Origin of the sequence: Faecalibacterium sp. I3-3-33 (assembly GCF_023347295.1) — a bacterium.
Taxonomy (GTDB): Bacteria; Bacillota; Clostridia; order Oscillospirales; family Ruminococcaceae; genus Faecalibacterium.
In genome coordinates this window covers 114,483-172,153 of record NZ_CP094469.1, presented here as the reverse complement: position 1 = coordinate 172,153, position 57,671 = coordinate 114,483, and the positions used below count along the sequence as shown (strand labels likewise).

45 protein-coding genes and 2 pseudogenes (2 of these 47 cut by a window edge) are annotated in these 57,671 nt (G+C 53.6%); 30 read left to right on the top strand and 17 right to left on the bottom strand.

All coding sequences use genetic code 11. The annotated features are described in order from the left end of the window. The 5 genes from MTP39_RS00765 to MTP39_RS00745 all read right to left on the bottom strand — a co-directional run. Nucleotides 1-1,892 carry the 5' portion of a glycoside hydrolase family 31 protein gene (locus MTP39_RS00765; protein WP_249241076.1) on the bottom strand. 604 nt of this gene lie to the left of the window's left edge, so the window shows 1,892 of its 2,496 coding nt (coding positions 1-1,892); its start codon is at nt 1,890-1,892; the stop codon falls past the left edge of the window. Nucleotides 1,893-2,012: 120 nt separating this feature from the next. Continuing rightward, on the bottom strand, nt 2,013-3,332 hold the full coding sequence (locus MTP39_RS00760; protein ID WP_249241075.1) for a TRAP transporter large permease: 1,320 nt from the start codon (nt 3,330-3,332) through the stop codon (nt 2,013-2,015). Then, nucleotides 3,332-3,820 (bottom strand): TRAP transporter small permease, encoded by a 489-nt coding sequence (locus MTP39_RS00755; protein WP_097771428.1) that lies wholly within the window; start codon nt 3,818-3,820, stop codon nt 3,332-3,334. The genes MTP39_RS00760 and MTP39_RS00755 overlap by 1 nt, the downstream gene beginning before the upstream one ends. Before the next feature lie 101 nt (nt 3,821-3,921). After that, on the bottom strand, nt 3,922-4,956 hold the full coding sequence (locus MTP39_RS00750; protein WP_249241073.1) for a TRAP transporter substrate-binding protein: 1,035 nt from the start codon (nt 4,954-4,956) through the stop codon (nt 3,922-3,924). An 85-nt stretch (nt 4,957-5,041) separates the two neighbouring features. Then, complete coding sequence (locus MTP39_RS00745; RefSeq protein ID WP_249241072.1) at nt 5,042-5,617, bottom strand: YcxB family protein; 576 nt, start codon at nt 5,615-5,617, stop codon at nt 5,042-5,044. 249 nt (nt 5,618-5,866) lie between these two features. Between MTP39_RS00745 and MTP39_RS00740 the strand changes: the two genes are divergently transcribed. Continuing rightward, on the top strand, nt 5,867-6,751 hold the full coding sequence (locus tag MTP39_RS00740; RefSeq protein WP_249241071.1) for an AraC family transcriptional regulator: 885 nt from the start codon (nt 5,867-5,869) through the stop codon (nt 6,749-6,751). Nucleotides 6,752-6,957: 206 nt separating this feature from the next. On the opposite strand, the gene MTP39_RS00735 is transcribed toward MTP39_RS00740, so the two are convergent. Beyond that, a complete protein-coding gene (locus MTP39_RS00735; RefSeq protein ID WP_249241070.1) occupies nt 6,958-8,463 on the bottom strand; it encodes a hypothetical protein in 1,506 nt (501 codons plus the stop codon). Between the two features lie 213 nt (nt 8,464-8,676). Here MTP39_RS00735 and MTP39_RS00730 point away from each other — a divergent pair, with 213 nt between their 5' ends. After that, nucleotides 8,677-11,295 carry a S16 family serine protease gene (locus MTP39_RS00730; RefSeq protein WP_249241069.1) on the top strand — a complete coding sequence of 873 codons (2,619 nt, stop codon included), beginning with the start codon at nt 8,677-8,679 and terminating at the stop codon, nt 11,293-11,295. Between the two features lie 56 nt (nt 11,296-11,351). Here the strand turns inward: MTP39_RS00730 and MTP39_RS00725 are convergent, their stop codons facing one another. Further along, entirely contained in the window at nt 11,352-16,052 is a 4,701-nt protein-coding gene (locus MTP39_RS00725) for a protein kinase domain-containing protein (protein WP_249241068.1), read from the bottom strand. Between the two features lie 207 nt (nt 16,053-16,259). On the opposite strand from MTP39_RS00725, the gene MTP39_RS00720 reads away from it, so the two are divergent. Both MTP39_RS00720 and MTP39_RS00715 read left to right on the top strand, forming a co-directional pair. Next, nucleotides 16,260-16,991, top strand: a complete 732-nt coding sequence (locus MTP39_RS00720; protein ID WP_249241066.1) for a hypothetical protein — start codon at nt 16,260-16,262, stop codon at nt 16,989-16,991. A 22-nt stretch (nt 16,992-17,013) separates the two neighbouring features. Next, entirely contained in the window at nt 17,014-17,706 is a 693-nt protein-coding gene (locus MTP39_RS00715; protein WP_249241065.1) for a protein phosphatase 2C domain-containing protein, read from the top strand. On the opposite strand, the gene MTP39_RS00710 is transcribed toward MTP39_RS00715, so the two are convergent. After that, a complete protein-coding gene (locus tag MTP39_RS00710) occupies nt 17,676-18,341 on the bottom strand; it encodes a hypothetical protein (protein WP_249241063.1) in 666 nt (221 codons plus the stop codon). The two genes, MTP39_RS00715 and MTP39_RS00710, sit on opposite strands and share 31 nt — an antisense overlap. Here MTP39_RS00710 and MTP39_RS00705 point away from each other — a divergent pair. Further along, entirely contained in the window at nt 18,306-21,161 is a 2,856-nt protein-coding gene (locus MTP39_RS00705; RefSeq protein ID WP_249242073.1) for a protein kinase domain-containing protein, read from the top strand. The two genes, MTP39_RS00710 and MTP39_RS00705, sit on opposite strands and share 36 nt — an antisense overlap. Before the next feature lie 299 nt (nt 21,162-21,460). Here the strand turns inward: MTP39_RS00705 and MTP39_RS00700 are convergent, their stop codons facing one another. The 8 genes from MTP39_RS00700 to MTP39_RS00665 all read right to left on the bottom strand — a co-directional run bounded on the left by MTP39_RS00700 (nt 21,461) and on the right by MTP39_RS00665 (nt 29,974). After that, nucleotides 21,461-23,185, bottom strand: coding sequence for a recombinase family protein (locus MTP39_RS00700; protein ID WP_442899405.1), 1,725 nt, complete (start codon nt 23,183-23,185; stop codon nt 21,461-21,463). Further along, nucleotides 23,182-23,646, bottom strand: a complete 465-nt coding sequence (locus tag MTP39_RS00695) for a hypothetical protein (protein WP_112120869.1) — start codon at nt 23,644-23,646, stop codon at nt 23,182-23,184. The genes MTP39_RS00700 and MTP39_RS00695 overlap by 4 nt, the downstream gene beginning before the upstream one ends. A gap of 164 nt (nt 23,647-23,810) precedes the next feature. Further along, complete coding sequence (locus tag MTP39_RS00690) at nt 23,811-24,095, bottom strand: hypothetical protein (RefSeq protein WP_015538118.1); 285 nt, start codon at nt 24,093-24,095, stop codon at nt 23,811-23,813. 595 nt (nt 24,096-24,690) lie between these two features. Then, on the bottom strand, nt 24,691-25,401 hold the full coding sequence (locus MTP39_RS00685; RefSeq protein ID WP_249241061.1) for a response regulator: 711 nt from the start codon (nt 25,399-25,401) through the stop codon (nt 24,691-24,693). After that, entirely contained in the window at nt 25,394-27,277 is a 1,884-nt protein-coding gene (locus tag MTP39_RS00680; RefSeq protein ID WP_442899428.1) for a DUF4118 domain-containing protein, read from the bottom strand. The genes MTP39_RS00685 and MTP39_RS00680 overlap by 8 nt, the downstream gene beginning before the upstream one ends. A gap of 280 nt (nt 27,278-27,557) precedes the next feature. Beyond that, a complete protein-coding gene (locus tag MTP39_RS00675; protein WP_249241058.1) occupies nt 27,558-28,205 on the bottom strand; it encodes a potassium channel family protein in 648 nt (215 codons plus the stop codon). A gap of 11 nt (nt 28,206-28,216) precedes the next feature. After that, entirely contained in the window at nt 28,217-29,554 is a 1,338-nt protein-coding gene (locus tag MTP39_RS00670; RefSeq protein WP_249241057.1) for a TrkH family potassium uptake protein, read from the bottom strand. Nucleotides 29,555-29,722: 168 nt separating this feature from the next. Beyond that, nucleotides 29,723-29,974 carry a DUF6061 family protein gene (locus MTP39_RS00665; RefSeq protein ID WP_249241056.1) on the bottom strand — a complete coding sequence of 84 codons (252 nt, stop codon included), beginning with the start codon at nt 29,972-29,974 and terminating at the stop codon, nt 29,723-29,725. 604 nt (nt 29,975-30,578) lie between these two features. Here MTP39_RS00665 and MTP39_RS00660 point away from each other — a divergent pair. The 19 genes and pseudogenes from MTP39_RS00660 (at nt 30,579) to mobQ (ending at nt 49,567) form a co-directional block, all read left to right on the top strand. Beyond that, nucleotides 30,579-31,487: a DUF6017 domain-containing protein gene (locus MTP39_RS00660; protein WP_249241055.1), complete on the top strand. Its 909-nt coding sequence runs from the start codon at nt 30,579-30,581 to the stop codon at nt 31,485-31,487. A 100-nt stretch (nt 31,488-31,587) separates the two neighbouring features. Continuing rightward, a complete protein-coding gene (locus MTP39_RS00655; RefSeq protein WP_005928054.1) occupies nt 31,588-32,058 on the top strand; it encodes a PcfB family protein in 471 nt (156 codons plus the stop codon). Continuing rightward, complete coding sequence (locus tag MTP39_RS00650; RefSeq protein ID WP_249241054.1) at nt 32,055-33,863, top strand: VirD4-like conjugal transfer protein, CD1115 family; 1,809 nt, start codon at nt 32,055-32,057, stop codon at nt 33,861-33,863. The genes MTP39_RS00655 and MTP39_RS00650 overlap by 4 nt, the downstream gene beginning before the upstream one ends. 64 nt (nt 33,864-33,927) lie before the next feature. Beyond that, complete coding sequence (locus MTP39_RS00645) at nt 33,928-34,143, top strand: Maff2 family mobile element protein (RefSeq protein WP_005922889.1); 216 nt, start codon at nt 33,928-33,930, stop codon at nt 34,141-34,143. Nucleotides 34,144-34,246: 103 nt separating this feature from the next. Continuing rightward, complete coding sequence (locus tag MTP39_RS00640; protein WP_005927770.1) at nt 34,247-35,110, top strand: VirB6/TrbL-like conjugal transfer protein, CD1112 family; 864 nt, start codon at nt 34,247-34,249, stop codon at nt 35,108-35,110. A gap of 15 nt (nt 35,111-35,125) precedes the next feature. Then, entirely contained in the window at nt 35,126-35,551 is a 426-nt protein-coding gene (locus MTP39_RS00635; protein ID WP_249241053.1) for a PrgI family protein, read from the top strand. Beyond that, entirely contained in the window at nt 35,478-37,880 is a 2,403-nt protein-coding gene (locus MTP39_RS00630) for a VirB4-like conjugal transfer ATPase, CD1110 family (RefSeq protein ID WP_249241052.1), read from the top strand. Before MTP39_RS00635 ends, MTP39_RS00630 begins: the two co-directional genes overlap by 74 nt. Further along, nucleotides 37,877-38,773 carry a DNA cytosine methyltransferase gene (locus tag MTP39_RS00625; RefSeq protein WP_249241050.1) on the top strand — a complete coding sequence of 299 codons (897 nt, stop codon included), beginning with the start codon at nt 37,877-37,879 and terminating at the stop codon, nt 38,771-38,773. Before MTP39_RS00630 ends, MTP39_RS00625 begins: the two co-directional genes overlap by 4 nt. Then, nucleotides 38,770-40,755 carry a C40 family peptidase gene (locus MTP39_RS00620; RefSeq protein ID WP_249241049.1) on the top strand — a complete coding sequence of 662 codons (1,986 nt, stop codon included), beginning with the start codon at nt 38,770-38,772 and terminating at the stop codon, nt 40,753-40,755. The genes MTP39_RS00625 and MTP39_RS00620 overlap by 4 nt, the downstream gene beginning before the upstream one ends. An 18-nt stretch (nt 40,756-40,773) precedes the next feature. Continuing rightward, nucleotides 40,774-41,025 (top strand): DUF4315 family protein, encoded by a 252-nt coding sequence (locus tag MTP39_RS00615; RefSeq protein ID WP_097777297.1) that lies wholly within the window; start codon nt 40,774-40,776, stop codon nt 41,023-41,025. Beyond that, complete coding sequence (locus tag MTP39_RS00610) at nt 41,015-41,737, top strand: DUF4366 domain-containing protein (protein WP_249241048.1); 723 nt, start codon at nt 41,015-41,017, stop codon at nt 41,735-41,737. The genes MTP39_RS00615 and MTP39_RS00610 overlap by 11 nt, the downstream gene beginning before the upstream one ends. Beyond that, a pseudogene (locus tag MTP39_RS00605) lies at nt 41,734-43,155 on the top strand (DNA topoisomerase); the annotation flags it as partial. The gene MTP39_RS00610 and the pseudogene MTP39_RS00605, both read left to right, overlap by 4 nt. A 55-nt stretch (nt 43,156-43,210) precedes the next feature. Then, nucleotides 43,211-45,082, top strand: coding sequence for a recombinase family protein (locus MTP39_RS00600; protein ID WP_195588219.1), 1,872 nt, complete (start codon nt 43,211-43,213; stop codon nt 45,080-45,082). Next, nucleotides 45,079-45,405 (top strand): TnpV protein, encoded by a 327-nt coding sequence (locus MTP39_RS00595; protein WP_117854359.1) that lies wholly within the window; start codon nt 45,079-45,081, stop codon nt 45,403-45,405. The genes MTP39_RS00600 and MTP39_RS00595 overlap by 4 nt, the downstream gene beginning before the upstream one ends. A gap of 170 nt (nt 45,406-45,575) precedes the next feature. Further along, entirely contained in the window at nt 45,576-45,890 is a 315-nt protein-coding gene (locus MTP39_RS00590) for a hypothetical protein (RefSeq protein WP_147622767.1), read from the top strand. Nucleotides 45,891-45,974: 84 nt separating this feature from the next. Beyond that, nucleotides 45,975-46,535, top strand: coding sequence for an RNA polymerase sigma factor (locus MTP39_RS00585; protein ID WP_005922902.1), 561 nt, complete (start codon nt 45,975-45,977; stop codon nt 46,533-46,535). Next, nucleotides 46,532-47,380 carry a hypothetical protein gene (locus tag MTP39_RS00580; RefSeq protein ID WP_007887193.1) on the top strand — a complete coding sequence of 283 codons (849 nt, stop codon included), beginning with the start codon at nt 46,532-46,534 and terminating at the stop codon, nt 47,378-47,380. The genes MTP39_RS00585 and MTP39_RS00580 overlap by 4 nt, the downstream gene beginning before the upstream one ends. A gap of 152 nt (nt 47,381-47,532) precedes the next feature. Further along, entirely contained in the window at nt 47,533-47,826 is a 294-nt protein-coding gene (locus tag MTP39_RS00575; RefSeq protein WP_112091127.1) for a DUF3847 domain-containing protein, read from the top strand. 271 nt (nt 47,827-48,097) lie between these two features. Next, entirely contained in the window at nt 48,098-49,567 is a 1,470-nt protein-coding gene (mobQ, locus tag MTP39_RS00570; protein ID WP_442899404.1) for a MobQ family relaxase, read from the top strand. 65 nt (nt 49,568-49,632) lie between these two features. Here the strand turns inward: mobQ and MTP39_RS00565 are convergent, their stop codons facing one another. Continuing rightward, entirely contained in the window at nt 49,633-50,376 is a 744-nt protein-coding gene (locus tag MTP39_RS00565; protein ID WP_330422403.1) for a hypothetical protein, read from the bottom strand. Between MTP39_RS00565 and MTP39_RS00560 the strand changes: the two genes are divergently transcribed. The 6 genes and pseudogenes from MTP39_RS00560 to MTP39_RS00535 all read left to right on the top strand — a co-directional run. Then, nucleotides 50,375-52,252 carry an AAA family ATPase gene (locus MTP39_RS00560; protein WP_249241046.1) on the top strand — a complete coding sequence of 626 codons (1,878 nt, stop codon included), beginning with the start codon at nt 50,375-50,377 and terminating at the stop codon, nt 52,250-52,252. The genes MTP39_RS00565 and MTP39_RS00560 overlap by 2 nt on opposite strands. Nucleotides 52,253-52,374: 122 nt before the next feature. Continuing rightward, nucleotides 52,375-52,575, top strand: a complete 201-nt coding sequence (locus MTP39_RS00555) for a transposon-encoded TnpW family protein (protein ID WP_022473970.1) — start codon at nt 52,375-52,377, stop codon at nt 52,573-52,575. Between the two features lie 19 nt (nt 52,576-52,594). Beyond that, nucleotides 52,595-53,257: pseudogene (locus tag MTP39_RS00550) on the top strand (DNA topoisomerase); the annotation flags it as partial. A gap of 98 nt (nt 53,258-53,355) precedes the next feature. Beyond that, entirely contained in the window at nt 53,356-56,550 is a 3,195-nt protein-coding gene (locus MTP39_RS00545) for a YodL domain-containing protein (protein WP_249241045.1), read from the top strand. Nucleotides 56,551-56,553: 3 nt separating this feature from the next. Then, nucleotides 56,554-57,504, top strand: coding sequence for a hypothetical protein (locus tag MTP39_RS00540; protein ID WP_442899403.1), 951 nt, complete (start codon nt 56,554-56,556; stop codon nt 57,502-57,504). Further along, on the top strand, nt 57,501-57,671 hold the 5' portion of the coding sequence (locus tag MTP39_RS00535) for a transposon-transfer assisting family protein (RefSeq protein WP_249241044.1). The gene runs 30 nt beyond the window's last position; 171 of the gene's 201 nt are visible here — the first part of the coding sequence; it begins with the start codon at nt 57,501-57,503; its stop codon lies off the right edge, out of view. Before MTP39_RS00540 ends, MTP39_RS00535 begins: the two co-directional genes overlap by 4 nt.

Here is a 57,671-nt window from a genome sequence, read left to right as displayed (position 1 = left end):
AGAACGTTAGCCACCAGAATATCCCGGCCGAACAGGAACTCGAAGCTCTCCTCCCATGCCTTGGGGTCGTTCTGGAAGTCGTAGACCAGAGCACGCATGATGGGCGCACCGGTCTGGCTGGCCTCGTACTCAGCGCTGTAGAGATAGGGGGTAAAGCGGTAACGCAGCAGGATGGCGTCCCGGATGGTGTCCGCAGACTCCCGGAACATCCACGGCTCGGTAACGGTGTTGTCGTTGGAGGCGGAGTGGATGGAGAAGCGGGCCTGGAAGATGCCGTTCTGCACCCAGCGCACGAACAGCTCCTCGGTGGGTGCGGGACCGGCAAAGCCGCCGATGTCCGCGCCCTCGTTGGGCTGACCGGACAGACCCATGCCGGCGATGATGGGGATATTGTACTTCAGGCTCTTCCAGCTGGTATAGTTGTCGCCGCACCAGGTCTGGGCATAGCGCTGGATGCCGGCGCTGCCGCTGCGGCAGACCATGTAGGGGCGTGCCTTGGCGTTGTGCTCCACCACAGCATCGGCACCCACCTTGCACATCAGGGTGCTCATGAGGGGCTTCAGCTGGCCGATGGTGCCGCCCTTGCCGTCAAAATCGCAGGTGCAGTCCTTGTCCATCAGGCTGTCGTACTCGCAGTTGTCGTTCCAGACGGAGTCGGTGCCCACGGCAATGATGGACTCGGTGAGGTACTTTTTCCAGGCTGCACGGCCTTCGGGCTTGGTGAAGTCCCAGAATGCGCCGTCGCCGCCCCACCATTTGCCGACACCGTAGGTCTCGGGGTTCTTGCTATCCTTCACGAATACGTCATCTGCGTTGAACTCGTCGAAACGGGGGTTGCACAGCAGGACACCCGGCTTGACGTTGGGCACGTTCTGGGCGTGCTTTTCGTTCATGGCGTGGAAGTAGGCGCTGGGGTCCTTGAAGCGTTCGGTGTTCCATGTAAAGACGCAGCGCTTGTTGTTCTGGCTGGTGTAGCCGCTGGACAGGTGGAAGCCGTCGATGGGGAAGCCCTCTTCCTTGATGGTGTCGATGAAGCCCAGCACAGCGTCATCGCTGTCCTTCTCCAGCTCGGGGTAGTACATGCTGGAGCCCTGATAGCCCAGTGCACGCTTGGGCAGCAGGGCCGGACGGCCGGTCAGCAGGGTGTAGTTGTCCACGATGCGGGCAATGGTGTCGCCGCCGATCAGGAAGCAGTCCAGATCGCCGCCGTCTGCCTGAAAATAGGTGTAGCGGGGCCAGTAGTTGCTCTTTTCGCAGCCCATGTTGAACACGGACTCGTAGAAGTTGTGGTAGAACACGCCCACAGCCTTGTGGGTGTCGCGGTCCAGACGGATGTAGAAGGGGATGTGCTTATAAAGGGTATCCATCTTCTCGGCATCGTAGCCCATGGCATCGGTGGCGCGCTCCCGCTGGAAGGTCTTGTTCTTATCCAGCAGGCCGGTCTTTTCGCCAAAGCCGTAGAAGCAATCGTCCTCCTTCATCCGGCTGTAAGCCACCACGCGGTTGTTGGAATCCTTGACGAAGGGGTTGCCGGGCAGGGTGCTGTACAGCTCGGAACCGTCGGCAGCCAGCAGCTTGAAGTTGATGGGGTCTTTGTCCACCACCAGCGTCACCTTGCCGGTGGCAAAGGTGAGGGTGCTGTCATCCTCGGTGACCTGTGCGGCAAAGGGCTCCACACGGGTGCGCTCACCCTTGAACAGCTCGTCCATCCGATCCTCCCATGCGGTGGTCATCAGGACATAGGACTCTTCTGCCAGCTCGTGGTCAAAGCTTGCGCGGACGCGGACGATCTCATCGGTCACAAAGCAGACCTTGATATCAGCGTTATCAGTATGCAGCAGGAAAGCGCCGTCTTTGCGCTCCATGCCGGTAAAACGGGAGCAGATCTCCATTGTTTTTACTCCTCTCAGTTGATTCTTGATAAAAAAATGCCCCCATTCCCCCTCAGATGCAGGATATCTTCAGAGAAATGGGGGCAACGTATTCGTTGCTTTACCCGGAACAGTCAGGGCTTAGAACGTCCAGCCAAGGCTGGGCACCAGACCGCACAGGTACGGGACGCACAGCGAAATGGCAGGGATGAAGGTGACAAGGAACAGTGCCACGACCATGGCGGTGAACAGCGGCACAATGTACTTGGTAACGCCTTCGATCTTGACCTTGCCGACACCGCAGCCCACGAACAGGCAGGAACCGACCGGCGGGGTGACCGAGCCGATGCCCAGGTTCATGATAAGCATGATGCCGAACTGCACATCGCTCATGCCGATGCTGCGGGTGATGGGCAGGAAGATGGGAGTGAAGATCAGAACTGCGGGGGTCAGATCCAGGAACATACCCATGACCAGCAGGAACACGTTCATGACCAGCAGGATGACGTAGCGGTTGTTGGAAATGCTCATCAGCGCGTTGCTGATAGCGGCAGGGATGCCGGAGTAACTCATGACGTAGGACATGATGGAGGAAGCGGCGATCAGGAACAGGATGGTGGCGCTGCTCTCCATGGTGTCTGCCAGCAGATTATAGAAGCTCTTGAAGGTCATCTCCTTGTACAGGATGGACAGCAGGCCGCAGTACAGGCAAAGCACCACACCGGCCTCGGTGGCGGTGAAGAAGCCTGCCAGAATGCCGCCCATGACGATGATGACGGCCAGCAGAGAGGGCACTGCATCAATGATGATCTTGATGGCGGGGTCGGGGTCCTTGACGTCGGAGGACTTATAGCCCTTCTTGACGGCGATGAACACAGCCAGACCAGCCACGCACAGACCCATCAGGATGCCGGGCAGGTAGCCGCCCATGAACAGAGCAGCCACAGAAACACCGCCGGCGGTGATGGAGTAAAGGATCAGCGGGCCGGACGGGGGGATCAGGATGCCGGTGGGGGCAGAGCAGATGTTGACGGCTGCGGAGTAGTTGGGGTCGTAGCCCTCATCCAGCTCCAGCGGAGCCATGATGGAGCCCATGGCAGAAGTAGCTGCCACGGAGGAACCGGAAACGGCACCGAAGAACATATTGGCCAGAACGTTGGTGGCAGCCAGATAGCCGGGCATCTTGCCCACAGCCAGACGTGCCAGACGGACAAGGCGCTTTGCAATGCCGCCCTTGTTCATGATGTTGCCGCCCAGAGAGAAGAAGGGCAGCGCCAGCAGAGAGAAGGAGTCAATGCCCGAGAAGCAGCGCTGTGCGGCGGTCAGGGCAAAAATTGCGGGGTCCATGCTGAACAGTGCCGTGAAGATGGATGCAATGCCAATGCCTGCCGAGATGGGCACACCGGCCAGCAGCATGACAAAGAAGGAACCGAACAGCAGTAACGTAGCCTGTGCAACCATTATGCGTTTTCTCCTTTCTTTTCCTTACGCTCCGCGAAGAGCTGTACATACTTCAGCACGCGGGCCAGAATGATGAACACGCCGGAGATCGGCAGGATGGAATACAGGAACTTGAAGGGGATGCGCATGACCGAGGAAACGTTGGTGGCGTTTGCAGTCAGCTTCCAGCCGCCGTAAACAAAGACGTAGCCCACAAAGAACACGATGGCGGCCTCGATGAACACGCTGAGCACAACGTTGAACGCACCCTTTGCGCGGCCCTTGACCAGATCCAGTGCCAGATGCTTATCCTTGTAGAAGCAGTAGGCGGAACCGATCATGGAAGCCCAGATCAGGACATAGCGCAAAAACTCGTCCGTCACAGTGGAGGGGTTGCGCAGGATCCAGCGGGTAAAGATCTGCCAAGTGCCGCCTGCCAGCAGGGCGAACATTGCCACTGCCATGAGGAAGCGCATGACATTATCCAGAATTTTATCCAGTTTTTTCACAAGATCATCTCCTTGAACTCATTCCCTCCCGCGCAGCTGCGGGCAGCACCGTGCGCTGCCCGCAGCTTGGGAGATAAGGATGGAAAGCAATGCGTTGGCGTTTAGGCCATTGCGCGGATCTCTTCCACGACCGCGTAGGTGGTGGGGTTAGAGGTCTTGAGGTTCTCGTAGATGGGCTGCACAGCGGCCTGGAATGCGGCGATGTCCACATCCTTGACCAGCTCGACGCCGTTCTGGTTCACAGCCTTGTCCAGAACCTCGTCCTCGAACTTCTTCCAAGCGTCCTTGTACTCCTCGGTAGCAGTCTTGGCGCACTCGGACACGATGGACTTCTGCTCGTCAGAGAACTTGTTCCACACGCTGGAAGCGATGACCACCATATCGGGGATGCGGGTGTGCTCGTCGAAGCAGTAGTACTTGGTCACGTCGCCGTGGTCACGCAGTGCGGTGACGTTGTTCTCGGCACCGTCGATGACGCCCTGCTGCATACCGGTGTAGATATCGCTGTAACCCATAACGGTAGCGGAGCCGCCCAGGCAGTTCATCATGTCGATAGCCATCTGGCTGTCCATGGTGCGGATCTTCAGACCCTTCAGGTCAGCCGGGGTGCGGATGGCAGTAGCCTTGGTGTAGAAAGAACGTGCGCCGGAATCCAGCCAGGTCAGGCCGCGGAAGCCCTGATCGTCGGTGGACTCAAAGACTGCCTTTGCAGAGTCGCTGTCCATGTAGCCGTAGTAGTGTGCCTGATCGTTGAACACATAAGGCACGGAGAAGGCGTTGTACTTCTCGCTGAAGTTGCCCAGGGTGGAAGCGGAGACCTTTGCCATATCCAGTGCGCCTGCCTGGATCTGGGAGATCATGTCAGCCTCGCTGCCCAGGGTGCCGTTGGGGATGATCTGGATGTTGATGCTGCCGCCGGTCTTTTCCTTGACCTGCTCTGCAAAGCTGGTCAGCTGGATGTGCACAGCGTGATCCTCGGCCAGATTGTGGCCCAGCTTCAGGTTGAAGCTGCCGCCGGTGGCAGCAGCTGCGCCGGAACCGGCAGTGCTGCCCGAAGAACCGCCGCAAGCGGTGAGCAGGGCAGATGCACCAGCAACTGCCATGACCTGTACGAACTGTCTGCGAGTGATTTTCATAGTGTTTTTCCTTCCTTATCTTGTTTTATCGTGTCCCACGATCACAGCCAACCGGCTGTGAAACAACATAGTAGCGGTGCAGCGCTCAGGATGCGCTGCGCTGAAAGCGGTCCTTTCCCATCTGGATCAGATCTTTCAGGTTGAGCCCCCACAGGCTCTTGGAGCGCTGCCAGTCCTTGCCGGTCTCCTTGGCAAGCACCTTTGCGAACCGCTCCGGGTTTGCGGGCAGCAGGCTGCCCTTGGGGATCATCACTGCCATCTGACGGCTCTGGAAGATGTAGAAATACTGGTCATCCTCCACCAGCCGGTCGATCTTTGCAAAGGGGATGTGGGCACCGTTTTCCACGTCCACGCCGTTATCGTTGACCCGGCAGCTCACGGTGGTTTCCGCGCCGCCCCGCTGCATGATGACGCCCTCAGCCGCCACCCGGCTCAAAAAGTCCGGCATGGCGAACATGGCACAGCCCACCAGCAGGCAGAGCACCTTTATAACGGTAGGGATAGCGGTGAACAGCGCCGCCATCACCAGCACAAAGGCCGCTGCAAGCCACAGCAGATGCCGCATCCCCTCGTAGGTGTAGAACTCTGTGCGGAACATCCGGCGGATGGTCTCATCATTAAAGACCACCTTGGCTTCAAAATGATTCTTTGAGGTCTGCATGGACGGACTCCTTTCAGGCGGTCACGAAATGCGACCGGTGCATTTGTCGATAAGCACAAAAACGTTGAAACATTTTTGTGTATTTGGTCAATCTCGTCTCCTCGCACCCTTATCATACTAAAAAACACATGGATTTTCCGCAGATTTTGTGATTTAAATGTTGCAAAATGTGATATGTACTGATATACTAGGGCAAAAAAGGACGTAAAAGAATGATTCTTATTTTTTTAACAAGGAGCAGGAGCGGCTATGGGCATCGACCGGGTCACACATTATATCGATAATGTCCTTACGGAAGCGCAGGCGCGGATGGGGCTGAGCAACACCCGGCTTCTGGTCGCATGGTACACGAACCGGGAAAACAAGCAGTCTGTGGTGCACTCCCACCCGTATCACGAGTTGGTGCTCCCCATCGGCGGCAGCACGGTGCGCTACTCGGTGGACGGCAGCGTGTATCTGGTCCATGTGGGGGAGTTGATCTACTTTCCCTCTCAGGTCTACCACTCCGGCAACTTCAACATTGATGACGACCAGTCGGATCGTCTGGTCGTCCAGATCGATGACGCCCTCTGGCAGGCCACCCGTCGGCGCGTGAACCTGAAAAACACAGGCTGGCTGCAGCAGCTCACCGTGCTGGACAGCGAAGCCTGCCGCAAGTGGGATTTTGCGGGGCTTTTCGTCCGTATGGGGCAAAGTCTGGAGCTGCCGGGCTCTATCCGGGACACCGTTTTTGAGGCGCAGGTCGCTGAGATGCTGCTGCTCATCACGCAGGCCACCGGCAGCGGACAGACCGCTGCCCCCAGCAGCACCAGTGTGCTGGTCGCGCGCGCGGTGGCCTACCTGCAGGCCCATTATCAGGACCCGACCCTGACCACCGCGCAGCTGGCACAGGAACTTTACGCCAGCCGGGAGCACCTTTCCCGCGCATTCAAGGAGTGCACCATGGAGAGCATCCACAATTACCTGACCTATCTGCGGATGCAGCACTGCCGCAAGGCGCTGGAAGAGGGCGTTTCCGTCCTGAACGCCTGCACCGAGAGTGGCTTCCCGGATTACAGCAGCTTCCTGAAAACTTTCCGCCGCCTGTACGGCATCACCCCCGCCGAATACCGCACACAGCACCGGATGCAGTAGGCTTACCGCTGCGCCTGTTTTTCTTCGCGTGTATGCAGAAAAGGCCGGACCCCTTTGAATGGGTCCGGCCTTTTCCGTGCCTTGGTTGTATCTTGTGCAAAGTTACGGTAGATCTTCAGTCCCATCGGTGCCCGGATGGTGCCGAGAGGGGAGATGGAACAGTATCTTTCGCCGGGGTGTGACCACGGCAGACCGGAAGCTCGCTATCAGCAGGTCTCAGGATGAAGCAGTGCTTCCACCAGATCCATGTTCTTGGAAACGTCATTGCGCGTGCTTGCATAAAGCATCGTTGCTACGATCAGGCGATCCATCATGCGCGCCAGATAGACCCGGCCGATACCCTTCAGACCTGCTTGCTCAAAAATACTCAGCAGGTCGTTGAGCGCCTTGACCATGTGCTCCGTCTGTTCCTTCGGATCGCTGCTGCTGTCGATCTTTGCGATCTCCCGGAGGAGCCTTCCAGACTTCTTCGTGAACAGGTCTGCGTCCGGGTCTTCCTCATGCTCCTTTTCATATTCGACCAGCTTTTCCCAGCTTTCTTCGTTGAATCTGGCTGCAAGGATCATAAACCAGCCCAACAGCAGGATGCCGTCATGATCCAGTACCCGGTTCGTGGGTTCTGCGCCATGCAGCGGTCTCAGCGTCTGGCTCACCTCATTCGGGAGAGACCGCAAGCGTCCATTCAGATACGCCCGGAGCTTTTCCTCCATTGCATCATCTTCCCGTTCCATGTGCTCCTCGTTGTTGTCATTCACACGGGTGCCCACATAGGCATACATCTCATTAAACAGCGCGGCAAGTTCCTCCGGCAAGCCATCCTTCGTCAGCACATACGGAGGGACTTTCGGGAAGAGGATCACCAGTGCCTGCAGCAGCCCCTTGAGCGCCAAGCTTGCCGTGCGCGTGTACTCCCGCGTGTAATTGCTGGTATAATGCCCGGACAGCGGGTCCGTTCCGTCCGCATCCATAAGCGTTGCCTGGTCAAGCGAGTCGGCATTCTTCACCAGTTCTTCTACCAGCTTTGCATTGAAGGCACTATCACCAGCCCGGCTCTCCTCCGTATCCGGGACGGTATCGACCATGCGGAGGAGCGCCTGCGTGCCGCCGCTCTCCGTGCCCGCAGCAGCGTTCCGGGTGCCATTGGTCTGGCGCAAAAAGCCCTTGAGCACCTCCATCATATCCCGCCATGTAAGGTTGTCGCGGTAGTGCCTGCGCATTGCCAGAAATACAGCGTCCAGCAGATTATGCGGGTTCCAGTTCTGGTTGTAGAGCATGAACAGCCGCTCGACCTCTTCATCCGTCAGGTGAAAAACCGTCGCCATTTTGTAGATCTCGCTCTTCGAGCCAACACGGCTTTCCGTATAACCGCGGTTCAGCACCGTGCCCCATGCCGCATCATGCAGAGGGCCAATATTCGGCGCTTCTTCCAGCCGCCGGGCAACTTGACGGCGGACCGCTGCCGACCATCCCCTCGAATGGTCCAGCTGCTTGAGATCCGGGCAGTCCAGCCCTTCCAAAATTTCAGGATAATGGGTCTGCAATGCACGGCAGACGCAGAAGCCGGGCGTCATCACCGTTCTCCAATCCGTCAGCGTTTCCAGCAGATTTTCTGCATTCATCAGCACCGCGTTTTCGTTATCCCGCGTCTGTTCGATCCACTCGTTCAGCTGCCGCTCCGATTCGCGCGTTTGGGGCATCATGTTGTCTTCCATTTTGTTGACCTCCTCTGAATTTCTGGCTGAAGGGTATAGTCTCCCCATTCAACTGCCCTTATTATAGCACATCTTTTATATCTGGTCTCAAAAATCTCAAATAACCTAAAAGCCTTCCGACATTTTTTCGGGCAGCGTCTCTTTTGTATGCTAATCTGGTATCGTTCCCAAGGAACGCTCGTGATCCCAGACCATTCAAAAGGAGGCTGCTTTATGCCCGATCTCGAAAAAAGTCACGATAAAATGTCCGAAAATTTCTCGAAAATGACCCCTGCCATGCGGCGTCATCTGACCATGCACCTGTCGTATCTTCAGTCCGACTGCAAAAAGGACGCACTGGACGACCCGCTTTTTCACCTGAACGTCAGGGCGCTGAATGAATTTTATCAGCTGAATGCGTTTTTGTATCCCTCCGACGTTCGGACCATTCTGGACAGCTGCGGCACGGACAAGATCCGCCGCGCCCTGATCCTTCTGGGGCAGTGCCAGAAGCCTCACATCCTTCGTCAGGTCGATATCGAGGCGCTGCGCACCGAAATGGAACAGGTGACCGGTTGTGGACCCGCCAAGCAGACCCTGCTGGATCTGGTAAGCCGCACCAACCGCACTGCCGTTCCTTTCCGTGTGCTGCTGGTCGGCCCGTCCGGCATCGGCAAGACCCTGCTTGGCGACATCCTCGCCGCACACTACAAGCCGCGGCGCATCGACTGCGGTTCCATCAGCTCCCCCGTCGCACTGGCGGGAGAGGAATCCGGGTACAACAATTCCACCTATGGCATGTTGGCGGATGCGGCGCTTGATCAGGCGGATCTTTTGCAGTTTACCGGGGTAGACCGCATTACGTTCGGCGGGCAGAACGGCAACCCGTTCCCTGCGCTGATCCAGCTGGTGCGCGAGCATACCGTGCACGACCTTTACCTTGGCACCTCCGTACATGTAAACGCCAACATCATCGCCGAAGCCGAAAGCACCGCTTCGCTGCCCGCCGACCTGATCAGTGCCTTTGACGCGGTGATCGCCATGCCCGCACCCACGCGGGAGGAGCGTCTCGCATTCGGCAAGGCGCTGTTCGACACCCTCAACACGCGCAGCGGCCTTGTTCTGGAGCCGGACGTCCTTCCCTGGCTGCTGGATCATTACTGCCCGGACGAGGGCATGACGAACCTGAAAACCAGCGTGGAGCGGCTTTTCCATGCCGCCTCCAACGCGCCCGACCCGGCGCTGCCCATCACGATCCCTGCCGCTGAAAAATTCCTTGGCGCGGCACAGCTGAGCGAATACGAGAAGAACGTGCTGGCATTCCGTCAGGGGGTCTATTCCGACAGTATGCGCAAGGTCGGTCAGGCGCTGATGCAGACCATCAACGAGAACCGCGGCTCTTTCTCGGAGCGCAGCAGCACCAATCGTTCCGATGCCATGGAGCGCTTTTCCTACATTGCACGCTTCCAGCGCTCTCAGCTGCCCTTCCGGTTCGACCTGCCCTCCTTTGAATGCGGTGTGAAGCAGATCATCGGTCTGGACAATGTAAAGGACACGATGCGCGCCCGGCTTGCCGGTATGGAAGCCTCCAACGAGGCAGGCCGTCCGCTGCTTTTTGTCGGCCCCGCCGGTACGGGCAAGACGCACTTCTGCCGTGTATTTGCCCAGTCCCTGAACCTTCCGTTCGAGAAGATCAGCTGCGCCGGGCTTCAGCCCGCCGACCTGAAAGGCACCAGCATCGTTTACAACAACAGCTGCGCTGGTGTCATTGCGCAGGCGCTCAAGCGCGCAGGCAGCACCCGTGCCGTTCTTTTGCTGGATGAGGTGGACAAGCTGCCGGCAGAATCCCAGTTTGCCCTGCTGGACCTGCTGGACGGCCACCGCAGTTTTTACGAAAAGCATCTGGACTGCGATATCGACCTGCACCAGCTGGTCCCTGTTCTGACCGCAAACGATCTGGAAAAGGTCTCTCCCATTCTCCGGGACCGCTGCGACCTGATGCCGATGTACGGCTATACGCTGGCCGAGAAAAAGGCCATTGCACAGCAGGCCATGCTCCCTGCCGCGCTGAAAAAATACGGCCTGCCCGATGCGCTGTTCCCGGAAAACGTCACGGACCTTTTGGTGCGCCGCTACTGCCGCGCACCCGGCTGCCGTGACATGGAAAGCATGCTGAACCGCCTGTGCGAGACCCTGACCCTGTACCGGGCACAGGAAAAGGAACTGACGGTAAACGAAGCGCTGCTGGAGACCGTGCTTGGTGCCCCGCCCGCCGCATTGAACCACTACCCGGCGCACCTCCCGGAGGATACGACCGGGCTTGTAAGTACGCTGGCAGTCATGCGCAGCTCTGCCGGTGTGAGCTTCGGCTCGCGCGATGCCGTACAGGCCGTTCTGACGGAACGCCCCGGCATTACCATCACCGGCTTTGCACAGGACGCTCTGCGGGAGAGCGTGCAGACCGCCCTGACCGCCGCCGAACAGCTGACCGGCAAAACACTGCCGGAGGGCAAGGGGGTGCACATCCATTTCTGCGGCGATGAGCCCAAGAACGGCGCCTCCGGCGGCTGCGCCATTGCGCTGGCGCTTGCCAGCCTGCTGACCGGAACGCCCGTCCCCCGCACCTTTGCCCTGACCGGCACGGTCGATCTTCTGGGCAGTGTCGGAAAGGTCGGCGGCATCCCGGAAAAGACCGAAGCCGCCCTTGCCGCCGACTGCAAGCTGCTTTTTCTGCCCGGCGAAAACCGCGACGACCTGCCGCCGGAGCTCCGGGAGCAGGCCGATGCACAGGGCATGGAGATCCTGTTTGCGGATACGCTGGCCGAGATCTGGGCAAAGTGCATGGAGTTGTAAACGGATTTAGAATGATGCTTTCTCCCTCTGCGGCTTCCGCAGGGGGAGTTTTGTTGTCAGGTGTCAGGCTCCCACCAAGAAGCCCATCCATTCTCAATCGCAATGAGCTTTTCCTTTTCGTTCAGTGTTTCAAGCGTTTTGAGCTGTTCCTCGTCTTCACAGAACCAAATCTGCAAGTCACGTTGCATATAAAGAATAGGATGATGCTCTGGAAGAATTTTTTTTAGTAAAGACAACTGTTCTTCAAAAAAACGGAACATCGGTTCTTTTTGCTTATTATACTCCTCTATAATCGACACGTAGTTTTGTAAGTCAGACGCATACCATTGTTCCTCAAATTGCTCAGCCTGTTTGACTTGTTCAGTTACTTTGGTCATCCCTCTATTCCAGTTTTTAATATAGTCTCCCAAGTCTTTTTCTGCTTTAAGCAAAGCATCCTTTGCACCGTCATATTTCTTTTGTACACAGCAGCAATAAATGTATAGACCACATGCCCGCAGCCAAATCAGCAAATCCGAAATCCTTGGAAACAGTCCATCACGATTTCTTGCCTGATTGTCCTTTGAGAGAATATCAAACAATTCCTCTGTCAGTTCAATCACACTTTTTTCATCGTGATTTTTCCGTGCCGTACAAATTGCTCTTTCATAGTACGGCTCCATAAAGTAATGCCCCGGATAAAATTCCGTCGTCGTTTTTCCGTCTGGCGTTCTTACTGTCACGACCGGATTATCAAACCACCGACCTGCAGACTGCAAAAGGATGATTTGCTTGAGCCATTTCAGTTCTTTGTCATAATCTTTTACTTTTTCATAAGCATCCACGATTTTCTGTAAGTCATCCATGAATTCAGATGCTATACTGCCACCATTATTCTTCCTTGCTTTCTCAAAAATCGCCTGGCAATACTTCCGGTCTTTTTGCTTTGTCATCTCCCCATTCTGTAAATCACTCAGAAGAGACTTTGTTTCCTCGTCAATGATGGATACACGCTTCGGTTGTTCATAAAAAATCTTGTCGCCTATCACCTTCCGTCTCGAAAAAAGATCTCGTCTATGCGTTCCATATATTATATATCTACACTTTTCTGCATATATTTCTGCTCTTTTTTCTTCTCCTAGCTGATAAGCTGCTTTTCGTAAGATATCATAAAACTCAGCTTTTTTGCGCCTATAGCGCATTGGAATTGCTTCATAGTTTACTTTCTCGCTTAAACTGGCTGGAACTATGTAGTCTTCTTCTTCATTTTTGGGATCGTTATCCATTTCTTTCTTCGTTAAGCCTATATGCACCCTTTCTTCATTTGCTTGTCCAACTTTTAATATTTTTTTGCAAAGTTTTTGTTTCAATGCTTCTTTATTGGGCTGTTGGCTTGCCCAATCTGCAACTTGCCAATAAACCCTCATCTCTTCCAGTGGATCCTGTATTGGGAGATACTTTTTCGGATGTTCTACAAAATCCAACTGAACTTGAAAGGCACGGTTTTTATATTGTCGGCTTTTTTCTTCATCCTTAAACCGATATGCTATATAATCGCAGCACTCCATCTGCGCAATTACATCACTTGGTTCTTTCTTCATCAAAAAGTCCGAATAATCACACCGAGTTTCCAGAAGAATTTTTTCATACTGAACAGATTCTTCTCGAAGCGTTTCCTCATCATCCGAAATAAAAAATGCAAAAAATTTTTCAAAACGTTCTATACGATCCCAGCAAAGTTCTATAATTTCCTCATAGTTTATTGGCTCCTGCTCTTGTAGAAATTCCAGATACTCTTGTGCCGCTTGTTTTTCTTCCTGTACATAAATCTGAACTTTATCTGGATTTTTCTCATAGTCAATTTCCTTTGCTTTTTCTGCAAGCCATTTACAGATTCTCAGATAATGTTCGTAATCCTCATTTGTTTTTCTCTCAAAATGTTCCAGCAATTCTTTTCCAACCTGAATCTGTTTTTCATTGCTGGCGATATCCGTATAAGGCCAGTAATCCAAATAATTATCCGGATGAAGTTCCTCCGAAAGCTTTCGTTTAATTTCTTCTAACCGTTCACTATACTTTTCATATTCCTGAAACAGCACCGGATACGTCAGTTTTCGATCTGGCTCTTCCAGACAGACTGTCCAATATTCTCGCGCCAATTCCGTCGTTTCATAGTTTTTCCGTACATACTCAGGTGTCACATAGCTCAAAACATTCCACAAATTCCAGTGTAGGCAAATTACTTTTTTCTGTATATCCGAGACACCCGCAACAGACAGCAAACCGTCATTCAAAGCATTGTAGATGCACATTGCATCCGGAAGATATTCCACTATACGGAGAACATAATTTTCTTTTCGACTGCGATTTTTTACATTAAAAAGCCACGCCGCCGCACAGCTGGACCAATAGCCAAACAGAAATGTTTCTTTCTCCGCAATTTTTCGCGCTTGAATATAGGCTTCTGCCATCGCAATACGGTTCTGAGGAGAAATTTGCACGCCATATCTTCTATACGGAAGCGGCAACGCACTCAAAAAGATATCACACTGTTCCAGCGTAATCGCCAGCACTTTCCTTGCCACCACCCGCACCAGCGTATGCAGGTTTAAAATAACTTCTTCTGAATCCTCTTCCGTTTTCTGCTGCACATATCCCAGCCGGAGCAGATGATTCAGCGCCTCAAGGTTCTTGGTGTTTTCGTCTTTCGATTCATGCGGGCAGCAGGAGAGAAACAGCGTTTCGTACATGCCGCTGTTCTCGCCGATGAGCTGCGCATAGCGCAGCATATCCTGCTCCCACTCATTAAAATTTGCCAGACGGAACAGCCGGATCAGATGCCCCTCGATCCGGTTTTTTGAATAGTCGGTGTCCTTCTGACCGCTGATCTCCACAAAGGCGCCCGAGCCATAGCCGTCACAGCTCAACTCCTTGTAGATCTCCGGGACGGTCAGTCGGCTCTCCCGCATGGTGCGGGCGATCATATCCACCGTCATGGTGTGGCGGTCTACCAACGCAATAAGCCTGTCCAGCTCTTCGTCACTGCGCTTTTGCGCATCACTGCGCCCCTTGGCATCTTTGCTGTTTTCGCGCAGGATCGCGCGCAGCGGCTCCAATTCCAGCCTGTCCACCTCGAAAGGAACGATCCCGGTGACATTCGACACATCCAGACGGGTCACGAACAGCACCTTGCAATTCAGCTGGCACAGACGGGTAAAAAGATCGGTCTGTCCCTGCACCGTTTCCTCGTGCACCACAGAATCCCAGTACTCTTGTGTGTCGTCATCCACATTGTCGATGATCAGCAGGTCGTTTTCGTGCATGTGGGCATTCAGTTCCCGGAACATATCATCAATGATCCCGGCCACAGGGCGGGGGACTTCCTTTCCGTCCTTCTGCTCGGTAAATGCCACCGTGGACATATTCCGCGCCAGCGTATCCACCGCAAGGCCGGTCATGCTGCCCGGGTAAAAGGCATAGTACACCTGCGAACAGGGATAGTTCCTCTGCCATTTGTGCCCCAGCAGCGTTACCAGCTTGGTTTTGCCGATGCCGGAAAAGCCGTGCAGCACCAGTTTTCCCTCGGCCCACAGTTTTGCTTCGATTTTTTTGATATCTTTATCGCGCCCCAGCACCTCGTCGCCGTTCAGCTGCAAAAGGCCAAGACTCATCTGCCAAGCGGGCGGCTCGATCTTGCGGTACAGCTGCATGATCTGTTCCATCATTTCCTGCACGGAGCTGCGCTTTTCCGGCTTTATTTCTGCCGCGCCGGAAAGGATCTGATCCAGACTTTTCTGCACCGCCGGTGTGAGCTGCGGGTCGTTGATGCCGCTGGCATTGAGCGTCGGGGCTTTCAGATCCCTCTCGAGATCCGAATACCAGCCCTTCCGCAGCGCTTCCAGAATGTTCTGATCCAGCAGGCAGTGCATCAGCTTGCCCACTGCGTAAACGTCTGCCTTGGGGGTCAGGCGCTGCTCACCGCCGCCCTTCAGCTCCGGGGCGGCAAAGCCCGGGGTCGCCATGACCGACTCTTCGCCGAGCGGCGCAGTTTTCCCGTCCACCAGTGCGCGGGCGCTGCCAAAATCAATGAGCATGGCGTTCAGAACGTTTGCGCCCTTATCATCCATTGCCAAAAACACATTGCCCAAGTTGATATCTCCATGCAGGTAGCCCGCCTCATGGATCTTTGCAAGCAGGATCAGCAGACGCCAGACCAGCATCAGCGTCACTTGCAGCGGCGGCACCGCCAGCACCGGCTTGCTGTTCGGCTGCAAATTGCCCAAAGGGGTTTCTTTGCTCTTTTTCTTTCCGGCTTCCCGCAGGATATCCTGTAACCACAGGCCGTCCTTGTGGTTCAGGTTGTCCATTTCCAGAATGCAGCAGGGGAGCGTGCCCTCTGCCTGCCATACCGTGCCGTCCGGCTCCCGGATGCTCTGCACCTCCAGCATCCCGCGCACCGGCCACACATGAACGGTTTCCCGCGCGACCTCCTGACTGATCTCCATTTCCCGCGCCGCCTGCTTGGCAAGCTTTTCATAGCAGCTCAGCAGACCCGGATCTTCGTCCGGGCTGTCTACACACGCACGCTCGACCGGGACCCCCTTCCGGCGCTCCCACTCTTGGGGGTAAAACTCCTTCAGCACGGCGCGGATGCCGCTGCCGGCTTTTTCCGCATAATAAATGATCGCCGTCCCGCCCGCTTCGTTGGAGGCTGTTATTTTGTACTCTGCTCCATCCCGTGTGTACAGGACAGTCCCTTCCGCCCATTTCTTCCGCAATGTTCCATTCCTCCCTGTTCGCCGTTTTTTTCAGTGTACCACACCTAAGCCTTCGGCTCTATGGCAAATACGCACAACTTTTTACCAGTTTCTTATGCAGGTTGACTGCGAAACTAATTTTTTGGGGGCAGGGTATCCGCTTACGCTATACTGTACTCACTGAAGCGGGAAACGCCCGCCGAACCCCAAAAAACGGAGGTATTTCTTATGAAGATCAACCATTCGCAGAAACTTGTACAGCGCGTTCAGGAGCATCTTGACAAGAACCACATGAAGTATATGTTCGATGAAGATGCCGACTGCTTCCATTTCCCCATTTATGCAGCGTTCTCCTCGTTCTTTTTCACCATGTTTTCTCTTCACATGGAGGACGACTGCATCCTCTTGGACGCCGAGTTTCCGCTGATCATCGATCCCCCTCACCGCGCTCCGGTCAAGGCGTTTATCTCGGACCTTAACAGCACGATAAAGAACGGCTGCTTCCATCTGAACTCCATGAGCGGTCGGCTGCTGTTCCATATCTATATCGACTGCGTTGAGCGCATCCCCACGGACGCGGTTCTGTCCCGTGCACTGACGTATGCCTGCGCTATGATGGACCTCCACTGCAAGGATCTGCTTCGCCTGCTCACGGATGCCTCGGAGCCGAAAAAGCCCGCGCCGTCCGCCCCGGACTCCTCCCTTGTGGACGGTTTTCTGGAAGAGCTCCTGCGTTCCATCCATCCGACGGAGAAATCGGAGGACAGTTCCAAGGAGGACGGTTCCGCGGACAAGCCGTTCCACTTTCCGTTTGCGGTAAAGCTGGACGAGGAAGCGACGGAAGAGCCCGGTGCAGCGCCTGAACTTTCGGAAGAGGATCAGCAGCTCTTTGAAAAGCTGCTGCACATCTCTAAAGAGCCCGATAGCGCTGACGGGGACAAGGACGAAAACGAGGACTAAGCTGAAGGGAGCCAACACGGATATGGAATGTTACAGTTTTACAAAGCCCGGCCGCCTCCACCTGAAAAACGGCGAGAAGAATCAGGATCAGTTGTTCGGCATCCGCAGCCGTGACCGTATCGCGGTCTGCCTGAGCGATGGATGCAGCACCGCGTCCCATGGTCTGGCAGCGGCGCAGCAGATCGTCACCCTGACTGCCCGGATGTTTTACGAGCAGTTTTACGACCTGCTGCTGGACGACCCCGACACCGTGCGCCGGAAGATCTGCGCCGTTCTCCAACCGGCACTGCGCGCCTTTGCCAAACAGCAGGGCGTTGAACCGGAAGCGCTGGCAGCGACCCTGATCGTCTTTGCTGCGGACGATACCGGCCGCTATCTCTGCGCCCATCTGGGCGATGGCTGCATCCTGATGCAGCCGTCGGGCGCGGAGGCAGCCGCATTTTCAACGATCTCTGCCCCTTCCTGCGGGATCGCGCCGCATTCTACCTATCTGACCATGAACACCAACATGATGCAGCACCTGAAAGTATATCGTTCTCTCCGGCCTGTGCGGGGAAAATTCCTTCTGCTTACCGATGGCGCAGACGACCTGCTGCGAAGCAAACTTCCGAAAGACCGGCTCCTCTGTCCCTTTTCCGGCCCGGAGCTGGAGTGCTATCTGGACGAACAGCATCCCCTTGACGATTACAGCGCCGCCATCGTTACAATTTCCTGAGCCGCGCCTTTCTTTTTGACGATAAACGTTTTATAATATGCCCAAAGAAGTATAAAGGAGGAATCCCCATGGCCGCATACAACGACCGCGTTCCGCTGAAAGACGGCACAGTTCTGCACACCACAGACGGAAAGCGTTTTCATATCCTGCACAGCACCTCTATTGGCGGAAGCGCGATCCTTTATTCCGCGCATCTGGACGGGTCCTCGCTGGATGTTACCCTTAAAGAATTTTACCCCGCCGGTTGTGTCCGCGTGAACGGGGTCGCGCTGGACCCCGGCCTTGCCGCACCGGATGCCTCTCCCGCATTGCGGCAGGCATTTTACCAGCGGCTGGAGCGGATGGCACAGCACGAACTGGAACTGAGCCAGCTGGCCTATAACGGTTCCTTCCACGCATTGCCCCATTTGGAGCAGCTGGAGGTCTGTTCCATCTCCCAGCCCGAAGAGCCCGTGCATCGCTCCGCTGACGGCACCGCTTTGCCCTGCACCTTTCTGTATCTGCCCACGCTGAACCCTTCCAAAGGCTTTTTCCTGTCCGATCTTCTTGCCGAGTGTGCCGCCTATCCCCGGGACAAGGAGCACCCTTTCGGTGCTTTGATGCCGGACGAGCCGCGCTCCATCGCTGCGCCGCATATTCTGACCACCCTGCATCTGATCCGCCTGATCCTGGATGCCCTTGCAACGCTTCATAAAACGGCGATCCACGGAGACATTTCCTTAGGGAACCTTTTCATTGACGGCGATCTGCATACCGGTACGCTGCGCGGTGCAGTCTTTCTGGATTTTGGTTCTGCGCGCCTGCTGGACGCTCCCAACGGTAAGACCGCGCCGATCCTGCCCAGCGAGAAGCTCTACACCACACCCCTGTTCTGCGCGCCGGAAATTTTTACCGGTGCCCGCAGCGGCGAGCCATTTTGTCTGACCCCTGCGGCAGACGTGTATTCCGTCGGCGTCCTGCTGCGGCTTCTGCTGCGAAAAGAAGCGCTGGCAGCATACCGGAAGTTCCCGGAGGATCTGGCAGAGGAATTGAAGCCCGCAGAGATCTATCCTTCCGATACCGTTCCCTCCGCGCGGCCTGTGCTGCCCCAGCTGAATCATATCCTCTCTGCCGCCGCAGAACCAGACCCGGAAAAGCGCATCCCTGTGGCTGAAATGCTGAAAGAGATAAACGCCCTCATCGAGCAGCTTTCTGCGCCGCGTTTCCCGCTGGCAGAGAACCTTTCCAGCCCGGAGAGCTTTATCCCGCACAGCCGCGATAACGAATTGAAGGCCATCCGCAAACAAATGGATTCCGGCGTCCGTCCCATCTTCCTTTATGGTCTGGGCGGCTTGGGCAAAACGGAGACCGCCCGCGCCCTTCTGCGGCAGTGCAAGAAGGACGGGATGCGTGTTGCTTTTTTCAACTACGAGCAATCCGTGCGGGACACGATTTTGCATCTGGAATTTACCAACTACCGGTATACGCCCTCCACTCCCCATCTGTCCTTGCAGCAGCAGGAGGAAGAGCACTATTACGAAAACTTAAAGCTTCTGGCGGCAATGGGGCCGGACAGCGTAGTCGTGATGGACAACTTCGACAGCAACAGCCAAACGCTCGACGACCTCCGCCGCGAACCCGCCTATCAGGATCTGATCAATTTGGGTGGGCCTCACCTCATTATCACTACGCGGTTCATCCCGGAGGGCGATTCTTCCGTGGAGATTTGTCCTCTGCCGAAAGAGCTGCTGCTGAAAATGATGCTGAAAGAACTGCAAATTACGGAAAAAGAGGACCCCCGCCTTGCGTCCACGCTCCGCGAACTCATCCTTGCAGTCCATGGCCACACTTTGACCTGTCATCTCATTGCAAAGAGCATCCGCTGTTCTTGGGGCAGGTTGACTGCGCAGGATGTACTGGACGCTTTGAAGCAATACGATCTCCAGTCCCTGAAGCAGCGGCCTGTCACCAGCGACAAAGACCGCGGCTACACAAAAGATACGATCTACGGTCATCTGAAAGTATTATTTGACCTGAGCCGGATGACCGGCGCATATCGCACGGTATTGTGCCATACGGTGCTGCTTCCCCCCAAGGGGCTTGACACCAAGCTTTTTCTCGATGGAGAAACGCCGGAGGAACAGAACGCCCTGATCGAGCTGGTCGAACGCGGTTGGATCGGGCGGAACCGGTTAAACAAGGATATCTATTTTCTGACGACGCATTCGCTGATCCGCCAGCTTATCCTGAACGAATTAGCCCCCTCTGTGGACGAATGCAGCGCTTTCTTTGCGCAGTTGGAGCGTTCCTTCACGGATTATGTGGAGCTGCTGGAAGAAACCGGCTATACCACGACCCCCGAGACCATCCGGGCTGATCCTTATCCCAAAGATCCGAACTATGATTTTGAATACGACCTTGGCTGCCTTTATGAAACTGCGGCAGACCTGCCTTTTGTCCCGGATGCGATAAAAGCGGCATGGCTGGGCAAAGCCTTGGATCACTATTCAGAAAGCAAGTGGTTCTATCTCAACGATGATTCCGACAGTGTTATCGATATCGAAGTCATATGCAGACGCTGCCGCTTAAAGCGCCTTTTGCTGACGCAAAAGCTAGCCCCTCAGGATGAACAGCGGGATATCTGGCAGCGGGTGCATGAACTGGAAGAACTGCGCGATGCTTATGTCGGAACGGCAAGCCGTGAAGATCAGGCAAAAAGCTTTGAGAAAGAAGCGGAACTGGAGACGCTTTTCTTTTCGCTCTCAGAAGAGGAGGCGCTTGCCGGTGAACATGCGGAGGAATACCGGAACTTAGGGAAAGACATCTATCTTTCCTGCGTTGACCGCCTTATCCGCCAAGATCCTGACCGCTCTTTTGACCAAGCGTTTGTCCGCCATGTCCTGGATATCGCCGCCGAAGGAGAAGCCTTTGTTCTGAAACACTTTGACAACGATGCGGAAGATTTCTTCTCCGAGATCTGCACCTACTATTCTGCGCTTTGCAGCACATTTAGCCTAAATTGTCTTTATTATGAAGCGGCAGATCATTACAACCGAAAGCACGCCGCAGAATGGCTCCGAAAGGACAAATATTTGGAGGAGAAAGCAAAACAGACCGGAAAGAAATTGACCTGCGAGGACTATTGGATCTTCGGGAATCATGCGCGAGATTACGATCAACAGCTGGCATTTCAGTACTACATGACCGCAATTGCATCAGCAGAGCAGATCCTCGAATCAGGGGGTACTCCGCCACGGGAAATATCCATCGCATACCGTTTTTGTGCAAAAATTCTCAAACAGCAGGGCGAGACCAAGAAGGCCGCACTGTTTAAGAAGCGTGCCGCAGATTCCGAAAAGCGCGACAAAGCCATACAGGCAGCCCTCCACAAGGAGTTTGAAGCACAGCAAGGAAAGAACAACGCTCGTAAGAGCAGTTTTTACAGCGCCAACAATCCCTCCGACATCCTTTCTTGATCCTTTTATTTTTTAGACCGTAATTCCTACTCGTAAAAATTATGAGCGGGAATTACGGTCTTATTTTTTCTGTTTGTATATTCTTTATTTTTCGAGTGCCTTTTTAAGTTGTGTTATCCTATATCTACCAGCTCATCACACCCCCAGCAAAGAGAAACAGAGCGTTCCCGACGGGGAACGCCCTGTTGTACAGATCGCTGTTGTCTGTGGCTTTTGGCAGGGTGCGTCCAGTAGCAGAGTTCCCATAAAACAGTATTTGCAAAAGCTCCCTAAATGGGGAAGATTTGGCGTGACTTCGGTCACGCCTTTTCTTTTGCTTCCAGTTCATCCAGAGGGATGTACCCCAGCCCATCGTACTTGATATGGATGTGCTGCACCCGCTTTCCGCTGGACTTATCCGGGGCATCCACATAGATGGCCGACACCAGTTCACGGAGAGCATAAGGGGTGAGTTCTTCAATATGAACGTACTTGTGCGCTTTCTGGACGAACTTTTCAATATTCTCGATCTGCTGTTCCTGTACTTCAATTTCCTGCTGGATGGAGAGAACTTCCTCTTCCAGCTGCTTCTGTTCGGCATCGTAGCTCTGACTCATCATGTCGAAGCGGTCATCGCTAAGCTTTCCGTTAACATTGTCCTCGTAAATCTTCATGAACAGCCGTTTGAGGTCTGCGATCCGCTTCTCATTCCGGGCAAGCTGCTTCTTCAGGACAATCAGCTTTTCGGTGCTTTCCACCCGAAGCTGCTCCTCCATGACCTTGCGGAAGTAGTCCTCATGACAGAGGATGTAGTCCGTCACCCGCTGAACATGGCTTAGCACACGGCCCTCCAAAACCTTTACCCGGATGAAGTGTCCCTTGCACTTGCTCCCGTTCTTCTTGTGCAGAGAGCAATCAAAGAAGTCTTGACTGAAGTTCCTGTGATTGGACGAACCATATTGCATCTTGGAACCGCAGTCAGCGCAGTAGACCATACCGGAGAAAATGCTGCTCTTGCCTGTCCGGGTCATGCGGTGACGCTGGCTACGAATCTCCTGAACCTTTTCAAACACATCATCGTCAATAATGCGCTCATGTGTATCCGGGAAGATAGCCTGATTTTCCACGGGATTCAGATGTCTCTTTTTATCCCAGATAGAGTTAGTATAGGTCTTAAAGTTGACTGTGCAGCCAGTGTACTCCAGGCGTTCCAGAATCGAACTTACTGCTCTTTTATCCCAGCGATAAGGGTCTTCCGGGGCGGGTGAGTTCGTACTCAGGCCATGGCTCAACTTATAGGCGGTGGGAGTCAGAACTTTGTCCACCCACAGTTGGTTTGCAATTTGGGTCGGGCCACGGCCTTCCATGCACATGGAGAAGATGCGCTTCACGATTGCAGCCGCTTCTGGATCAACAAGCCAATGTTTCGGGTTCTCCGGGTCTTTCACATAGCCGTACGGCACATTGACCGTCAGCGGTACTCCACGCTCTCCCTTGGCCTTCTGAACAGCCCGAATCTTGCGGCTGGTATCACGGGCGTAAAACTCGTTGAACCAGTTCTTAATGCCCGCAAAATCGTTGTTTACGCTGTTTGGGTCAATGGTGTCGTAGTTGTCGTTAATGGCAATGTAGCGAACGCCATACTGGGGAAAAGTGAAGTTTGTGTACAGACCTGTCAAGGCAGAATTGCGTCCCAGTCGGGACAAATCCTTCGTGATAACGATTCCTATATGCCCTACTTCGATCTCGGTCAGCATACTCTGAAAGCCGGGGCGGTCGTAGTTCGTGCCGGAATATCCATCGTCCACAAAGAACACCGGGTTCGGAAAGTGATTCTTCTTAGCGTATTCCAGAAGAATAGCCTTCTGGTTCTCAATGGACAGGCTTTCGCCGAGCCGTGCGTCCTCTTGCGACAGTCGGCAGTAAAGTGCGGTGATTTTATTCGTTGCTCCAGACATTGTTGTGTCCTCCTTACTCTGTGGAGCAACTGTCGGTACAGGATTGGTTACCGGGTCAAGTATAGCAGAATTGGGCGCAGTTGTCATTCGTCTGCACCCTCATCTTCAAATTTTTGCTGGGCGTTCTTGGCAACAATGCGCTCCAGCTTCTTCAAAAAGGACTCCTTGCCCTCATAGCTGCCGGTCACGGTGTAGGTGGTGTGACCGACTTTCTCCGTGGTGGTCAGTTCTGGAATCCAGAAGGCGGACAGGTTCTTGACATGGAGGTTGCCGTTCTCGTCCACATAAGAGCTGTGTTTCTTCTGCTCTTCGGTCAAGGGCTTCCGCTTGAAATAGATTTCATTTTCGGAGATGTTCACAGTCTCGCTGGTCTGCTCTTTCGGGGCATCATCATACAGCTGTGCGAAAAATGCCAGTGCATCTTCGGGTGGTTCTTCCTCCATGAGCTGCTCGAAAACTCGCTGTTCCTCTGCCGAGAGGTTATTCCATGCGGCTTCCAACTCCTGCTCGTTGGCTGCGTTGACGAAGGCTTCGATCTCTTTTTTCATGGTGCATCCTCCTTTGGCTGCGAAAAGCGGATTTTCAAAAAGTATGGGTTTTCGTGAGAGCAAGAATCGTCCCGTGGCCACAAATTTTCAATTCTTGAAAATTCTTGCCCTTTTGGGACAGCTTCTTGTTGGGGCGTGCCTGCCCCAAACCCTGCTAGGTGATTTCATTCTTGGTGGTTGCTATATTGCTTATATGCCTTTTCAAATCCTGATTTGTTATATATGATAAATTTATAACATTCTCCATCTTTCATGGAAATTGCTGCAACAGGAACGACCATCTGACTCCATGAAAGCTCCCTTATCTCGTTCATGGGCAATACAAGGTTGCGATACAGTGGACTGACTGTGAGCTTTTGAGTTGAATATGTAATGCTCTGTTCATCAATGTACAAACCACCGCCAATGATTCCATTACGGCATAAGCTACACACAAAAGTTTTTCCCATAATATTACCGCCTCCTATTAGTTGATGGTTGGTTAAGTTGAGTATATCATATTGATTTCCAGAAGAACACCCCTATATAGGAGATTTTAGCCGTTTTACTGCGTACGTGCGTACGAGAGATTGGTACGCACGTACGCAGCGATTTGCCCGAAGCGCACCCTATATAGCCGTTTCCCACTCGGAGAGCCCACTACACTTTGCAGACCGCAGGGCTGAAAGCGTCATAGTGGGTTATTACACTTCCGCAGAAGTGCCTTTTCCTCGCCGCAGACAGCCCGGTGCACCTTTGTGAGAGCTTTCTGTCCGGCGAATCCACATCGCCCACAGGCGATGTGAGCAGGGATTCCAAAGGGGCGCAGCACCCTTGGCACACGACTTTGGTACAAAGTCTAGTGTGTTACACCTTTCCAGAGATGTACACGTTCCTGAAATGCAAAAAGCCCCATACCCAACACCTTGACGGTGCGGACATGGGACTTGATGCTTCCTCGGCCTAGCCGGGTACTCCGTAACCAATCCTGACAGGCAGTTGCCGTGTCATTTTTCGAAAACTGTTTTACGGATACCCAGCAGTTGGACACACCCTGTTTTTTTACTATGCTTCATCGTTTTCTGCGCGCAGCATCCGGTATCCGACACCAACATGGGTCTGGATCAAATGCGGCGCATTCGGGCATCGTTCCAGTTTTTTGCGCAGGGATGCCATATAAACACGCAAGGAGGCAATGTCATTTTCCTGCGTACTGCCCCATACTTTCTGCGTGAGGGAGGTATGCGTCAGCACTTTGCCCACATTATGCGCCAGCACACACAGCAGTTTGTACTCGATGGGGGTCAAATGCAATTCATTCTCGCTCAGCCAGACGCACCCGGCCGAGAAGTCGATCTTCAAAGGACCATTGACAAAAACCGGGCTATTGATGCCGTCAGAAGCCAGCAGATTCAATCTGCGCTGCGTTACACGCAGTCTTGCCAACAGTTCATCTACGGAAAACGGCTTCGTCAGATAATCATCTGCGCCGTTGTCAAGGGCTTCGATCTTATCGGAATCTTCGCTCCGGGCACTCAGGACGATGATGGGCAGGTTCGACCATGTGCGGACGCTGCGGATGACCTCAATGCCGTCTATATCGGGCAGTCCAAGATCCAGCAGCATGATGTCCGGGTTGTGGCTGGTTGTCATCATGATCGCCGTTTCCCCATTGGAAGCAGTCAGATATTTATAGCCGTGGGCCTTCAGGGTCGTTGTGATCAGACACCGTACAGGAACATCATCCTCTACGACCAGAATGGACGGCTTATTCATGAATGTTCACCTCGCTTTGCGGCAATGCAAAGGAAAAGACACTGCCATTGGGAATGTTGTCACGCAGGGTCAATGTTCCGCCGTGGGCAGTCAGGATCGCTCGGCAGAGGGGCAAGCCCAGTCCAAGGCTGCGGTGGCTGTCTGCGATGCGGCTCTGCCCGGTATAAAACATCTCGAACACCTGTGCTTTTGCGCGATCTGGAATGCCGGGGCCGTTATCTGCAACTTCCACTACGACCTGATGGTCTTTCCGGTAAGCCGAGATCTGAATGACCGAGCCCACGGGGGTGTATTTGATGGCGTTATCCACCAGATTGACAACGACCTGCATGATCAGCCGTGCATCCACATTGACCAGGAGGATCTCGTCCCCATACTGTGTTGTGATGGTGTGTTCGCAGCTTTTCCGGTTGACATGATGCAGTGCTTCTTCGATCATTTCGTCCATCAGCTGCGGTGAGATCTGCAGATTCATCCGCCCATCCTCAATGCGGGTGATGGAAAGCAGATTTTCCACCAGACCGATCAGCCATTGTGCATCGTCAAAAATATCGGTGCAGATCTTGTTCCGGGTCTCTGTATCCAGCGTTTCTCCGTTGGAAAGCAGATTGCTGGCATTGCCGGAAATAGAGGTCAGCGGGGTGCGCAGGTCATGGGAGATCGTGCGCAGCAGGTTTGCCCGCAGCTCTTCATTCCTTGCCTGCAATGCAGCCTGCTCTTTTTCCAGCGCATTTCTGCGGTTTTCGATGGCCAGCGCACCTTCGCCCAGAATGGAAAGCAGCACACTGTTTTCAAAGGCATCCAGCGGTTTTTCGGATAGATCGATCCCGATCACTCCAAACACGCCGCCTCCGGTCCGAAGTGCAAGATAAAGTCCCTTTGCATCCGGGTAGCTATCCGTGCCTGCGCCGGAACGCTTTTTGTTGGAAAACGTCCAGTTTGCCGCATCCCGTTCTTCCGGTGCAGAAAAGATGTTACACGGCACTTCCCCGTCAACCGAAAAAAGCTGTTCTGAACCAAGATTTCCGTTTTGTTCCGGGTAGACGATCAGGTTCCGGTTCAGCAGCTTCATCAGCTGGGACGCTGTCTGAGAGAGGATTTCTTCCTCGCTTTTTGCTCTCTGTAAAAGCTGATTCGTATCAAACAGTACCTTTGTCCGGAATGCTGCCTGCGCAGACATTTTTGCATGGTCTTTCAACCGTGTCGTCAACGCACAGGTAATGATTGCAGAGGTCAGCATCAGGGCAAATGTGACCTGATAACCGGGGTCATACGCATGGAATGTCAGGCGCGGTTCCGTCAGAAAAAAATTGTACAGCGCAACACCGGCAACAGAGCCCAGCACACCGCAGGTGTAGCCGCTGGTACACAATGCGGTGAACAGCACCCCCAGCATATAGAGCATAATAATATTATAGCGTGCAAAGTCCAGTTGCAAGAAAAAGAAGCCGATGAGCGTGATGCAGCTCAGGATGCCTGCGGTGATCAGCAGATCACGGACAGACGGCAGAAGCGGACGGGCGAACAGCCTCCGTCCTGAACCGTAGCCGTTCTCTGCAGAAGCATCCGGGATGATATAAATATCCAGATTGGGGGCAGTCAGCGTCAATTTTTCGGTCAGTGACGGCCCGCTCCAGAAATGGCGGCGATGTATGCTGGAGCGCCCCAGTACGATTTTTGTAATGCCGGAGATCCGGGCAAACTCTGCGATCTGCTGCGGAATGTCATCCCCGTAGATCGTAGAAATGTCGGCACCTGCCTGCTCTGCCATACGAATATGCTGCTGCAAACGCCGGCGATCTTCTTTTCCCATCTGATTCGAATCAGGAGTTCGGACATACAGAGCTGTAAAGGTCCCGCCAAACGCCTTTGCCATCGTTGCCGCCGTCCGCACGATCTTTGCATTGGAGGGAGAGGACGACAGACACGCCAGAATATGTTCGGTGGGTGGGTCGTTCTGATTCATAAAGATCACCTGCCTTGCCCACAGTATAACACAATTTGATGGTCACGACCACCAGCCGCGTCTTTTTCCTTCCTGTCGAAGGATCTCCCTCCGTATGTGATCCAGCGCATCTGCTGCCCGGAAGCCACTCAACATGACTCCAAGAACCATCAGCAACAAAACGACATCCATACCAATCCGTCCTATCTTTTCAGAGCCGGAAACACTTTTGGATCGATGCGTATTTTCCCAAAACCAGCATACTTTCATCCCGGCACAGCTGCGTATCCGGCGTAATGCTCATATCGAGCTTTCCATCTTTTTTCAGTGCAAGAATATTGATGTTATACTTTTTTCGGATATTGATCTCGCCGATCGTGCGATTCATCCATTCCGGCGGAATGGTCACTTCCATGATGGCGTGGTCGTCCTGCAGCTCGATGTAATCCAGAATGTGTTCGGAGCTGTATCGGATCGCTGCCCACTTTGCCAGCTGCTTTTCCGGGTAGACCACTTCATCCGCACCGTTGCGCAGCAGGAACTTGGCTTGTACATCCCGCTCTGCACGCGAGACCACAAGCTTTGCGCCCAGCTCCTTGAGCAGCGATGTTGTTTCCAACGAGCTTTGAAAATTGCCGCCGATAGTTACGATACACACATCAAAATTGCCAACGCCAAGGGAGCGCAGAAAGTATTCGCTGGTGCTGTCACCGATCTGTGCATTCGTCACATAGGAAAGCACGGCGTTCACACGGTCTTCGTTGCTGTCGATGGCCATGACCTGATGACCCAGCTCATTCAGTTCCCGTGCAATATGGCGGCCAAAACGGCCAAGCCCAATCAAAAGAATCGATTTCATACTTGTCTCCTTTATCCGATCGCGATTTTCTCCTGCGGCAGACGAGAGTGGGCAGGGCTGCTGCCAAATGCCGCATAGATCAACGTCAATCCGCCAACACGTCCCAAAAACATCAGTGCGATCAGCACCCCCTGCGAAAGGATGCCCAACTGCGGCGTGATACCCAATGTCAGACCTACCGTTGCCACAGCCGAAGCAGTCTCATACAAACAGACCGACATCGGCAGCTGCTCTGCCGTAGCAATGACAAAGGCTCCGAGGAAGAACAGCGTCAAATACATCCCTGCAATCGTGGCAGCATTCTTGACCGCAGAACCATCTATGCGCCGCCCGAAAAATTCCGCATCTTCTCTGCGGCGGAAGGTTGCCCACATATTGGCCAGCAGAACGGCAAACGTTGTGGTTTTCATGCCGCCCGCCGTAGAGCCGGGCGAACCGCCCAACAGCATCAGAACCACCATCAATGCCTGTGAAGTGCTGCCCATCGCAGCAAGATCAGCGGTGTTAAAACCGGCAGTACGAGGGGTAACGGATTGGAACATCGACAATAAAATGCGCTGCCGGGCAGAACCTGCCGTGAACTCGAAACAATAAAAGTACAGCGTCGGCAGTACCAGAAGAAACGCCGTTGTGACAAGGATCACCTTGCTCTGCATCCGGTAACGGTGAAAGTCAAGGCGGTATGTACAAATGTCCTCCCATGTCAGAAAGCCAAGGCCGCCAAAGACGATCAGGGCCGCGATCACTGTGGTAAGCAATGGGTTGTTTGCATACCGTGTCAGCGAAACAAATTTTGCCCCCTCTGTTCCCAGCAGGTCAAAGCCAGCATTGCAGAACGCCGAAATGGAATGAAACAGTGCATACCAGATCCCGCGCAAACCATAATCGGCGCAAAATGTCGGCAGCAGCAGTGCAGCACCGGCCAATTCAAACAGGGCGGTGATCCGCAGAATAAAGCCTGTCAGCCGCACGATGCCGCCCATCTGTGGGGCAGCCGTAGCTTCCTGCATTGTGCTGCGCTGCTTGAGGGAGATCTTTCGCCCGGAAAGCAGCGCAAAGGCAGCGCCCACTGTAATGACGCCCAATCCTCCGATCTGGATCAGAAGAAGAATTACGCTTTGCCCAAAAACCGACCAGTAGCTGCCGGTATCCTGTACCACCAGTCCGGTCACGCAAAGGGCAGAGGTGGAGGTAAACAGTGCCTCATGAAACGGTGTAACGCACCGCTGCTGTGCAGCGATCGGAAGCATCAGAAGCAACGCGCCCACCAGATCAACTGCCGCAAAACCTGCAATAATGACCTGAAAAGAAGAAAAACGGTGCCGCCTGTAACGAGGATATTGAATCATAAAAGCTCCTTTATCTATCCGTGTGCATAAAGATTAGCATGGAATAAATAAAAGAGCCGTAAAGAAAATTGTAGAAGTATAAAGATTCCATTAAAATTGATCGGGCAACACCAAATAACAAATGCCGGACATCACCAGCGCAAAAAAGCGGTAATGTCCAGCATTCATTTAGATTTCTAGTCCATGGCTTCCGGCCGCATTCTTCAAATATTCCTCTGGGTCGCCATTCAAAATCAAGTCCACATAGCCCAGCGGGTCATTGTAGATGAGGTAGTCTAACTCCGACCTCTGCGCCATGGTCACGTCCAGTGCATCCTCGACCCCGGTGCAGTCAATGGAAATTTTTCTCCCATCCCGGAGCAGCAGCTCCACGCAGCCAGTGTCCATGTTGAAATGACAAGCTCTTGCATCGTACTTCATGTTTGTGTCCTTTCCGCCTTATGGCACCTTTACAGTTGTGACTTTTGTGATACGATTTTTTTGATGCTGATCGCACCCAAAACAAAGTTTTGGGTGCGATCAGCATTGAGAGCCGGTATCAGCTCTCAACAGCCAAGTCATCCTCTACAAAGAGGATGACCATAAGCTTTTGGACACACAGCCGTCAGGAAGGGGCCGGAGCTTGTCGGGGAAAGGCCCCTCCATCTGCTATCGCAGACCGCTCTGCCGCTTAAAAGCCCCACTGGGGCTTTCATTGCTGCGCAACTGCGGCATTTTGCTTTCCGAAGAAAACAAAAAATCCGAACCCTTCTCCTATCGAGAAAAGGTTCGGATTTTCATTGTTTGGTGCGAGTAGTGATACAGAACTTTTCAAAAACCATCGTAGTACAATTTGTTTTTGAGGTCATCGGATAGCAACTTGCTTGTATCGCACCCCGATGGGCGGCTGTATTGAAAAAACAGTTGCCTTTTATATACCACACAACCTAAAAATTATCAAGTACGCGCAGCGTTCACTTCTCCCATCACCGGGAGCAAATGGACGCTGCTTTTTTTGTTTGCAACGAAAGGAGGCCTCCGTGAAATGGCAGTATTTCGGGTAGAAAAGAACAGCGGCTATACGGTCATGTCGAACCATCACCTGCGGAACCGAGCCTTGTCCCTGAAAGCCAAGGGCCTACTCTCCCAAATGCTCTCCCTGCCGGAAGATTGGGACTACACCCTGCAAGGGCTGGCCCGTATCAACCGGGAAAGCATCGATGCGATACGGCAGGCTATCCGGGAACTGGAACAGGCAGGCTACATCCAGCGTTCCAGAGAACGGGACGAGAAAGGGCGGCTGCGCGGTGCAGACTATGTGATCTTCGAGCTGCCGCAGCCCGTTCCTGCATCGGTTTCACCTACATTGGAAAATCCAACGTTGGAGAATCCCACGCAGGAAAACCCTACGTTGGAAAATCCAATGCAATTAAATAAAGATAAACTAATTACAGAAAAACAAAAGAAAGAGGGATTAAATACCGATTCCATTCCTATCCATTCCCCAAACCCCTTGCCTTTGGACGAGGCAGCGGCATCGCCGCCGGAACGGACAGGAAGCCGAAAGGAAGCGACCTATCAAATCTACCGGGACCTGATTTTGGAGAACATCGAGTATGACACCCTCACCCAGAATCCCCGGATAGACCGGGAACAGCTGGACGAGATCGTGGACATTCTGCTGGAAACGGTCTGCACTTCCCGCAAGTCCATCCGGGTGGCCGGGGACGATTACCCGGCAGAGTTGGTCAAGGCGAAATTCTTGAAGCTGGACAGCCATCACATCGAGTTCGTCATGGACTGCCTGCGGGATAACACCACCAAAGTCCGCAACATCAAGCAATACCTGCGGGCCATGCTTTTTAACGCGCCCAGCACCATCAACAGCTACTATGCGTCCCTTGTGGCGCACGATATGGCGCAGCCCGATTGGGGCCGCCCGCCCAACACCTGACCGAAAGGAGCGTCCACCAATGAGAACCCTTTACCTGCGGCGGCTGGTGGTTCCACCCTAGCTGCCGCTCTGAATTTTCTGCAACAAGGAGGGATTCATATTGCAGGAAGAAGTCACCCAGAAAACTATTGCCCTGTCCATGAAAACGGGCAAGCTCACCGCCCAAGCGTTGCAAGCTGCCCTGAAAAAATATTTGCAGCACCGGGCCAAGGGGCCAAAGCTGCACCACGGCAAGCAAAGCCTGAAACAGCTGAAAGCCCACGGCGCGGCCCTGACCAACATTGAAGTCACGGAGGCGAACATCGGAGCGTTCAAGCCCTGCGCCAAAAAGTACGGCGTAGACTTCACCCTGCGCAAGGACAAAACCACCCAGCCGCCCCACTACATCGTGATCTTCAAGGCCAAGGATGCAGACAATTTGGAACAGGCGTTCCGGGAGTTCACGGCCAAAACGCTCACCAAGGAGCAGCGGCCCTCCATCCGCAAGGTGCTGACAGCAGCCAAGCAGAAAGCCGCCCAGCAGCCGAAACGCGCCAAAGAAAAAATCAAGCAAAGGGGGCTGGAACGATGAAGCCTGAACTGAAAAAGCTGCTGGTGCTGAATCTGCCGTATCTGCTGTTCGTGTACCTGTTCGCCAAATGCGGGCAGGCGTACCGTCTTGCGGCGGGCGCAGATGCTTCGGCAAAGCTGCTGTACCTAACGAGCGGCATCTCCGCCGCCTTTGCAAGCCCGCTGCCCAGACTGCATCCGTTTGACCTGTGCGTGGGTGTTGTTGGTGCGGTGGCTGTCCGGCTCATCGTGTACAGCAAGGGCAAGAACGCCAAGAAGTACCGCAAGGGCGAGGAATACGGTTCTGCCCGGTGGGGCACCGCCAAAGACATTGCCCCGTACATCGACCCCAAGTTTGAAAACAATATCCTGCTGACCCAGACCGAACGCCTGACCATGACCGGGCGGCCAAAAGACCCCAAGACGGCCCGGAACAAGAATGTGCTGGTGATCGGCGGCTCCGGCAGCGGCAAGACGCGGTTTTACGTCAAGCCCAACCTCATGCAATGCTTTCCCACGTCTGATTATCCCACCTCATTCGTAGTCACAGACCCGAAAGGCACACTGGTTCTCGAAACAGGCCAAATGTTCCAGCGGGCGGGCTACCGGGTGAAAATCCTGAACACGATAAACTTTTCCAAGTCCATGAAGTACAACCCCTTTGTTTACATCCACTCGGAAAAGGACGTGCTGAAACTGGTAAATACCCTTATCGCCAACACCAAGGGCGAGGGCGAAAAATCGGCAGAAGATTTTTGGGTGAAGTCGGAACGGCTGTTCTACACCGCGCTTATCGGCTACATCTGGTACGAGGCCCCGGTAGAGGAAATGAACTTCACCACCCTGCTGGAAATGATAAACGCCAGTGAAGCCCGCGAGGACGACCCGGAGTTTCAAAGCCCGGTGGACCTCATGTTTGAACGGCTGGAACAGAAAGACCCGGACCACTTCGCCGTCCGGCAGTACAAAAAGTTTTTGCTGTCGGCGGGCAAGACCCGTTCTTCCATCCTGATAAGCTGTGGTGCCCGTTTAGCCCCATTTGACATCCGGGAGGTGCGGGAGCTGATGGAGGACGATGAAATGGAGCTGGATACCATCGGGGATGAAAAGACGGTGCTGTTTTTGATTATGAGCGACACGGATACCACGTTCAACTTCATTCTCGCCATGCTCCAAAGCCAGCTTATCAACCTGCTGTGTGACCGTGCAGATGATAAATACGGCGGTCGGCTGCCTGTCCATGTGCGGCTGATTCTGGACGAGTTCGCCAACATCGGACAGATACCCAACTTCGACAAGCTGATTGCCACCATCCGCAGCCGGGAAATCTCGGCATCCATCATTTTGCAGAGCCAGTCGCAGCTGAAAGCTATCTACAAGGATGCGGCCGAAATCATTTCGGACAACTGCGATTCTGTTCTCTTTTTGAGTGGGCGGGGTAAGAATGCCAAAGAGATCTCCGATGCGCTGGGGAAAGAGACCATCGACAGTTTCAACACCAGCGAGAACCGGGGTTCTCAAACCTCCCACGGACTGAACTATCAAAAATTAGGAAAGGCGTTGATGTCAGAGGACGAAATCGCAATCATGGACGGCGGCAGGTGCATTTTGCAGCTGCGGGGCGTGAGGCCGTTCTTCTCGGAGAAGTTCGACATCACCAAGCACCCGCACTACAAATACCTTGCGGACGCGGACAAGAAAAACACCTTTGATGTGGACAGGTTCTTATCCACCCTGCGCCGGAAGCGGCAGCAGGTAGTCGCACAGGACGAAAGTTTTGACCTGTACGAAATCGACCTGTCGGATGAAGATGCAGCCGCCGAATAAGACGGTATTTTTTGAAAAAACAATTTTGAGTGCCGCAGAACAAGCGGCAGAAAGTGAGGACCTTATGGAATTTTTCAACAGCGCAGTCGATACTTTGCAGACCATCGTGGTCGGTCTGGGCGGTGCCCTGTGTGTCTGGGGCGGCATCAACCTGTTGGAGGGCTACGGACAGGATAACCCCGGCAGCAAGAGCCAGGGCGTGAAGCAGCTGGTCGCGGGCGGCGGCGTTGCCCTGATTGGCGTGACCCTTGTCCCGCTGCTGTCCGGGCTGCTGGGCTAAGTCCTGCATCGCTGCCCACAATTTTCCGAACAACGAACACTTAAAATCCTACTCCGCGCTCTCCCTCTCACATGGGAGGGCGCGGGAAAGGAGGTATCTTTGCTTGATTAGTGAGATCATCGAGAAATGGATAAAAGGCATTTTGATCGATGGCATCACGGGCAACCTCTCCGGCCTGTTCGATAACGTGAACGCCAAGGTGGGCGAAATCGCTTCGGATGTCGGTTCTACCCCGCAGGCATGGAACAGCGGCATTTTCAATATGCTGCGCAGTCTTTCCGAAACGGTGGTGCTGCCCATTGCAGCGGCCATCCTTGCCCTTGTGATGTGCCATGAGCTTATCCAGATGATTACCGAAAAGAACAATATGCACGACTTTGACACCTCCATGTTCTTCCGCTGGATTTTCAAGTCTGCCTTTGCCATCCTCATTGTCAGCAACACATGGAACATCGTCATGGGCGTGTTCGATGCCACCCAGAGCGTTGTCAACCAAAGTTCCGGCGTTATCATCGGTGAAACATCCATCCACTTTGACCGCCTGATACCCGGACTGGAATTTCAGCTGGAAAGCATGACCATCGGCAGTCTGCTCAGCCTGTGGTTCCAGACCCTTGTAGTGGGCCTGACCATGAACATCCTGTCCATCTGTATTTTCCTTGTGACCTACGGCCGCATGATCGAGATTTATGTTGTGACCGCACTGGGGCCTATCCCGCTGGCGACCATGGGCAGCAGCGAGTGGCGCAGCACCGGGCAGAACTACTTGAAGTCTTTGCTGGCACTGGGTTTCCAAGCGTTCCTGATTATGATTGTCGTGGGCATTTACGCGGTGCTGATACGCAACATTTCGGGCGCGGCGGACATTGCCGGGGCCATCTGGGGCTGCATGGGCTACACCGTGCTGCTCTGCTTTTGTCTGTTCAAGACCGGCAGCATCAGCAAGTCGGTGTTCGGTGCCCATTGAGAAAGGAGCATTTGAATGGCGTATGTGACCGTTCCCAAAGATTTGACCCATGTAAAATCCAAAGTCTTATTCGGGCTGACCAAGCGGCAGCTGGTCTGCTTCGGCGGTGCGCTCCTTACGGGCGGGCCGCTTTATTTTTTGGCCCGGAACTTTCTTTCCAACAGTGCGGCGGCCCTGCTGATGATTTTTGCCATGCTGCCGGGGCTGCTGTTCGCTCTGTTCGAGCGGCACGGCCAGCCCCTTGAAGTGGTGATTCAGCAAATGATTCAGTGCTGCTTTATCCGTCCCAAGGAAAGGCCCTATCAGACCAACAATGCTTACGCCGCCCTTGTGCGGCAATACCAAATGGAACAGGAGGTAAAGGCCATTGTCCAGAAAAACGATACCCCGCGAAACCGAAAAGCCCAAAAAGCTCACCCGCGCCCAGAAAAAAGAAATTGATGCCGTTATCCGCAAGTACAAGGGTGACGGCAAGCCCCGCACAGCACAGGCCACCATCCCGTATGAAGCCATCTACCCGGACGGTGTGTGCCGCATTGACCGACGCACATTCTCCAAGTGCATTGCCTTTGAGGACATCAGTTATCAGCTGGCCCAGCCGGAAACAAGAACCGCCATCTTTGAACACCTGTGCGACCTCTACAACTATGTGGATGCTTCCATCCATGTGCAGCTTTCGTTTTTGAATCGCAAGGTTGACCCGGTACAGTACGCAAAAAGTTTTGAAATCGCACCGCAGGGGGATGATTTTGACGACATCCGCGCCGAGTACACCGCCATCCTGCAAAAGCAGCTTGCCAGCGGAAACAACGGCATTGTCAAAACGAAATACCTGACCTTCACCATCGAGGCCGACAGTCTGAAAACAGCGCGGGCCCGTCTGACCCGCATTGGTCTTGACCTGCTGGGCTACTTCAAGACCATGGGCTGCGTGGCGCACGTTATGGATGGGCGGGAACGTTTGGAAGTGCTGCACGGCATCTTCCACCCGGACGGCGAACCGTTCCGCTTTGACTGGGACTGGCTGGCACCCTCCGGCCTGTCTACCAAGGATTTTGTGGCCCCGTCCTCCCTCTGTTTCGGTACGGCCAAAACCTTTGGTTTGGGCGGCAAGTATGGAGCTGTGAGCTTTTTACAAATCCTTGCGCCGGAACTTTCGGACGAAATGCTGGCCGACTTCCTCAAAACGGAAAGCGGGATTCTCGTCAATCTCCATGTGCAGGCCATTGACCAGACCGAGGCCATCAAAACCATCAAACGGAAAATCACAGACCTTGATGCCATGAAGATTCAGGAGCAGAAAAAAGCTGTCCGTTCCGGGTACGACATGGATATCCTGCCCAGCGACCTTGCCACCTACGGCGAGGATGCCAAAAAGCTGCTGAACAAATTGCAGACCCGGAACGAACGGCTTTTCATGCTGACCTTTTTAGTGCTGAACGTGGCCGACACCAAGCAAAAGCTGGGCAACGATGTGTTCCAAGCGGCGGGCGTGGCGCAGAAGTACAACTGCTCTCTTGTCCGGCTGGACTACCAGCAGGAACAGGGCCTTGTATCCAGCCTTCCGCTGGGTATCAACCAGATAAAGATTCAGCGCAGCCTTACCACCTCCAACGTGGCGGTGTTCGTGCCCTTTGTCACGCAGGAGCTTTTCCAGAGCGGTGCGGCCATGTACTACGGCATCAACGCAAAATCCCACAACATGATCATGCTGGACCGCAAGCAGGCCCGGTGTCCCAACGGCTTGAAGCTGGGCACGCCCGGCAGCGGCAAATCCATGAGCTGCAAGTCCGAAATCGTCAGTGTGTTTTTAACGACTGCTGACGATATTTTTATTTCAGACCCAGAGGCCGAATATTATCCGCTGGTCAAGCGGTTGCATGGGCAGGTCATCAAACTTTCGCCCACCAGCAAGGACTATGTGAATCCTCTGGACATCAACCTGAATTATTCCGAAGATGACAGCCCGCTGGCCTTGAAGTCGGATTTTGTGCTGTCGTTCTGTGAGCTGGTCATGGGAGGCAAAACAGGTCTGGAAGCGATTGAACGCACCGTGATAGACCGTGCCGTGAAAGCCATCTACCGCCCCTATCTGGCGAATCCCTGCCCGGAGAATATGCCGATTTTGTCTGACCTCCACCAAGCCCTGCTCGACCAGCACTTGCCGGAAGCGGACCGGGTAGCGCAGGCATTGGACTTGTATGTGTCCGGCTCGCTGAATGTGTTTAATCACAAAACGAATGTGGACATCCACAACCGGCTTGTGGCCTTTGACATCAAAGAGTTAGGCAAGCAGTTAAAAAAACTGGGGATGCTCATTATCCAAGACCAGATATGGGGCCGCGTCACCCAGAACCGCAGCCAAGGCCGGGCTACATGGTATTTTGCAGACGAGTTCCACTTGCTCTTGAAAGAGGAACAGACCGCCGCGTACAGTGCCGAGATTTGGAAACGCTTCCGCAAATGGGGCGGTGTGCCCACGGGCGCCACCCAGAATGTGAAGGACCTTCTTTCTTCCCCGGAGATCGAGAACATTCTGGAAAACAGCGACTTCATCACGCTGCTGAATCAGGCATCCGGCGACCGCAAAATCCTTTCGGAACGGCTGAACCTTTCCGCAGACCAGCAGAAGTACATCGACAATTCCGAACCGGGCGAAGGACTGCTGATTTTTGAGAACGTGGTGTTGCCGTTCTCAAACCCCATCCCGAAAAACACCCAGCTCTATAAGATCATGACCACCCGGCTCAGTGAGGTGGTGGAGCTATGAGCCTAACACATTTCAGCTTGTTTTCCGGCATCGGCGGCATCGACCTTGCCGCAGAAGCAGCGGGTTTCACTTCGGTCTGCCAATGCGAGTGGGCGGCCTTCCCCGCCGCTGTGCTGGCAAGCCACTGGCCGGAGGTGCCCCGATTTCAGGACATCACCACCGTAACAAAGGAGGCTTTCTTTGAAAAAACAGGACTTCGCACCGTCACCCTCATTTCAGGTGGCTTCCCGTGCCAGCCGTTTTCCACCGCAGGGCGGCAGCGCGGCTTCCACGATGAACGCTACCTCTGGCCCGAAATGCTGCGCGTTATCCGGGAATTGCAGCCCCGTTGGGTGCTTGGAGAAAATGTTGCTGGCTTCCTCCGTATGGGGCTCGACAAAACGCTCATTGACTTGGAGCAGGCAGGTTACGATGTTCGGGTTTTCGTATTACCTGCTGCTGCCGTTGGCGCGTGGCACGAACGGAAACGAGTATTCATCATCGGCTCCGCTGCTTCCCACGCCCCTTGCCAGCGACACCGGGGATGTGGGCAAGGGACTGGACATCCAAATCTCTGCGAACGGCAGCTACCGCAAGATGAACAAGGACGGCAAGGCGTGGACGGCGCGGCTTTCCCATGTGGTCTACCGCATGACCCCCACCACGCTGGAAAAACCCTACCTCAACCCGGACTGGGTAGAGTGGCTGATGGGTTTCCCGCGCAAATGGACGGACATTCCCTTTGGGCCGAAGAACCCGCCGACATCCCGCGTCTGACCGAAGATGTGCCGAACCGCAGCAAGCGGATGAAAACGCTGGGCAATGCGGTTTCGCCGCCGCAGGTATTCCCGATTCTCAAATACATTGCGGACATTGAAACAAGCTGCTGCCCGATGGGAGGTGAAGAACTTTGAAAGAATTGCAGGCAAAAGCCAAAGTCACCCAGACCATGACCCGTGACGGTCTGGTGGTGGAAAATCAAGCGGACGGCACTGTGGAGAACATTTCCAGCCGGGAAGCAGAACAGGATTACTCCACGGATGCCGAGGGCAAGACCGAAAAAATTCTGGAACGCGCCGAGGACATCAAGGACGGGCATAAAAATAAAAAGAAAGCGAAAAAGGCAGCAGAAACAGCGGCCACCGCCGAGAGTGAAGATGGTCTGCACCGTTCCGCCGCCCGTCTGGAACTGACCGAAGAAGAACGGGCAGACCCGGCGTTGCAGCCGTATATCCAAAAGGCGGGAGCGAAAGCCGACAAGCTGGATGCAGCCCGCGCCGCTTTGCCGAAAAAGCGCGTCCCAGTCAAGAAAAAAGTTTACGATGCAGCCAGCGGCAAGGCAAAATCCACCCTGCGTTTTGAGCAGCAGGACAAAGGTCCGCCCAGCCTGAAACCAAACCCGGCCAGCCGCCCGCTATCGGAAGCGTTGCTGTTCGCTCACGGAAAAATCCACGAGGTCGAACACGAAAATGTGGGTGTGGAGGGTGGCCACAAGGGTGAAGAACTGGTGGAGCATCAGACCGCCAAGGTCATCCGCAGCGGCATCCGGCACCACAAGATGAAGCCCTACAAGGCCGTGGAAAAGGCAGAGCGTCAGCTCATGTCTGCCAATGCAGAATACTTTTACCAGAAATCTTTGCGGGACAATCCGCAGATCGCGCAGTCCGCCAGCAATCCCATTTCCCGGATGTGGCAGAAACAGCGTATCAAGCAACAGTACGCCAAAGCTGCACGGCAGGCCGGACAAGCCGCCGCACAGGGTGCAGCCGCCACCGCAGAGAACGGTTTCCGGGTAATAAAGCTGGCGGCCGAGGGCGGCGAACGGGTAGCCGAATTTGCGGCCCGGAACTGGAAAACCATTCTGATCGTGGCGGTGTTCGGTCTGCTGGCTCTGCTCTTGATAACGGGTTTGCAGTCCTGCACCGTGATGGCGGGCACCGCTGGAACCGGCGTGACGGCATCCTCTTACTTTTCCAAGGACAAGGATATGCTGGGTGCAGAGAAAGCCTACGCCAAGCTGGAACAAAAACTGCAACGGTATCTCGACACCTACGAGGCCACCCACAACTACGATGAATACCACTTTTATCTGGACGAAATCGAGCATGACCCCTATGTGCTGATCTCGATTTTGTCCGCGCTGCATGATGGTGTGTTCACACTGGCCGAGGTACAGGGCGAACTTGAAATGCTCTTTGAAAAGCAATACATCCTGACCGAGACCGTGACCATGCAGATACGCTACCGTACAAAAATGATGGTCATTATTGGCCCGTATGGTGTGCCGCAGGTTATCACCTACCAAGAACCGTATGAATACTACATCTGCACCGTCAAGCTGAAGAACAAGGATTTGTCCCACCTGCCCGTGGAAGTGCTGACTGAGGAACAGCTTAGTGCCTATTCGCTCTATATGCGCACGCTGGGCAACCGGCCGGATTTGTTTGGCAAAGCGCAATACCCCAATGCGTCTACCATCAAGCAGCCCACCTACTACGATATTCCCCCGGAAGCGCTAAAGGATGATAGGTTTGCCGCCATGATGGAGGAAGCAACCAAGTACATCGGCTACCCGTATGTGTGGGGCGGTAGTTCGCCCAGTACCAGCTTTGATTGCAGCGGCTATATTTCGTGGGTGCTGAATCACTCCGGCTGGAACGTGGGCCGCCAGACCGCACAGGGCCTTTACAACCTCTGTACTCCTGTTTCGGCCGCACAGGTCAAACCGGGCGACCTTGTGTTTTTCAAGGGTACCTACGATACCCCCGGCGTGAGCCATTGCGGTATCTATGTGGGCAATTCCATCATGCTGCACTGCGGCGACCCTATTTCTTACACAAACCTCAACTCAAAATATTGGCAGGAACATTTTTACAGCTATGGGCGTTTACCGTAACGTCAGAAAGGATTTTGTATGGCAAAAAGACTTTCCCGCATTGAGCGCGATATTGAACGGCTCAAAGAAAAAATCAGCGAATATCAGCAGCAGTTGAAAGAACTGGAAGCTGCAAAGACTGAACAGGAAAACTTGCAGATCATTCAGCTGGTGCGCAGCATGAACATGAAACCGGACGAGTTCGCAGCCTTCCTGCGCAGCGGTGCGCTGAACGCTGCACCCACCGTCACCCCGTACCACAAACAGGAGGATGCTGCCGATGAAACCTGATTGGAACCGCCGTTTTGCTGCCGGATTGCTAGCTATCCTGCTCTGCCTCTGTTCGTTCTCCATGCCTGTTTTTGCAAGCGGCTCTGACCCGGCCCCGGAACCTCTGCCGGAGATTATCGAAGAAGAACCCACTACGGGCGGCATGGAGCCGGAGGGTGTGCCTATCACGCCCAAAGGCAACGCAACACTGGTGGATGATTTTTACGGCGACAAGCAGCTTATCACTGTGACCACCAAGGCCGGGAATTATTTTTACATTCTCATTGACCGCGCCAACGAGGACAAGGAAACGTCCGTTCACTTCCTGAACCAAGTGGACGATGCCGACTTGCTGGCTCTGCTGGATGAAGAACCGCAGGCCGCCGAAGTCTGCACCTGCACCGTGAAATGTGAGGCCGGAAGTGTCAATAAAAACTGCCCCTTGTGTGAAAAGAGCCTGCGCAACTGCACGTCCCCGGAAGCGGTGAAAACTGACACCGAAACGCCGCAGGAAAAGCCCAAGTCCAACATGGGCAGTCTGATGATCCTGCTGGTGCTGGCTCTGGCTGGCGGCGGCGCAGCACTCTACTATTTCAAGTTCCGCAAGCCCAAGGCCGATACCATCGGGCACGATGATCTGGACGAATACGATTTTGGCGAGGACGAAGATGCAGACGAGGAACCGGCTGAAATCGAAATTCATTCAGAGGACGGACAGGAGGACGAAACATGAGCTTTCAGCTGGTGATCGCCGAAAAGCCCAGTGTAGCCCACAGCATTGCCGCCGTGATCGGGGCAAGCGAAAAACAAACCGGCTACTGGCAGGGTGGCGGGTATCTTGTCAGCTGGTGCATCGGGCATCTGGTGTCCTTTGCGGAAGCGGGCCAGTACGATGAAAAATACTGCAAGTGGAAGTATGAAGATTTGCCCATCCTGCCCCAGCCGTGGCAGTTCATTGTCCCGGACGAAAAGAAACAGCAGTTTGAAATTGTGCGCTCTCTGCTCAACCGCTCGGATGTGGACAGTGTGACCGCCGCGACCGACGCAGGCCGGGAGGGAGAACTGATTTTCCGTTTCGTCTACCAAATGGCCGGCTGCACGAAACCTGTGAAGCGGCTCTGGATTTCCAGCATGGAGGATGCCGCTATCCGGGAGGGCTTTGCAAACCTGCGCCCGGATTCGGATTATGATGCTCTGTATCAATCGGCCCTCTGCCGTGCAAAGGCGGATTGGCTGGTGGGCATCAATGCAACACGGCTGTTTTCGGTGCTGTACCATAAGACCCTAACCGTGGGCCGGGTGCAGACCCCGACACTGAAAATGCTGGTGGACCGGGATGCAAAAATTCTGCGCTTCCAGAAAGAAAAGTATTATACGGTCGGCATCCAGTCCGGCAGCCTGAAAGCGGACAGCGGACGCATTGCGGATGCAGAAACCGCAAATTCTCTCAAAGAAAAATGCACGGGTACAACTGCCGTCTGTACTTCTGTCAAGCGGGAGAAAAAGACAGAACAGCCGCCCAAGCTCTATGACCTGACCACTTTGCAGCGGGAGGCAAACCGCCTGTTCGGATTTACGGCAAAGCAGACCCTTGATTACGCCCAGCAGCTTTACGAGAAGAAACTGCTGACCTATCCCCGCACGGACAGTCAATATCTGACCGAGGATATGGGCCAGACAGTACAACATCTTGTGTCTGACCTGCTGAGGCTGCTGCCCATTGCCCAAGGGCTTGCACTTACCCCGGAAGTGGGCCGGATTCTGAACAGCAAAAAGGTATCGGACCACCACGCCATCCTTCCCACGGCCGAATTTGTAAAACAGGGCTTCACCGGCCTTGCGGAAAGTGAGTGCAAGCTGATGAACCTTGTCTGCTCCAAACTGCTCTGCGTGATAGCCGCGCCCCATGAGTACGAAACTGTGACTGCTGTGTTCTCCTGCGCCGGGAACGAGTTTACCGCCAAGGGAAAGACGGTGCTTGTCCCCGGATGGAAAGAGATCGACCAGCGATTCCACTCCACCCTGAAAACAGACGGTGATGAAGAAACGGAAGCCCTGAACACCCTGCCGGAACTGGCCGAGGGACAGAGTTTTTCCGTGACGGCTAACGTTTCGGAACATTTCACGTCCCCGCCGAAAGCCTACACCGAAGCTATATGCTGTGAAAGGGGGATAAGAAATCGCCCATAGAAAGGAGAGTTTTTCAATGAAAGCAAAGAAAACGGACAACGGCAAGATAACCGCACTATACGAGCGTCTTTCCCGCGACGACGACCTCACAGGCGACAGTAACAGTATAATCAATCAAAAGAAGCTGCTTGAAGATTATGCAAAGGAGCATGGATTTACGAATTGTGTCCACTTTACTGATGACGGCTGGTCTGGCGCAAACTTTGACCGCCCTAATTGGAAACGCATGATTGCAGCCATAGAAGCCGGAGAGGTTTCCCATGTGCTGGTAAAGGATTTAAGTCGTGTCGGCAGAGATTATCTGCAAGTGGGATTTTACACAGAAGTCATGTTCAAGGAGCGGGGCGTCCGTTTTATTGCCATAGCAAACGGAGTTGACAGCGACAAGAGCGAAAGCAGCGAGTTTGCCCCGTTTTTGAATATTATGAACGAATGGTATGTGCGTGATAGCAGCCGAAAAATAACAAGCGTTCTCCACGCAAGAGGAATGTCCGGCAAGCATACAAACAGCCATTGTATTTATGGCTATAAGAAAGACCCTAATGACAAAGACCACTGGATTATCGACGAGGAAGCCGCCGAGGTAGTACGCCGGATTTACCGCATGGCGTTGGAGAGCAAAGGCCCGTATGAAATTGCCCGTATCCTTGCTTTGGAAAAGGTTGAAAGACCGTCCTATTATCTTGCACAGCGCGGCGTGGGGAAACATCAGTCTAATTTTAACCCCGCTGAACGGTACACATGGCGTGGCGGCACAGTTGCCGATATTCTATCCAAGCCGGAGTATATGGGGCATACAGTAAACTTCCGCACCTATAAAGAAAGCTACAAAGACAAACGCTCCAGAATGACACCCAAAGAGGATTTAGTCATTTTTGAAAATACGCAGGAAGCTATTATTGACAAGGAAACATGGGAGCGCGTCCAGAGCTTGCGGAAAACGATACGCCGGACGGACACCATAGGCGCGGCAAATCCTTTAACGGGCTTGATGTTTTGCGCGGATTGCGGGGCTAAGATGTATAACCACAGGGGCGGGGCTGGACTGGCGCGGGACTGGGCGGGGCGACCCAACGGCAGGAAGCGTCCAGAACGCGACGAGTACAACTGTTCCCGTTATGATTTAGGCAACCAGCACTATAATAGATACTGCACGACGCACCTTATCCGCACAGCCGTTGTAAATGAGCTTCTGCTTGAAGCTATCAAGGAAGTATGCGACTACGCGCTGAACAATGAAGCGGCATTTATGGAGCAGGTCTGCTCTGCTTCCAGCGAGCGGCAGGTGAAAGCGGCAAAGGCAATCCGGCAGAGAAAACAGCGCAGCGAGAAACGAGCCGACGAATTGAGCCGCTTAATCCGCAAGCTCTATGAGGACAATGTAAACGGCAGACTTTCTGATAAGCTCTTTGAACAAATGCTGCATGATTTTGAAGCGGAGTTAGAGAGTTTAACCGAGAGCGTTACCCAAGACGAGCAGGAGCTTGACCGTATAAGCCGGGAAACCGTCAACGCTGAAAAATTCCTTGCCCTTGTCAAAAAATATACGGATTTTTCCGAGCTTACCCCCGCCATGATAAATGAATTTGTTGAAAAAATCCTTGTCCACCAAGCCGAGGGAAAAGGGGCGAGCCGCACACAGGAGGTTGAGATTTTCTTTAACTTTGTCGGCAAGGTAGAAATCCCCCATGAGGAAATCGTACTGACAGAGGAAGAAAAAGCGGCATTGGCAGAGCAGGAACGGCGCAGAGCAAAAAAAGCCGAATACAACCGCCGCTATATGGAGAAAAAACGCAGAGAATGGAGAGAACAGCGGGAACGGGAGCAGGAGCAAAAGCCCCATAAACTTCCCCCTGTCGCAGACGAGAAAGGAGAAAAGAGCGCATGAGAAGATTGATTGACAACGGTACTACTTCACCCGCCAGACCGCCCTATATCGGGCATTATGGACACTTGCGGAAAGCCTATCTAGAGGGCTACCGCCCCGATCTCTACAACGCCCTTGTCGCAAGCGAAACCCTCTATGAGCATTGCGCCGAGATTGAAGCCGCCGTCCGTCGCCGCCTTGACCTCATTATCCCGCAGCTTGCCGAGGGTGCGGGCGCAACCGAGGAACTGAAAGCCGCAGACCCCATGCAATGGGTGGGGCTGATGAACACCTGCAAGGCGCAAGCGGAGGAAATCGTCAAGTTTGAGCTTATCTATGTATGAGCGTCAAGAGCCGGAAAAATCCCATATTTCACGATAGAAACGCTCTGGACGAGGAATGTATCGCCGGAGCGTTTTCTATTTGAAAATCCTCATTTTCCCCAAGTCAAGAGCCGGGAAAAACACCCGAAAAATGCCCCTATTGCGTAACAGGGGCGCAGAAAGGAGAGTTTATGAGAACAGGGCTTACGAAGCAGGAAAAGACCACCGATATATGGTTTGACGAGAAAGACCCGCTGATCTATATCCGCACCCACAACACCGACTTAAAGAAGCGGCTTGCCGCCTACGCCGGACAGTCCCCCGACCAGTGCCGCCAGACTGACGCAGACCCGGACACGGGCTGCATGGAGTTTGAAATCCGCAAGGGGCGGTTCTCTTTCCGTCTGACCGCCCCATACAGTGAGGAACGGAGGAACGCCGCCAGCAAAGCGGCAAAGAAACATTCCGGCAACTTGACACACCCTATTCAAAAAGATGTGCTATAATTTTTTTGAAAAAGTTTCGGATTAGATGTAGTATTTGCCGCTGAAACCGTAGTACATAGGTGAAGCCCGAAAGGAGGCGGTGAGATGATAGACGACGAAAAAATCATAGAAATGTTTTTTGGACGTTCAGAACAAGGCATACGAGAGCTGGATATAAAATACGGAAAGGTCTGCCACAATCTTTCCTACCATATCGTAGGCAGCAGACAAGACGCGGAGGAATGTGTAAACGACGCTTATTTAGGCGCATGGAACGCCATTCCCCCGGCACGACCTAACCCGCTGCTATCTTATCTTGTTAAAATCGTTCGGAACATTTCACTCAAAATCTATTGGAGAAAGGAAGCAGCCAAACGGAGCAGCCATTACACGATTGCTTTGGAAGAAATTGAAGCCTGTATAGCAGCCCCGAATACAGTAGAAGCAGAAATCGAAGCCAAAGAGTTAGCCCGTATCATTGAAGCATTTTTAGACACGCTGACTACCGAAAACCGCGTTATTTTCATGCGCCGCTATTGGTTTTCCGACAGCTATAAGGACATAGCCGAGTTTATGGGGCTTTCAGAAAAAAACATTTCTGTCCGGCTGACCCGTATCCGCGAGAAGATGAAGCAATATTTGATTGAAAGAGAGGTATTCGTATGAATGCAAAGAAGTTTTCCGACGCTATGAGCGAGCTTGACACAAAATATGTCGATGAAGCTCTCAACTACAAGAAGAAAGCCAAAAAGCCCATTTGGGTAAAGTGGGGGGCTATTGCAGCTTGCTTGTGCTTGATGATACCATTGACCGCATTTGCCGTTGATATAATTCAATATAATGCAGCGGTTGATTATCTCAATTCTCTCGGCATTGCTGTTGAAGATTTGAGCGACTATTCTCATAAAGAAATAAAAGAAGCTGCAAAAACGATTGACGCAGGAGAAAGTAACCCGTTGACTGAAGAAATCCTTAGTCTAATACCAGAAAACAAAGAACCGCTCGATACACCGACGCAGGTAACATCTGAGCAAATTAAAGAACTAACACCGACCATGACAAGAGAAGATGTTCTTTCTCTTTTAGGTGACACACAAGATGTTGGCTCAGGCATTTATATTTATCTTTACGAAGTAGACCAACAATACCTGCTGCGTATTCCTTTTGCAAGCGATGAAGCACAATTAGGTGTAACAGGAGAAGATTTGCTAAAGGCATTGGTTCCCATTTCTGGAGATATTGCTCCTATGGTCTATGTAAATGATACGCTTTATCAAATCGTTGACTCTCAACCCAACTTCGCAGATGAAAAAAGTTCTTTCAATTTGTTAGGAAAAATCGAAAACACAGTTAGTTCTTCGGAAGAACCAAAAGAAAATTTCCAAGCAAATGATGATATTGTAGGGGCTGCGGTTTATCAGTACGGCGATAACATTGTCGTTGAGTTTGAGGGAAAATACTGGTTATATGAACACTATCATAACACAGACTTTGACGGAAACTCAGACTGATATGCCCCACGCCCAAACAAGCCATACTTCTGATGAAAAAGTATCCGAACAAAACCTTCTTGCAAAGTAAATAAGTTTTCTATTTTACAAGGGCAGCCGAGAAAATCGACTGTCCTTTTTCTATGCTTATGAGCAGAAAGGAGCGCCCAACCATGACAAAGCCAAGAGAGAAAACCCGCGAGGAGTTGCAAGCCGAGATTGAGGACGGAAAGAAGAAAATCCGGCAGTTTGAGAACCGAGAAAAGATGTTGCGTCAGAAGCTATCCAAAGAGGAACGCAGAACGCGCAGCCACCGCCTTATTGTCCGGGGCGCGGTCTTTGAAAGCATTGTGCCGGAAGCAAAGAACATGACCGACGAGGAAGCCACAGCACTTCTCCGGCTTGCCTTGACGAGTGAACCAGCGCGGGAATATCTGAAAAAACGAGCAGAGGGAGCGACAAGCTGAAAATCCCTTAGGAACTAAGGGCGCACTTATACACCCTTGCGGGCGTGTGCGCTCTGCCGAGGGCTTATCTCCGCACAGGGAGATTTCCCCGCGCTCCGATTGGCGGCTTTGCCGCAACAAGGGGCTGCACCCCTTGCGCCGCTTCGCGGCTATCCCTGCACACCCACAAAAACAGTACACCCGCCTTTGGCGTCTGTACCATTTTTGCGGGTTTTATTATCCTATCCGGGAGGTGATACCCATAGCCATTTACCATTGGAACATCGGCATTGTGAGCCGAGGAAAAGGCAAATCAGCCGTTGCCGCAGCCGCCTACCGAAGCGGCGAAAAGCTGACAAACGAATGGGACGGAATGACCCATGACTACACTCGCAAAGGCGGCGTTGTCCATACAGAAATCATGCTGCCGCCCCACGCACCACCCTCATTTTCTGACCGTTCAACCTTGTGGAACAGCGTGGAGCTTTACGAGAAAGCCGGGAACGCCCAGCTTGCGCGTGAGATTGACGCAGCGCTCCCCATAGAATTATCCAGAGAGGAACAGATCCGGCTTGTCCGGGAATACTGTTCCTCTCAATTTGTTTCCAGAGGAATGTGCGTTGATTATGCCATTCACGACACCGACAAAGGCAATCCCCATTGTCATATCATGCTGACCATGCGACCACTTGACGAGCGCGGCGCATGGGCGGCGAAGTCCAAAAAGGAATATGACCTTGACGAAAACGGCGAGCGTATCCGCTTGCCAAGCGGCAGATACAAGACGCACAAAATTGACCTTACAGGCTGGAACGACAAGGACAACACCCTCTTGTGGCGCAAGGCATGGGCTGACTATACCAACGACTTTTTGGAGAGGAACGGAAGCCCGGAGCGTATCGACCACCGCAGCAACGCCGAGCGCGGCATTGACGAGATACCCACCGTCCACATGGGCGTGGCGGCTTGCCAGATGGAGAAGAAAGGTATCGCCACCGAGAAAGGCGAACTGAACCGCAGTATTCAAAAGGCAAACCGCCTTATCCGGGAAATCCGGGCGCAGATTGGGAAGCTCAAAGAGTGGATTGCCGACCTGTTCAAAGCGCGGGAAACCGCCCCGAAGCAGCCGCCGCAATCTCCCAACCTTGCAAAGCTGCTGATGAAGTATTTGAGCGTTCAGAGAGAAAAGAGCCGGAAGTATTCGCAGCGTTGGCAACAACAGCACACAGCCGATGAACTGAAAACCATAGCGGCGGCGGTCAACTATCTTTCCGAGCATGGTATCTCTAATCTTGATGAACTGGACGATTCCCTTTCCTCTGTCAGCGATAAAGCCTATTCAATCCGGGAGGGAATGAAAACCGCCGAGGAACGCATGAAGAATCTGCAAAAACTCATGGAGTACGGCAGAAATTATCAAACCTACAAGCCCATACAGGACGAGTATCGGCAAATCCGCTGGAAAGGAAAACAGGAGAAGTTTGCGGAAGCCCGCCGCGCCGAGCTTACCCTATGGAATGCGGCAAACCGCTATCTCCATGCCCATTTGCCGGAGGGCGTGAAAACCCTGCCGATCTCCGCGTGGGAGAAAGAATATACCGCCCTCAAAGCACAGCGAGAAGCGGAATATGACACGCTGAAAGATACCCGCGCCGAGGTTGCCGAGCTTCAAAAAATCCGCAGGTGCGTGGATATTGCACTCCGCGCCGACCAGCCGGAGCAGACGCAGAGCCGCACCAAGCGGCACGAACAGGAGCGATAAAGAAAAGGACGGGCAAGCCATTTTGCTTGTCCGCCCTAAATGCTTTCTGATAAACTGGAAGTTGTTTATCCAAAATGAAATGGAATAACCATATCAAGTAAAACTGCAAGAACTATACTAATCGTTCCCATTAGCGCAGAACTCCTCAATGTGTCTCTCCTCAAAACAATAAGTCCAATAATAAAGACTATCACTTCCAAAACAGATTTTGCATTAAAATACCAGCATCCATATACAAAGCACATATTGAACAATACTGCCAAAATCAGTGCTGATAGTATAAATGCCAGTTTGCTTTTCCCCTTTGCATACCAACAGACAAAAGCCAATAATGGAGAAACAGCTGTAAATCCAAACCAAATCATCGCATAACTTCTTGGGAAAAATCCTGCAATATAGTTTGAATACAAATAGTAGCTTGCAACCATACCAACAAAGAATACAAAAACATTGATGCTTGCTCTTATTGCAGAATTGCTATAAATAGAAATACACAGTGCAATCAATATCCAGATTGCAAAACGCCCAAGAAAATTACCAATATCTAAGACTCCATTTATTGCCATAAGCACACCTGGAAGTTCAGTTTGACGAAAATCCAGATATTTTGAGAAAGTTCCCAAAGCTATTCCGAGAAACAATATCGCTATGGTATTTATAAGTTTTCTATTATTGGATATTGGATTTTCTGCATTCCTTATATCATTCAAAAAATTTATCATAATTACCCTCACAAATTCCAATTTGTCGATTTCATTATACTCAAAACCTATGAACAATTCAACCACAGAAAGCGAGGTATCAACCATGTATTACACCCAAGAACAGATAGACCGCGCCAACCAAGCCGACCTTGTTTCTTTCCTGCAATCACAGGGCGAGCAGCTTACCCGCGCCGGGAATGAATACCGCTGGAAGCGGCACGACAGCCTGACCGTCCGGGGAAACAAATGGTACAGGCACAGCCAGAGCAAGGGCGGCGCACCCATTGATTTTGTCATGGAGTTTTTCGGCAAGAGCTTCACCGAAGCCGTTGAACTTCTCGCAGGAGAAAAGGGAGCTACACCGCCGCCGGACAGACCAAGCCCCGCGTCCTTTTCTGACTTCCGACTGCCGCCCCGCAGCACCGACAACCGAACAGCGAGGAACTACCTCACAGCTGCCCGCCGCATTGATGAAGATGTGACGGGCTTTTTCTTTGCCAGCGGCGATATTTACGAGGACGCAACCCACCACAACGCCGTATTCGTCGGCAGAGATGAAAGCGGCATACCACGCTACGCCCACCAGCGCGGAACAGCCGGGAGTTTCCGGCTTGATGTGAAAGGCAGCGACAAAGCCTTTAACTTCTGCTACCGGGGCGAGGGCGAAAGATTGTTTGTCTTTGAAGCCCCGATAGACCTCTTATCTTTCCTCTGCCTGTTCAAAAAGGATTGGCAAAAGCAAAGCTATCTGGCGTTGGGCGGCGTGGGCGAAAAAGCCCTTTTGCGTTTCCTTTCTGACCGTCCGAACATCAAGACCGTGTACCTCTGCCTTGACAGCGACAACGCCGGAAACGATGCTTGCAGCCGCCTTGCGGAGCTTGTGCCGGAGGGCTTGACCGTCCACCGCCTTCTCCCGCTTTACAAGGACTGGAATGAGGTATTGCAGCACCGGGCAGAAATCGCGGACGGGAAGTATATCCGGGAAGCGATTTACGGCTTGAAAGAGCCGCCGCAGGAAGAAACCGTTGAGATTATCCGCATGAGCGAGGTTGACACCCAGACCGTTGAATGGCTATGGGAGCCGTATATTCCCTTTGGGAAAGTAACCATTGTGCAGGGCAACCCCGGCGAGGGCAAGACCACCTTTGCGCTGCGCCTTGCCGCCGCCTGCACCACCGGGGGAACGCTGCCGGGAATGAAGCCCTTGCCGCCATTCCAAGTGATTTACCAGACCGCCGAAGACGGTTTGGGCGATACCGTCAAACCCCGCTTGATGGAAGCAGAAGCCGACCTTGACCGCGTACTTGTGATTGATGAAGCCAAACGGGAGCTTACCCTCTCCGACGAGCGCATAGAAAAGGCAATCACGCAGAACGGGGCGCGGCTGATTATCCTTGATCCCATACAGGCGTACATGGGCGAAAAAACCGACATGAACCGGGCAAACGAAGTGCGCCCCATGTTCCGCCGCCTTGCCGATGTTGCCGAGCGTACCGGGTGCGCCGTTATCCTTATCGGACATCTCAACAAAGCTGCCGGAGGGCAGAGCGCATACCGGGGTTTAGGTTCTATTGACTTCCGCGCAGCCGCCCGGAGCGTGCTTCTTATTGGGCGCGTAAAGCGTGAGCCGAATGTGCGCGTTATCATTCACGACAAATCTTCCCTTGCGCCGGAGGGAAAGCCCGTAGCCTTTTGCCTTGACCCGGAAACAGGCTTTGAGTGGATAGGCGAATATGATATAACCGCCGACGAGTTGCTGTCCGGCGCGGGCGGCAACAACGCCACCAAGACCGAACAGGCTGAAAAGCTGATACTTGACCTACTGGCAGACGGAAAAGAGCTTGCCAGCGAGGATATAGAGAAAGCCGCAGCCGACGCGGGGATTTCTGCCCGTACTGTCCGGGCGGCAAAGAAAAACCTTGACGGGCGCATTACTTCAAAGCGCATTGGCGCGGCATGGTATCACGCCCTAAAAAAGTGAACTGGCAAAATCCAAGTGGCAAAACCCAGATACCTTGCCACTTTGCCACTTCGCCACTTCAACCTCAAAACCACCGCCCCATGTATGACCGCATGGGGCTTTTCTCATGGAAAGGAGAGCCTATGAACAACGACACCAGCAACCGCAGCACCCCCGCAACCGCTTCCCCTCTGACCGTAAAGGAAGCCGCGCCACCTGTAATGATAAAGAAAATCGGAAAGACCACCTACCGCGTCAAAATCCATTTCAGTGAAACGAGCAAAGAAACCATGAGCGACAAAATCAAGCGTCTGATTTTGAATGACAGCGAAAAAAGTTCTTAAACACCCTTGACAAAACGTATCAGAAGATACGCTCCTGTCAGCAATGGAGCGGGCCGGAGCCGAGGATATGCCGGAAAACGCAGAACGCAAGGGGCTGGGTACGCCCGCCACCCGCGCCGCGATTCTGGAAAAATTGGTGCAAATGGGCTTTGTGCAGCGCAAGGGCAAGCAGCTGGTACCCACCAAGGACGGCATCAATCTGGCGGTGGTTCTGCCGGAAAGCCTAACCTCTCCCGCCCTGACGGCTGAATGGGAAAACCGTCTGACCGAGATTGCCAAGGGCAATGCAGACCCGGACGAGTTCATGGCCGAAATTGAAGCGCAGGTGCGTCAGCTGGTCAAGACCTATTCTTGTATCAGTACAGATAAGCAAAACCTGTTCCAGTCGGAACGGGTTATTATCGGCAAGTGTCCCCGGTGCAGTGAAAACGTCTATGAGGGCAAGAAAAACTTCTACTGCGGGAATCGTAGCTGTCAGTTCGTAATGTGGAAGAATGACCGCTTCTTTGAGCAGCGAAAAAAGGCGTTCACCCCGAAGATCGCCGCCGCTCTGCTCAAAAACGGTAAGGCAAAGGTCAAGGGCCTCTACTCCGAGAAAACAGGCAAAACTTATGATGCAACGGTGCTTCTGGCAGATACGGGAGGCAAGTACGTCAATTACCGGGTAGAGCGCAAAGAGTAAGGCAAAAATACGAGGGCCGGTTATGGTAAGGTGAAGCATTCATTTTGCCATAACCGGCTCTCTCTATCCGTAGGATAGCAAAAAAGGAGTGTGACCAAATGAGCGAATTATTTTCCATCCAGCTGCAAAATCGGCAGCAGCAAGGCAGGGATGGCGTCTGGCTGGACCTGCCCACTACAACCGAACAGGTACAAGCGGCCCTGCGGCAAATCGGCATTTCGTCCGATAATCCGCAGGGCCTTTTCATTTCCGGCTACTTTGCCGAGGAAGAAAAGCGTTTTGCGATTCCCTACAACATGGTACTGGCATCCAATGTGGACGAACTGAACTTTCTGGCATCACGACTGGAAACACTCTCTACCGGGGAACGCGCAGAGCTGAACGCCGCCCTGCAAGTCCCGCAGAGTGAGCTTTTCAGCATCGGGAGAATCACCGACTTTCCCGAAAACGTGGACTACTATGTGCATCTGCCGGATGTGCGCGGCCCTGCCCAGCTGGGCGACTACTATCTGAACCGTTCCGGCATGGTGGATATGCCGGAGGAATGGAAAGGCGGCATCGACACGGCGCAGTTCGGCCGGTATGTGGCCCAGCAGGAGCAGGGCGTGTTTACCGAGTATGGCTACCTTGTCAAAAGCGGGGACGCGTGGCAGAAAGTCCACGAGGGCCAGCCTGTGCCGGAGGAATACCGGGTACTGTCCTTTCCTGCGCCGGAAGTTTTGCGAGATTCGGCCAACATCCCGCCACCTGTTCAACCTGAAACGGAACCGCAGAAAGTTATTCCCATTATCCTAAACGGCAAGGACAGCGCGGAACGCATGAAAGAAATCACGGACCGGCTGGAAACAGGCATTCAAGAATTATTCGACAGTGACCGCTACAAGGCCTACCTCACCACGATGGCGAAATTCCACAATTACAGCTTCAACAACACCTTGCTGATCGCCATGCAGGGCGGGCAGCTGGTGGCGGGCTTCAACAAGTGGAAAGACACGTTCCACCGCACCGTAAAGAAAGGCGAAAAAGGCATCAAGATTCTGGCTCCTGCGCCGTACAAGGTCAAGCAGAAAATGGAAAAGCTGGACGAACAGGGCAAGCCGATTCTGGACAAGGACGGCAAGCCGCTGACGGAAGAAAAGACGGTGCAGATTCCGGCTTTCAAGGTGGTGTCCGTGTTCGATGTCAGCCAGACCGAGGGCGAACCGCTGCCCTCTATTGCAGTGAATGAACTGTCCGGCAGCGTGCAGGACTACCAAGATTTTTTCAGAGCGTTGGAGCAGGCTTCCCCGGTGCCCATCGGGTTTGAGGACATCGAGGGCGGGGCGCACGGTTACTTTCATCTGCTCGACAACCGCATTGCAATTCAGGAGGGCATGAGCCAGCTGCAAACCATCAAAACGGCCATCCACGAGATTGCCCATGCCAAGCTGCACGCCATCGACCCGAACGACCCAGAACAGACTAACCGCCCGGACAGCCGCACCCGCGAGGTACAGGCCGAAAGTGTGGCCTATGCTGTTTGCCAGTACTACGGGCTGGACACATCCGAGTATTCCTTTGGCTATGTGGCCGGGTGGAGTTCTGGCCGGGAACTGGCCGAACTGAAAGCCTCTCTGGAAATTATCCGCAGCGCGGCCCATGAGCTGATCTCCGCGCTGGACGAACATCTGGCAGAACTTCGCCAGCAGCGGGAAGCAGACCTTTCCGCTGCACAGGAGGCCGCATTTGCACTGGATAATGGCAATACGCTGTTCATCCAGACCTGCGATTCTGGCTATGACTACACTCTGTATGGCCCGGACCACACGGCTCTGGACGGAGGCCAGCTGGACGCGCCCGGTCTGACCCTGCCGGATGCCGGGCAGGAAGCGCTTAATCTGCTGGGGCAGACAGCCCCGGTGTCGGAAGTCCTGTTGGGCGACAAGCTGGCGGCGTTCCAAGAGGCGGCGGAAAAGGCCAACGAAATTCCAGAACCTGTTAAAATTCCAGACCCCGCCGCAGAACCTACGGTCACAATTCTTTGGAGCGAAAGTGACAAGCTGCAGGACGGCGAAATCATGCCGCTGTCCGTGGCAAACCGCGTCTTTGAAGAACTGGACACCGCCCAGCATACGGACCGGGAAAAGGATGGTTACGAGGGCGGCTGGTACGACAAAACCGCGTTCCGCATTGATTTTACGCTGAACGGCCAGCCCGACAACTACGAGGGGCGGCAGGATTTTGGTGACGGAGAGGGCTCTTTGGTTCAACATATCCAGAACTACCACGAATACTACGCCAAGGACGAGAACTGGAAAAATTTTGTGCTGCACAACAAAGGCCCGGAAGCGTGGGAACAAGACAAGGCAGAGCGGGAAATGGTGCTGACCGAGTTTATCCCGTACCTCAAACAGCATTGCAACCTTTCGGCCATGGAGCAGGCAGCCACCGCCGCTTTGCGGGAGGGACAGAACATTTCGCCGAAACAGGCTGCCTATTACAACACTGTTGTGGCCTATGTGCAGGACTGCCGCCCGCTGCTTAACCAAGGCCAGTATAACTTGCCGGAACCGCCCAAGTTGGCCGACTTCGACCAGAGTTTGCAGGACTACGAGGCACAGGTGCAGGCCGAGATCGCGCAGGAAGCGGCCGCTGCCGGAATGACCGTAGAGGAATACGCGGCGACAGGTTTTGAGGCACCGCAGCAGGACAGCTTTTCCATCTACCAGCTGCGCAATGAAGATTCCACCCGCGTTTACCGTTTTGAACCTTACGACCGCCTGCAGGCTGCTGGCCGGACAGTGGACAAGGCAAACTATATGGAGGTGTACGCCGCGCCGTTGGCTGTTGGCACCACCTTAGAGGACATCTACCGCACGTTCAATGTGGACCATCCGGCAGACTTCAAGAGACATTCACTGTCCGTTTCAGATGTGGTGGTGCTTCATCTGAACGGGCAGTACACCGCCCACTACTGCGACAGTGTGGGCTTCCAGCAGGTGCCGGAGTTCTTGCGGGAAAATCCGCTGCGCACCGCAGAACTTTCCACCGAACAAAACGAAAACATGATTGACGGTGTTCTGAACAACGCGCCCTCTCTGGGCGAGTTGGAGGCCAAAGCAAAGGCCGGGGAACAAATTTCTTTGACAGACCTTGCCGCTGCAGTCAAGGCCGAAGAAAAGGCACCGAAAGACAAGAAATCCCGCGCAGCCAAACCGAAAAAGCCGTCTATCCGGGCACAACTGGATGCCGCAAAAAAGGAACAGAGCAAACAAACACAGCCACGGGAAAAGTCAAAGGAATTGGAGGTGTAAACCGTGCAGAAATTTGAAAATATGGATGTGATCGCTGCGCTGGAAGCTATCATGCACCAGAACACCGCATACTACCAGAGCGATTTTGCCTATGACATCAAGATGATGCGGGAAGCGGCCCGCAGCGACCAGCCGGAAGATAAGCTGCTGTTGTGGCTGTCCCGGCCTTCTGGAACATTCTGCTTCCGGGAACGGGATGTGCTGCTCAAAGACACCCAAGCCTACAACACATGGAAATTCTGCGGCGAGCAGACCCACGACAGGATTCTTGCCTATGCGGTGGAGCAGACCGGCGCAGCCAACGGAACCGTGCAAGGCAATCTGTATGAATTGGACTATCAGCAGCATTTCCAGCACATCCGGGAAGCCGCCCTGCCCGTGGGTGCCAATCGTCTGATCTACGAAAGCGGGATGCGGGAGATTGGCCCGAAAAAGCATTTCGACAGCCGCCCGGACAAATATTTCGGGGAGTTCGTGCGGTATGAAATGCAGCCCCGTGACCCGGAACTTCTGCAAGCGACCATCCGGCAGGAGCAGCGCAGTCGGGAATCTGCACAGCCCGGTGATTTCAAAGAACACCTTGCGGCATTGCACACCGGGCTGATCGAGGCCGAGGCACAGCGTATCGTAGCCGATATGAAGCGTCTGGCTGCTCCCAACAGCCCGGACAAGAATCATTTCATGGTAGAGGTATCGCCCTATTTCACCAAGCTGGCATCCAGCTGGGACACGGGCCAACTGCTTGCCATGCTGCCGTATAAGTCCCTGCACCTGTCCAGCGTGAAAGACCGTTTCGGTATTTACGCGCTGATTGATAAAAACGAGAACCGAGATAAGAACATTCGCAAGCCCCGCGCTTCCGTCCGCAAGCAGCTTTCCGAAACAAAACAGGCTGCCAGCCCGATAAAGGCAGCGGCCCGCAGAAAACAGTACGAAATGGAGGTCTGCCCATGAATTTCAGCGTGGAAGAAGAAAATTTGATCTGTATGTACCACACTTCTGACCGCCGCCGGACGATGGCGCGGATGATGGCCGCACTGCCGGACATGGACACGGAAATGCGGAGGCTGGCAAATAGCGTCATTGCCAAGTTGGAGCACATGACCGATGCTGACTTTGAC

Coding starts and splice junctions, on each gene's coding strand:
- MTP39_RS00650 (WP_249241054.1), top strand. CDS start 32,055: ATGAAGCCTGAACTGAAAAAGCTGCTGGTGCTGAATCTGCCGTATCTG.
- MTP39_RS00665 (WP_249241056.1), bottom strand. CDS start 29,974: ATGAAGTACGATGCAAGAGCTTGTCATTTCAACATGGACACTGGCTGC.
- MTP39_RS00715 (WP_249241065.1), top strand. CDS start 17,014: ATGGAATGTTACAGTTTTACAAAGCCCGGCCGCCTCCACCTGAAAAAC.
- MTP39_RS00610 (WP_249241048.1), top strand. CDS start 41,015: ATGAAACCTGATTGGAACCGCCGTTTTGCTGCCGGATTGCTAGCTATC.
- MTP39_RS00730 (WP_249241069.1), top strand. CDS start 8,677: ATGCCCGATCTCGAAAAAAGTCACGATAAAATGTCCGAAAATTTCTCG.
- MTP39_RS00595 (WP_117854359.1), top strand. CDS start 45,079: ATGAGAAGATTGATTGACAACGGTACTACTTCACCCGCCAGACCGCCC.
- MTP39_RS00760 (WP_249241075.1), bottom strand. CDS start 3,332: ATGGTTGCACAGGCTACGTTACTGCTGTTCGGTTCCTTCTTTGTCATG.
- MTP39_RS00555 (WP_022473970.1), top strand. CDS start 52,375: ATGAACAACGACACCAGCAACCGCAGCACCCCCGCAACCGCTTCCCCT.
- MTP39_RS00680 (WP_442899428.1), bottom strand. CDS start 27,277: ATGGCAAAGGCGTTTGGCGGGACCTTTACAGCTCTGTATGTCCGAACT.
- MTP39_RS00740 (WP_249241071.1), top strand. CDS start 5,867: ATGGGCATCGACCGGGTCACACATTATATCGATAATGTCCTTACGGAA.
- MTP39_RS00735 (WP_249241070.1), bottom strand. CDS start 8,463: ATGGAAGACAACATGATGCCCCAAACGCGCGAATCGGAGCGGCAGCTG.
- MTP39_RS00660 (WP_249241055.1), top strand. CDS start 30,579: ATGGCAGTATTTCGGGTAGAAAAGAACAGCGGCTATACGGTCATGTCG.
- MTP39_RS00590 (WP_147622767.1), top strand. CDS start 45,576: ATGAGAACAGGGCTTACGAAGCAGGAAAAGACCACCGATATATGGTTT.
- MTP39_RS00670 (WP_249241057.1), bottom strand. CDS start 29,554: ATGATTCAATATCCTCGTTACAGGCGGCACCGTTTTTCTTCTTTTCAG.
- MTP39_RS00565 (WP_330422403.1), bottom strand. CDS start 50,376: ATGGTTGATACCTCGCTTTCTGTGGTTGAATTGTTCATAGGTTTTGAG.
- MTP39_RS00745 (WP_249241072.1), bottom strand. CDS start 5,617: ATGCAGACCTCAAAGAATCATTTTGAAGCCAAGGTGGTCTTTAATGAT.
- MTP39_RS00685 (WP_249241061.1), bottom strand. CDS start 25,401: ATGAATAAGCCGTCCATTCTGGTCGTAGAGGATGATGTTCCTGTACGG.
- MTP39_RS00705 (WP_249242073.1), top strand. CDS start 18,306: ATGCCGGACGAGCCGCGCTCCATCGCTGCGCCGCATATTCTGACCACC.
- MTP39_RS00575 (WP_112091127.1), top strand. CDS start 47,533: ATGACAAAGCCAAGAGAGAAAACCCGCGAGGAGTTGCAAGCCGAGATT.
- MTP39_RS00695 (WP_112120869.1), bottom strand. CDS start 23,646: ATGAAAAAAGAGATCGAAGCCTTCGTCAACGCAGCCAACGAGCAGGAG.
- MTP39_RS00580 (WP_007887193.1), top strand. CDS start 46,532: ATGAATGCAAAGAAGTTTTCCGACGCTATGAGCGAGCTTGACACAAAA.
- MTP39_RS00690 (WP_015538118.1), bottom strand. CDS start 24,095: ATGGGAAAAACTTTTGTGTGTAGCTTATGCCGTAATGGAATCATTGGC.
- MTP39_RS00625 (WP_249241050.1), top strand. CDS start 37,877: ATGAGCCTAACACATTTCAGCTTGTTTTCCGGCATCGGCGGCATCGAC.
- MTP39_RS00545 (WP_249241045.1), top strand. CDS start 53,356: ATGAGCGAATTATTTTCCATCCAGCTGCAAAATCGGCAGCAGCAAGGC.
- MTP39_RS00720 (WP_249241066.1), top strand. CDS start 16,260: ATGAAGATCAACCATTCGCAGAAACTTGTACAGCGCGTTCAGGAGCAT.
- MTP39_RS00675 (WP_249241058.1), bottom strand. CDS start 28,205: ATGAAATCGATTCTTTTGATTGGGCTTGGCCGTTTTGGCCGCCATATT.
- MTP39_RS00615 (WP_097777297.1), top strand. CDS start 40,774: ATGGCAAAAAGACTTTCCCGCATTGAGCGCGATATTGAACGGCTCAAA.
- MTP39_RS00645 (WP_005922889.1), top strand. CDS start 33,928: ATGGAATTTTTCAACAGCGCAGTCGATACTTTGCAGACCATCGTGGTC.
- MTP39_RS00750 (WP_249241073.1), bottom strand. CDS start 4,956: ATGAAAATCACTCGCAGACAGTTCGTACAGGTCATGGCAGTTGCTGGT.
- MTP39_RS00560 (WP_249241046.1), top strand. CDS start 50,375: ATGTATTACACCCAAGAACAGATAGACCGCGCCAACCAAGCCGACCTT.
- MTP39_RS00635 (WP_249241053.1), top strand. CDS start 35,126: ATGGCGTATGTGACCGTTCCCAAAGATTTGACCCATGTAAAATCCAAA.
- MTP39_RS00700 (WP_442899405.1), bottom strand. CDS start 23,185: ATGACAACTGCGCCCAATTCTGCTATACTTGACCCGGTAACCAATCCT.
- MTP39_RS00585 (WP_005922902.1), top strand. CDS start 45,975: ATGATAGACGACGAAAAAATCATAGAAATGTTTTTTGGACGTTCAGAA.
- MTP39_RS00710 (WP_249241063.1), bottom strand. CDS start 18,341: ATGCGGCGCAGCGATGGAGCGCGGCTCGTCCGGCATCAAAGCACCGAA.
- MTP39_RS00600 (WP_195588219.1), top strand. CDS start 43,211: ATGAAAGCAAAGAAAACGGACAACGGCAAGATAACCGCACTATACGAG.